This window comes from Streptomyces sp. NPDC001903 (genome assembly GCF_042891345.1).
GTDB lineage: Bacteria > Actinomycetota > Actinomycetes > Streptomycetales > Streptomycetaceae > Streptomyces.
In genome coordinates this window covers 1-57,345 of the sequence record NZ_JBIASZ010000031.1, presented here as the reverse complement: position 1 = coordinate 57,345, position 57,345 = coordinate 1, and the positions used below count along the sequence as shown (strand labels likewise).

The following is a 57,345-nucleotide window of genomic DNA, read 5'->3' as shown; positions in this document are numbered from 1 at the left end:
CGGCAGCGGTTCACCAGCGCGTCTCCGTCGCGAAATACCGGGCCGCCTTGCGAAGGATGTCGCGCTCTTCCTCCAGCTCACGGATCCTCTTGCGGGCAGCGGCCAGCTCCGCCTCGACGGCGTCACCACCGGCCGGGACGACGGCCGTCGGCGAGGAATGGGCGCCGGAACGACGTCCGTCGGCGGCCCGGATCCAGTTCCGCAGCGTCTCGGTGTTCACTCCGAGGTCGCCGGCGACGGACTTGATCGTCGCTCCTGGCCTCGACCTGTACAACGCGACCGCGTCCGCCTTGAACTCGGCGGGGTAGTGCTTCATCCCCACGGGGACTCCGTTCTCCTGGACCATCAAGATCCAAGTGTCTCCGGTGTCCAAAATCCGGGGTCAGGGCCCCGTGGAACGCGAAGTCCTGCTGGACATCTTCCACGTCGAACCGGGCCTGCTCGCCGGCCGACGGCCACCGACGCTGCTGGCGGACAAGAACTACTACGGCCGCGTCTTCGAGCAGCATCTCGCCGACCTGGGAGTCCGGCTATTGCGGCCGGCCCGCAAGGGCGAACCTGAGCGGACGGGAGCTGAGCTGTTCAAGCCGATGCGGCAACTGATCGAGTCGGTCAACCAGACCCTCAAGGGACAGCTCGACCTTGAACGGCACGGCGGCAGGACCCCGGCCGGGGTCACCGTTCGGGTGCTACAACGACTCCTCGCCCTGACCGCCGCGATCTGGCACAACCACAAGACCAGCGGACCGGTCATCCGCTCGCTAACCGCCTACGACCACTGACCTTGGAATCAATCATCTAGAGCAGATTGAACGCCTCCTCGAGGCGGCCGGCCGGGCGAACAGCCTCGTGTAGGGCTTTAGGGTCATCGCCTGCCCGGCTTGCGTGCGGGTCCGGGTGATGCCGTTCGCCTCGTCGATGCGAGCCCAACCCCCAGCAGCTCGACCGTGGCATCCACCGCCGTCCACCAGCCCGTCGCCGCGTATGAAACGAGCACCTCCAGCGCGTCGTCTGTATGTGGTCTGTGAGTTAACAGACGAAAAGAGCAGTTTCCCAACCGAGATCATCTAGAGCTCTTGTCTGCTGATACCCGGAACGTGTGAGGGGTCTCACTATTGACGCCTGTGAACGGATGTCTGATATTTGGCCGGTTGGTAAAGATCTTGTAAGGGTAGGGGTGGGGTTTGAGGGGCCTAAATAGGCGCGCCCGAAATCGGGTATGCGCCCTACTTGCGTTGTCCGTGGCGGTGGTTGGTTCGCCAGCGGTCGCGGCGTCGGGACCGCCTGGCGTCAGCACGTCGGTGGAAGGCAAGGCGACGCAGCAGGCTCTGCGGAGTGGTGACCGTGTTGAGGTTGCTTCGCGGCGCACGGAGACGTCTCAGACGTTTGCAAATCCTGATGGAACGTTCACCCTGGAGTCGAGTGCCGCACCGGTTCGGGCGCGTCAGGACGACGGGTCGTGGGCACCGATCGACACCACGCTGGTTCAGGCGGCCGACGGCCGGATCCGGGCCAAGTCGACAACCGCCCGCGTGGAGTTTTCGCAGGGTGGGTCGGAGGGCTCGGCAGTCGCTCTGGCGAAGGGAGACAAGTAGGTCGCCCTTACCTGGCCTGAGCCGTTGCCGAAGCCTGCGTTGGCAGGCGCTACCGCCACGTATACCGACGTCATGCCAGACGTCGACTTGAAGCTCACCGCGGTCGCTACCGGGTTTACGCAGGTCCTGGTCGTCAAGACCGCGGCCGCAGCGAAGAACCCGAAGCTTGAGAAGCTCACGATGGCGGTCACCGGCACGGGCGTCAGCACAGCTCCGGGCCGCGATGGAGGGGTGCGCTTCGTCGACACGAACGGCGCGACGGTTTTCGACAGCCCTGCGGGCCAGATGTGGGACTCGTCCGGTGATCAGCAGGCCAAGCCGATGGCGTTCAGCAAGATTGCGACACTTTCCGCTCCTGTTGAGGCTGTCCGGCCCGACGACGGTGGAGGCACCCAAGACCCTGCCGCCGCTCCCAGTGACGGAGACAAGACCGCCAAGGTGTCCGTCACTGTCTCGGCGGACAAGCTGGAACTGACTCCCGATCTTGCCCTGCTGCACAGCCCGAGCGCGGTCTTCCCTGTCTATGTCGACCCCCCGGTCACGGGCCTGACGGCCGCGGACTGGACGGCCCTGTCTTCCGACGGCGACCGCTTCTGGGAGTTCAGCGGGGACAAGGGCGTCGGCCGCTGCTCCAACTCCGGCGGCTACCTTTGCTCCTACACCCCCTACACGCAGCGCATGTACTTCGAGTACCCGATGTCGTCGCTGTACGGGAAGAAGATCCTGGACGCGACGTTCGAGGTGTACCAGACCTGGTCCTTCAACTGCTCACAGCACAACTACTGGCTGGTGCGTGTCGACCAGGACATATCCAGTTCCACATCATGGGGATCGAAGCCTAACTATGCAGACCTCATGGGTGACCGCTGGTCCGCGATGGGCCGAGGAACACTGTGCAATCCCGCGCAGCCGGCCGACTGGCTGCGGTTCAGCGACAACATCCCGGACGAGCCGGACGAGAACCTGACTCCCACCGTCCAGTGGTCCGCCGACACGCAGAGGCCGAACCTCACCCTGGAGCTGCGCGCGGAAGACGAATCCGACGCAGCCACCTGGGCGCGGTTCCGCAACGACGCGAAGCTGTCGGTCACCTATATCTCTACTCCCGAGGTGCCGGACCCTGTGGGAGTCCAGAGCGGGACCACCGGTCGGGCGTGTAACCCCTCGACTAACCCTTATGTGACCAGCACGACTACCCCGAAGTTCATTGCAGGGGTCCAGTCTCCTGACGGCTCGCAGGCTCAGCTGCAGGGTGCGGTGGAAGTGTGGAAGGCCGACGGCTCACAGGTGGTCTGGGGCGCCTCGTCGCCCGACAACGCCTGGGTCGCCGACGATGCCGTACGAGACTTCACCGCACCGGCCTTGGCCCCTGAGACCGACTACGCGGTCCGGGCCCTGACCAAGGCCTACTACGCGACTGACCGAGGCGAAACGGGAGTTCTCTATTCCGGCTGGACCCCGTGGTGCTACTTCCGAATCGACACCGACAGCCCCCCAGCCCCGGTGATCTCGAGCACAGACGGCCTCTACAAGCCCGCCAGCAGCTCGTCGGTGGCAGGCGGAGTGGGAGTGCCTGGCGCATTCGCCTTCACCCCCGCTGACACCAACCCCGCGGTGGCCGGGCTGCAGTCCGATGTCGTTTCGTACAAGTGGCGCCTGAACAGCGGATCTGTCTCAGACCCGGTCCCGGTCCCCACGGGTACGGCGGCAACGCTCAAAATCTCGCCGGACCAGGCAGGCGAGAACACCATTCAGGTGTGGGCCTACGACGCCGCCGGCCACAGCTCTCTGACCGGCTACTACAGCTTCCTGGTCAAGGGAGCAGAGGCACCATCTGGCATTTGGCCCCTCGACAACTCCGGGGCAGACACCAACCCAGGCCAGACCAAGCACCCGCTCACGCTGGGCGGCGCGGCAGCTTTCACGGCCAAGGCCCGGGGCGGGACCCACGCACTGAGCGGAGACGGCAGCACCGCGTTCGCGGCCTCGACTGCCCCGCCGATCGACACCACCAAGTCGTACACCGTGTCGGCCTGGGCGAAAATCGACAGCAGCGGCATGTCGGCGAACCGGGCGATCCTCAGCGTGGACGGACAGCTCGCCAGCGCCTTCCACCTGTCCTACCTGACATCGAAGAAGACGTGGGCGTTGCGGCTGCCCAAAGAGGACTCCTCGAGCACCACGCTTGAGTACGTCGTCGCCGCAGCCAAGCAGCCAGCCACGCCAGGCGTCTGGACCCATCTGACAGGTGTCTACGACGCAGCCGACCAGCAGATTCGCCTCTACGTAAACGGACGACTGCAGGAGTCGGCGGCAGTCCCGGCGGTCTGGAAGGCCAACGGCCCCCTCCAGGTCGGAAGAATCCGCTGGAGAGGCACCTACGTCGACTACTTCCCCGGCGCGATCGACGAAGCCAAATCGTGGTCCAGGGCCTTGACGCCCGCAGAGATCGCCCAGGACGCACGCCTGGAAGACACCGATGGCACCGTCGGAGCCCCGCTCACAGCCAAGGTCGCCGACTGGAACGCGACCACAGCCAGCGGAACCCCCATCGCGGACAACTCCGGATACGGCAGGCCGATGACGCTGAACAGCGTCACTCTAGGAATAGACCCAGACACAGCTGGCAATGCGGACATCGGCCTTCCCACCCGCCAGGTCATGGTGCTCAACGGCAGTACCTCATATGCCACGGCAACCGGCCCACTCGTCGACGAGACCGGCTCCTTCACCGCCACCACCTGGGCACGCCTGGACGGCGAAAAGCTCAAGGACACGTCCAAGAGCTACAAAGTCCGGGTGATGGGCCAGTCCGGCTCAACCAACTCATCCTGGGGCCTTTGGTACGAACAAGCCGCAGGCAGTACTGCCGGAAAGTGGAAGCTGGGCCGTCCCACCTCCGATGCCACCGGCGTCAACTGGACGACCGTGGCCCAGTCCGACGTCGCGGACAAGGACCGCTGGGTGCGCCTGACCGCGGTATACGACGCCCAGCAGACGACCAGCAGCGGTGATGGCGACGGTGTGAGCCGCGGAGCGATGTTCCTCTACGTCAATACCGCCCAGTCCGGAAGCTCGCACGGAATTCCGTACTCGGCGCCTTGGCAGGGAAACGGCAACTTCGAGGTAGGCCGCGGCCTGGTCGACGGCGTCGAGACTCGCTACTTCCCGGGACACATCGCCGACGTGCGTGTGTGGACCGGCGCCATGTCCGCCACTGACATCGGCAACCTTTACGCGGCCGAGCAGTAACAGCTCCCCGCCCCGTGAGGTGTGGCCCGGCGACAGCGCCGGGCCACACCGACCCGTATACCCATCCCGCCCGGACTACGGGCACGGATCCGCCTTGCCATCTCCTAGAAGGAACGAACCGTGAAACCTGACGCACGCGGTACCTGGGCGCGAGCCGCTCTGGGCCGCTGGTTGGGACGCGGCGCGGTGACCGTCTCACTCGCGCTGCTGCCCCCACTGCTCACCGCACCACCCGCAGCGAACGCTGCCGGGACTGCCCACTTCCCTGGCCTGACGAAGCCGAAGATCGACAAAGTGGAGCCCTTCAAGAAGCGGCCCTCAAAGGCCCCCGCCGACCAAGCAGCCCCCGCCGACAAGCGCACCCGCGAAACCGTCGCGGCCGCCCACTGGCCCTCTGAGGGCGACATCACCCTGAGCCCCGCCCCCGGCCAGAACGCCACCGGAAAAGCAGGCAGCCTCAGCGTCGCCCTGCACGACGGTCGGCCCGACCCCAAGAAGACATCGGGACTGCGCTCCGCAACGGCAGATGGCGCGTCCCAGCAGACCGCCGACGCCAACCGCCTTACGGTCAAGATCCACAACCAGAGGACAGCAGAGCGTGCTGGTGTCACCGGCGTACTGGTAGGCCTCACCCCTCAAGAAAAGACACCCATAGGCGCTCCTACGCGATTCTCTCTTGACTACTCGTCCTTCGGGGCGATGTACGGCGGCGACTACGGCTCGCGGCTGCACCTGGTGAAGCTCCCGTCCTGCGCGCTCACCACCCCGGACCGCCCCGAGTGCCGCAAGAAGGAGCCCATCGCAAGCGAAAACAACACCAGCACCAAGACCCTTACGACAGACCTGCACGCCGTGAGCCTGTCGACGGGTCCCATGCTGCTGGCAGCCGAGGCAGGTTCCTCCTCAGGCTCAGCAGGCGACTACGGAGCGACGCCCCTTGGTCCCTCGGCCAGCTGGGAGGCTGGAGGCAGCACGGGTGACTTCAACTGGAGCTACCCCATGCGGGTCCCACCGGCCACGGCTGGACCGGCTCCCGTGCTCTCCATCGGCTACAACTCCGGAGCCGTCGACGGCCGGACCTCGGCCGAGAACAACCAGACGTCCGTTGTGGGCGAGGGATTCTCGATCACCGAGTCCTACATCGAACGCAAATACGCCTCCTGTAAAGACGACGGGCAGGCAGGCAAGGGCGACCTCTGCTGGAAATACGCCAATGCCACTCTCGTCCTGAACGGCAAGGCTGTCGAGCTCGTCAACGACTGCCCCACGGACGCCGAGTGCACGGCAGCCGCGCAGTCTGAGGCGGCCGGCGGCACCTGGCGGCTGAAGAACGACGATGCCACCCGAGTTGAGCACCTCACTGGCGCACCGAACGGCGACAACAACGGCGAATACTGGCGTGTCACCTCAACTGACGGAGTCCAGTACTACTTCGGCCAGCACAAACTGCCCGGCTGGAGCGACCACGGCACAGCAGCAGACGATGAAGTCACCGACTCGACCTGGACCGTCCCCGTCTCCGGAGACGATACGAGCGAGCCCTGCCACGGCGCCACCTTCGACACCTCCTTCTGCAACCAGGCATGGAAGTGGAACCTCGACTACGTCGTCGACACCCACAACAACGCCATGACCTACTGGTACGGAAAGAACACCAACAACTACGCCAAGTCCGGCATCGCCTCACCCGGCACGTCCTACGTCCGCAGCGGATACCTCAAGCGCATCGACTACGGCCAGCGCAGCGACCAGCTGTTCACCAAGCCCGCCGCGCAGCAGGTGACCTTCAAGTACGACCAGCGGTGCGTGGTCGCCAACGGCTGCACCTCGCTGACCAAGGACACGGCGAAGAACTGGCCCGATGTCCCCTTCGACATGATCTGCGATGACGGAAAGGCCTGCACCGGACTGGTCGGCCCGTCCTTCTTCACCCGCTACCGCCTCACCGACGTCAACACCTATGTGTGGACGGGCACCGGCACCACAAACCGGCAGGTCGACAACTGGCACCTCGAGCACTCATTCCCAGCGTCGGGGGATGCCTCAGCCCCGAGCCTGTGGCTGAACTCAATCCAGTCGACCGGCAAAGCCGGCGGTACGGATGTCGCCATGCCCAAGGTCGTCTTCGGCGGCATCCAGATGCCCAACCACGTGGAAGGCGGCGACAACACCCTGCGCTACTACAAGTGGCGCGTGCGGACCATCAAGTCCGAGAGCGGCTCGGTCGTCACCGTCAACTACTCTGACCCCGAGTGCATCAGCGGCACCAAGATGCCCAGCGCACCGGACAAGAACACTCTCCGCTGCTTCCCGGTGTACTGGTCGCAGGCAGGAGGCACACCGGAACTCGACTGGTTTCACAAGTACGTCGTCACTTCAGTGTTTCAGGAAGACACCACGGGCGGTGGCGACACTCAAGAGACCTACTACACCTACGGTGGCGGCGCCGGCTGGGCCTACGCTGACGATGATGGCATGACCAAGGAGAAATACCGCACCTGGTCGCAGTGGCGAGGGTACGCAAACGTAACCACTACAGTCGGCGACGAGACAGGCCCCAAGGCCAAGACCTACACCCTCTACATGCGCGGCCTCAACGGCCAGAAGCAAATGGACGGCACGACGCGGGTGGAAAAGGTAACCGACTCCACCGGCAAGGCCATCGACGATGCCCGTCAGTACGCCGGCCTCGTACGCGAGTCCATCACCTATGACGGCGCCACTGAAGTGACTGCCAGCGTCATCGACCCGTGGTCGCATCGGACCGCGAGCCACAAGTACGCATGGGGAACGACCGAGGCCTGGTTCGCCAAGCCCGCCACGACCACAACGCGCACCACCACCACGGCAGGAACCCGAACCACTTCTGCCACCGTGACTTATGACGATGACTACGGCAGCGCCACCACGGTCGACGACCAAGGCGACCTGGCCAAGACGGGCGACGAATCCTGCACGGTCAAGTCATACGCCCGGAATTCCGCAGCCTGGGTCGTAGCCCTTACGTCCCGGATGGAGACCTACTCAGTCCCCTGTGCCGGCCGGGCGAAGATGACCTTGCCCGACGACGTACTCTCCGATGTCACGACTGGATACGACGGCCAGGCCGTGGGTGTCGCTCCTACGAAGGGTGACATCACCTCGACGTACCGGCTCAGCTCCTACGCAGCCGGCCAGCCCGTCTACCAGACCGTCTCGACCTCGACCTACGACCTCCTGGGCCGCCCTACGACTGCCACCAACGCCCTCGGCCGCAAGGTCAGCACCGCCTACACACCAGCCGACACCGGATACGGCCCGCTCACCAGAAAGGTGGTCACCGACCCCAAGAACTTCACTGCCACGACCGACATCGACCCCGCATGGGGCGCCGCGACCAAACTGACCGACGCGAACGGCAAAGTCACCGAGTGGAGCTTCGACGCGCTCGGCCGACTCGTCAGCGTCTGGCAGCCCAACCGGGTCCGCACCTTGGGCGACGCCGCAAGCATCGTCTACGCCTACGCCGTCCAGCAGGACAAGGCCTCCTGGGTACGGACAGACACCCTCAAGGCGGATGGCCAGAGCTACAACAGCTCCTACCAGATCTACGACTCGGCCTTCCGGCCCCGCCAGCAGCAGACGCTTTCACCTGCAGGCGGTCGGGTCATCTCGGAGACGCTCTACGACGACCGCGGCTTGGGCTACAAATCCAACACCCAAGTCCACGACGGTGCGGCACCGACTGGCGATCTCGCGTCCACCGTCGCCGGATCCGTACCGGCCTCCACCGAGACGCTCTATGACGGAGCCGGCAGGTCCATCGCCTCAGTGTTCTCCGTCTACGGCCAGGAGAAGTGGCGCACCAGCACCTCCCACGCGGGCGACGAGACCGCGGTCACCGCTGCTCCCGGCGGCAACGGCGTACGCACCGTGGCCGATGCCCGAGGCCAGGTCATGGAACGCCGCCAGTACAGCGGGCCCAATCCGACCGGGACCGATTTCAGCAGCATCAAGTACACCTACACCCGCGGTGGCCAGGTCGAATCCATGACTGGTCCCGACGGGGCCAAGTGGACCTACACCTACGACCTGCGAGGTCGCCAAACCACGAAGACCGACCCTGACACAGGGGCCGTCACCTCCACGTACGACGATGCCGACCAGGTCCTGACGTCGTCCACCGTCCGAGACGGCAGCACCAAGACCGTCGTGCAGGACTACGACGAGCTCGGCCGGCTTCTCGGCACTTGGGACGGCATCAAGGACAACGCCCACCAGCTGACCAAATACACCTACGACACCCTGGCCAAGGGCAAGCCCACCGCCTCCATCCGGTACGTCGGTGGCACCACCGGCAAGATCTACTCGAACTCCTTCACCGGATACGACTCCATGGGTCGGGCAACAGGAGTCAAGACAGTTCTGGCCGCCAGCGACCCTCTGGTCGTCGCGGGCGCTCCTCAGATCTACACCACGTCCAGCGCCTACAACGTTGACGGAACGCTCGGAAACACCGTCCTGCCCGCCGTCGGCGGCCTCCCAGTTGAAACCGTCGCCTACACCTACAACGGCCTTAGCCTGCCGACGGGCGTGGCAGGCATGGCAAACTACGTCCGCTCCGTTGGCTATACCCAGTACGGCGAAGTCGAACAGACCGTGCTCGGCGTCTCCAGCACAGCCAAGCAGATGCAGGTCGTCAACCGCTACGAGGACGGAACCCGCCGGCTCTCCAACAGCCACACCCTGGACGACACGAACCCCGGATACACCAGTGACGTCGACTACGCATATGACGCCACCGGAAACGTCCTGTCCGTAAAGAACAAGGTCGCGGGTGGTGACAACCAGTGCTTCACCTACGACGGCCAGCGCCGCTTGGCCGAAGCCTGGACCCCCTCCTCCGGAGACTGCGCCGCAGCCCGCTCCACCGCAGCACTGGGTGGCCCGGCACCGTACTGGAACAGCTGGACGTACACCGTCGGCGGCATGCGAAGCACCCAGACCACACGCACCTCCACCGCCACATCCAGCACCACCTACACCTACCCCCCGGTGAACGCCAATGGCAGCGGGCAGCCGCACACGCTCAAGTCGGCAACGACCGGAACCCAGACGGACGCCTTCACTTACGACGAAACCGGTAACACGGCAGCCCGCAAGGGCCCGGCCGGCGCTGCCCAGACCCTGAAGTGGGACGTCGAAGGAAAACTGACGAGCCTGACCGAAGGAAGCACGACCACCAGCTACCTCTACGACGCAGCAGGCCAACTGCTCATCCGCAGCGGCCCCAGCGAGAGCATCCTCTACCTTCCCGCAGGACAGGAACTCCACTACAACCCCGCCACCAAAGCCTTCACCGGACAGCGGTACTACGGCACCGGTGGCGGCAAGGCCATCCGGAACAACGCAGGCCTGAACTGGATCGTTGACGACCATCACGGCACCGAGTCGCTGGTGGTCGACGCCACAACCCAGGCTGCAACGCGTCGCTACACCAAGCCGTTCGGTGAATCCCGCGGATCGGCTACACCAGCCTGGCCCGACGATAAGGGCTTCCTCGGCAAGCCCAAGGACGACGCAACCGGCCTCACCCACATAGGTGCACGCGAGTACGATCCAGTATCCGGCCGCTTCCTTTCCGTGGACCCCGTACTGGCACCCGAGGACCATGAGTCCCTCAACGGCTACGCCTACGCCAACAACACCCCGGTCACTCTCTCAGACCCCACGGGACTACGCCCACTGGCCACGGAAGCGGGCGGCGCGACAGAAGCGGCCTACCTCCACGACCACAACCTTTCGTGGGGCGGTAACCCCTGGCAGGGCTGGTATCTGAACGTAACTCGCTACGCCGAGACCGGCAGCGGGGGCATCCTCTCGGTCACCACCACCATCGGCCGAAAGACCGAGAGGACAACCGTCACCCTTTATAAGAAGGGACCCGAACCAGCTCCCACCCTCAAGAACGGAAACGGTGAAAGGAGATCTGGAGATTCCGGGTACCCGGCATCCTATGAGGGTGTCGAGATTCAATCACACACCAAGCTAAACTTGGGTCAGAAGATTGCGCTGGGTGTCATAACTGTTGTTAGCTTGGCTGTCGTAGTTGCTCCAGTGGCAGCAGAGTTTGGGCCCGCATGTCTTGCGGCGGCACCGGTGTGCGCAGCCGAACTTTCCGAAATGGCAACAGGCGGCGCATCAGGAGGAAGTGCCGCTGTAGGGTCATGGGCAGTCGGTGGTAGTGGCCGATCGGGCGCACCCCGGGCAATCGCCGCTGGCTCAGATATTTCCGAAGCGGCCGTGCTTTACGGGCCGTTCCATAGGATCGGTGGTACCAGTAAATCCCAGACGAATGCCGTGACTGACATGGTCATTAATTCTGGTCAGCTTAGAGGAAGGGCGCCGCGGGGAATCGCCGGTGGTGGGGAACCTACGGTGCAGGCGTACCCTGGAGCACTGCCGAAGGATGCCCCTCCGGGAAGTTTTGAGTTCTACACGACAGTGCAGCCGAAGAAGAACCCAATGCCGAACCAGGCTGCCTGGGAGCAAGGTGTAGAGCCGGGTGTAGGTCTGCTTAGAGCAGACGGAGAAGACTGGGCATGGATCCCGGCGTTCGTTACAGAGGTAAGGCGTTGAAACGAATCAATGTCGTCGAGATGCGCGGTGGCCGTAGGGCTCTGTATGTAGCGCATATCAACGTATCGGATAGGGAGCTGATCGAGCGATGGGGGCCATGTGAAGAGTTCGATGAGCCATGGGATCTAGGCCATCGGTACACGTTCGCGTTCAGGCTTGATTCGGGCTTGGACGCATCCCTAACGCGAGTGGAAGGACAGCCAATGCCAGGTTGGAGTCTTTTCATGCGCGACGACGAAGAAGACTGCTATAAAATGAACCGACTCCTTGTCGATTTTCTGGAAGAGTCGGCCATGAGCGCAGAAGATGTAACTCACCTAGGATTCCTGCCACCACCGCCTGGGTAAACCATCCACGACGAAACAGCTCAAAATATCCATAACTGCCTGCGGGCGGGCGAGGTGCCTGCCGCGCCCGCAGGCCCCGCCGTACTGGTACGTCGACCTGTCCGACGATTTCATCGTGACCTTACGGACGCTGTTGCCGTGTTGCAGCCCTGACCTGCACGAACACGCGACCGCAGCCGTCAGGGACCTGTGTTGCACCATCATCCGGTGCGGGAGGGCGTGACGAGGGCCCCGGGGGTTACGACGTTCCGGGGCCTTCACTTCGCTGACTTCCCAGCTCAACGATGGCCGAGGTGGCGTGTCACGCCCAGTCCACGCCCAGCTCCCGCAGTGCGTCCAGCTGCTCCTGGCTGAACCTGTCGCGGCGGGTTTTGGTGTTGGAGACCCGCACACGCAGCTTCACGACAACCGGCTCCGCCTCGCCCTCGGCCGAAACTTCTGCGCCGTGGCTGCGCGGTGTCCGCGTACTCGCTTGAGTGCGCCGCCCCGTACGAAGTTGTGTGCGCCACTGGTCAGGCCACGTCGGTGTCCCGCTGGATCGCCTGGAGGCGGTTCTTGAGGCGGTAGCTGGGGCCGTTGATGGAGACGACGTCGCAGTGGTGCAGGAGGCGGTCGAGGATGGCGGTGGCGAGGACTTCGTCTCCGAAGACCTGGCCCCATTCGCCGAAGGTCTTGTTCGAGGTCAGGATGATCGAGCCCTTCTCGTAGCGCTTGGAGATGACCTGGAAGACCAGGTTCGCCTCCGCCCGCTCGAGCGGCTGGTAGCCGACTTCGTCGACCACGAGGACGGCGGGGCGGAGGTAGCTGGTGAGTTTGCTCATCAGCCGGCCCTGGTCTTCGGCGGCTTTGAGGTGACGGACCATGTCGTCGAGGCTGGTGAAGTAGATCGAGTAGCCCGCTCGGCAGGCCGCGACGGCGAGTGCGACGGCGAGGTGGGTCTTGCCGACTCCCGGCGGCCCCAGCAGGGCGACGTTTGCCTTGTCCTCGACGAAGGACAAGGTGGCCAGGTCCTTGACCTTGCGCGGGTCGAGTTCGGGCTGGAAGGTGAAGTCGTAGTCCTCGATCGTCTTGTGATGCGGCAGCTTCGAGAGCCTGAGGCCGTTGCGAAAACGCCGGTCGTCGCGGACGGCCAATTCTTCGGAGAGGACCAGGTCGAGCAGGTCGAGGTAGCCCATCTTCGCCTCGTCGGCCCGCTGGATGTAGTGGCTCAGGGCTTCGGCCAGGTGCGGCAGCCCGAGGCTGGCGGCGGTGGTGCGGATGCGGGTGCTGACCAGCTCACTCAACTGGGCTCCTCCGGTGCGGGGTGGGTGGTGAAGGGGCGTGTTCCGGTCAGTTCGTCATAGACCGACAGGGGTCGGCGGCCGACTTCGACTCGGACGGCCGCGGCCCGGGTCAAGAGAGCCATCAGCGAGCGGGCCTCCTCGCCGACGGCGCCCCGCTGACGGGGTTGAGGAGGGACATCACTGGTGGTGGTTCGACTGCTCTTGCCGTCTGGAAGTCCGTCCCAGTGCTTCTCGTCGACGACGCAGGCTCCGCGGCCGACGGCCCTGTGGTGCATCGCGAGCAGGGTGTCGCCGTTGGTGTCTGGGACGGTGGAATGCAGGATGATCTGAGACTTCGTGGCTCTGACTTCCACCAGCTGACGGGGGCGGACTTTGCGGGCCGGTACTGAGTAGAGGTTCGCGTCGAAGGCGACCAGGCAGTCCTTGCCGACGTGCCTCAGGTGCCGCTGGGCAACCACATACGGAGCTTTCGGCAGCGGCCGCAGGGCTGTGTGATCGCGAGCGGCCCGGTGTCCGATGACCTCTCTGTCAACGGTCATCGAGATGCCCAGGTGGGTGGCCGTTGGGTGTCCAGGCTGGTGGCCATCAGAAGTCCAGGCGTGTGGCCAGTGGTGTTCCTGGGGGTGGGGGTCAGTTCAGGGGGATCGCTCCCTTCCCGGCGAGGGCCTCGGCGAGGCGGTGTGAGTCGCCGGTGGTGGTCACGAGGTGAGCGTGGTGCATGAGGCGGTCGGTGCTCGCGCCGGCGAGAGTCTTCGGCATGATCGTGTCGAAGCCTGAGGGGTGAATGTTGCTGGTCACGGCGATGGAGCGTCGTTCGTAGGCGGCGTCGATGATGCGGTAGAACGCTTCGGCGGCGTCTTCCCCGACGGGCAGCAGGCCGATGTCGTCGATGACGATGAGGTCCGCGCGGCAGATCCGGGCGACGGTCCGTGCGGTGGACCCGTCGACCTTCGACTTGCCGATCGCGGCGCTCAGCGTCTCCAAGGTGAACCAGGACACCCGCAGGTCCTTCTCGATCGCGGCCTGGGCGAGTCCCTCGGTGAAGTGGCTCTTGCCCGTGCCCGAGGGGCCAGCGATCACCAGGTTCTCGGCGCGGCCGATCCATTCCAGGGTGATCAGGGAGTTCTGGGTGGGTTCGGGGATGGTGGAGTCCTCGGCCCGCCAGGATCCCAGGGTCTTGCCGGTGGGGAAGTTCGCCGAGTGGCGACGAAGACGCCGGGTGGCGGCGTCGCGGCCGGTAACCTCCTCGGAGATCAGCAGCCGCAGGACCTCTGCGGGATCCCAGCGTTGGGCGCGTGCGGTGGCCAGGACGTCGGGGGCCGCTTTGCGCATGTAGGGCAGGCGCATGCGACGCATGAGCTTGTCGAGTTCCTCGGGCAGAGCCGGGGCCTGGGGAAACGTCATGGCTTCTAAATTCCTTCGTCGGTCTGGATAGGCGCCGATACGCTCGGCGGATGATCGATATGCAGGTGCGTGGTGACAGCGGCGACGTCGTTGCTCGGGCAGGCGGGGTGGAGTGGACGTCTGCTTTCGGTGATTTGGATCCGGGGCTGTTCCCGATGCTCTGGGGCCTGATCCCGTATGGGGATGCGGTCTTCAACCATCGGCAGGTGTCGCTCCTGCTGACAGAACTCGACCGGCTCCCGGCCGCTTGCGGTGGCGACTGGGTCGAACGGGCCCGCGAGTTGTGCCAAGTCGTCGAGCAGGGGTCCCACCGGTATCTCTGGTTTGTCGGCGACTGACCGCGGAGTCGTGCGTGATCCTGAGGGCATCGCCTACTGGCCCAAGGCCTGCCAGGCGATAGTTCCGTTCTGGACGGAGTGAGCCTCGTCCGCGCGGACGACCTCGCCGGCGGGCTTGCTGTCCGCGATGTGTCCCAGGATCGAAAGCAGGTCCTCGTCGGCGAAGCGCCCGGCCGTGGCCGCCAGGCCCAGGGCCTGGTCGACCCGGTCGTTGCCCAGGACGGTGGCCAGCTCGACTGCGCGGGCCATCTTGGCGCGGATGCGGGTGGCGCCTGCGGGCCCGGCCTCCTTGAGCCAGCGCCCGGCGCCGGGACCGATGCCCACGAACGCGATCTCCGCTTCCGAGCGGGGCTGCAGCCTCGGCTGGTGGATGCCGCGGCCGTCAGGGTGGTCGGGATAGTGGGCGTCGATGATCTGCGGAACACCCGGGGTGGAGAGCTGGTGGCGCCAGATCTCCGAGAGATCACCGGAGTTGGTGCGGGCGGTGATGGACAGTTCCTCGCCGACGACCCGGCACCACACCCTGGCGCCGGTATGGCCTGGCGGGGTCGAGTAGCGAACCGAGTTGAAGCTGATGGTGCGGTCCGAGCCGACCACTCGTTCCTCGCCCAGCGCGAGCGCGAGCGGCTCGATGGGCAGGACATGCAGTGTGGTGCGTTCGATGTCCAGACGGCTCGCGGGTATCTGCCCGGTTGCCCGGTGGCGGCGGGAGTTCACCTGCTCGCACCAGGCGAGGCAGGCATCAGCGAGCTCGGCGAAGGAGTCGTAGGCGGCCAGCAGATTCGCGCTGGTGGGCACCAGGTCGGCCTTCGCGATACGGACCGTGGCCGCCGCTCCGCCCTTCGATTCGGGGTCGTAGGGCACGCAACTGACGACCTGGCAGCCGTAGTGCCGGCCCGCGGCGACCATCTGCGGGTGCCGCACCGGGATCCCGGCGATGTGCTCGACGGTGACCGTTTTCGCGTTGTCGGTCAGGACATAGGTCGGTGCCCCGCCGATCCGGCGCAATGCGGTGTCCAGGCAGGCGACCAGCGTGCCCAGCGTGCAGTCCCAGACCGGGATCACGACCCGGAACCGCGACCAGGACAGCCATGCGCAGAACAGCCAGGTCCGCCGGCCGCCGATCCGAGGGCCTTCGCCCCAGTCGAACTGCAGCCACCAGCCCGGCTCGGGAATCCACGGCCGGTAGGTCCGGCGCTTGCCCGCCTTCCACGCCGTCTTCGCCGCGTTCACCGCCCGTCTCGTCGAGCGCGCGCTGCCCCGGTAGCCCATCTTCACGAGCTTCTCGTGGACCACGTCGGCGCGGATCGTCGCCTTCGACTGCTCGACCCACTCCTCGACTTTCTCCAGGAACGCGTCGATCATCTTCGGCCGCGGCTCTCGCTCATAGGGATTGCGCCCGCCGTCACGGGCCTCGACGTACCGCTTGACCGTCTTCGGGTCGTGCCCCGCCAAGGCCGCCGCCGACCAGACCGTCCCGGTCAGGTCGTACGCCTCAAGGATTTCCATGATCTCTCTGTCAGACTTCGTCACAGGACCTCTCCGGCCGGTAGCTGATGCACGCAAACACCAGCAAACCGGACGGAGGGGTCTCCTTCAGATAAAGAAGCGATCAGGAACACCACAGGTCAGACGGCCATACGCCGGGAATTCCGGTGGCCATTAGCCTGGACTCAACTGGCCGCACACCTGGACTTTGCCACGGCCGCCGTCACTGTCAGTGGGTGCCGTGAACTTTCGCCCGCCGCAACGGCACCCAGGCCGTGAAGGCGGCATTCATCTCCCCGATCGACGAGAAGGCCCAGCCGGCCAGGACATGGTCGCGGACGATGTTCACCTGACGCTCGACCCTGCCCTTGCCTTGCGGCCGGTAGGCCGCCAGCACGTCGATGACGTAGTCATAGTGGCCTGCGAAGGCGACCGCCTCCGGGTGCAGCGGGACCGCCTCGCCCGGGGCGACGTGCCGGCGCACGACGGTCTTGGTGCGGTCGTAGACGATCGACATCGGCACCCCGGCGAAATGGGCGAAGGCCTGCCGGTGGCAGTCGAAGAAGGTGGCCAGGTCCTGGCTGGTGGTGAAGCAGCAGAACGGATCACGGGAGTAGGACAAGGTCATGTGGAAGGAGTAGACCTTCGGGATACCCACGTGGGCGAGGATCTGACCCTCGTCGCCCCAGTCGACCTGGGCCTGAGCACCGGGCACGACTTCGAACCTGCGGTGCAGGCTGGCCAGTTCGCCAGGGCTGATGCCCATTTCCTGAGCGATGCGGGGGCGGGCTTCCTGCATGTAGAGCTTCACCCGCTGGTAGGTGCCGGTGAAGCCATACTCAGCCACCAGTCGCTCGTGGACCACGGCACCTTTGATCAGGATCTCGGACCTCAGCATCGCATCGATCAGCGGCGCGACCTCATCCACCATCCACCGGCGGCCGCGGGCGGGCCCAGCCCGCCGGGGCGGTGCGGCCGCAGCTTCGGAGCACAGGTACTTGCGGACCGTGCGCCGGTTGAGCCCTGTCTCCCGCGCGATCTCCGACAAGCTCATTGCCCCGGACTCAAGCAGCCCACGAAACCGTCGAAGTTCCATCCACCGTTGCGGATCCAACACCACGGTCAGCCGCCCTCCACCACCCTGAACAGGCCAGCGGCAGACTGCCCACGAACGATCCCCGCTACGTCAGCAGCCGGGCACGTTCATCCGTACGTGACTGGGCACGATCACGTGTACGCCGACAACCACGTCCTTCACGGCCGACTCGTCCCCGACAGCAGGCTGGTGCCATACCCCCGCCTCCACCACTGGGCCACGCCCAAGGACATCCAGGCAGCCCGCGACCACCAATCCATCCGATCATGAAACTACGCACAGCGCAGACCGGTGATTCACCCGTATCCGCACGTCTGGGCGGCGGTACGTGCTGTGTTGGGGTTGCCAGTTGACGTCCGAACCGAGGGAGCTGACCCGCACCACTGCCAGCGCAGGACGCCCAGACTCGGCCCTGCAGGGGCCTTCCCCACAGCCTGAGGCATGTCCTAAATGCTGCGGAGTTCCTCGATCGCATCCATGACGACGCGGGCCGGGTCTCCCAGAGGGGTCAGGTCGAACCATTCCCCGCGTACCCGGTGCCCTGCGAACCTCTTGTGCAATGCCTTCTCGAAGTCGCCTTCCACTTCCAGGATGGGGAACAGCTCGGCGGGATGGGCGGTCTGGAGCTGTTTCATCCGCAGGGTTGCCGTGCTCGAGGTCTGGCCGATCTTGACGATCGGGGAGCCGGCCATCCCGATGACGTACGTCTTGATGGCCTTGCCCGCGCCCGCGCCCGCGCCCGCGCCCGCGCCCGCGCCCGCGCCCGCCCCCGCGCCGGTGACCGTGGCAGGGTTGCGGGGAAGGGGGATGCCCTGGCCATCGGGCGCCTGCGCTGCCTGTTCGGGCTCCCAGTCGTCCGCGTCAGCGGGGTCCAGGTAGCGCACGATGGGCGTGCTGGCGGCCTGCACGATCAAGGTCTTGTCGATCGGTGTCCCATCCGCGCGGAGTGTCGTGCGGACCGTTTGCATGACCAGGACCGGCCCGCCGTAGCCGAAGGCCTCCAGCTCGGCGGCGGTGGCGGAACGGCTGATGGTCTCAGTCAGCTCGGCCACGGCTTCCGCCGGTACGTGCAGGCACATGCCCCGGTGGTGGCGCAACGCGCCGATTCCCGGGCGCTGGCGCGAAGTCGTCATAAGAAGCAGGCTAAGGCCTGTGTGATGTCGTGATCAGTCGGCGGTTTTGAGGAGGTCGTCGATCCAGATCATGGCGGCGCGGAGGTGGAGGCCTGCGAGGTAGCTTTCTGGGGTTTTGTCGTAGCGGGTGGCGATGCCCCGCCAGGCTTTGAGCTTGTTGATGAGGCGCTCGACGGTGTTGCGTTCCTTGTAGAGGTCGGCGTCGTGTCTGATGGGCCGGCCGCCTCCCGCCCCCTTCTTCCTACGGTTGGCGGCCTGGTCCCTCTTCTCCGGGATGACGGCTTTGATCCCACGTTTGCGCAGGTAGGCGCGGTTGCCGCGGGAGGAGTACGCCTTGTCCCCGGCGACCGCGCCGGGTGTCGTGCGGGGACGGCCGACGGGCAGGCGAACTCGAACCTTCTTGAGCACGGGGATGAACTGCGGGCTGTCACCGGCCTGCCCGGCGGTCAGGACCAGGGCGAGCGGACGGCACTGGCGGTCCGCGGCGAGGTGAATCTTGCTGGTGAGGCCGCCCCGGGACCGGCCGAGCAGGGCTTCCTTCAGGCGGAGCCTGTGCCTGCGCCGGATGCGCCGACGTTCGTCCTGTCCGTTCTGTTCCTCCGCGCCTCCCCCTTTTGGCGGGCTGCCTCCTCTTCCTGCACGGCCTCTTCCAAGGTCTTCATGAGGTGCTTGCTGACCCGCATGCCCGCGGCGTCGTGGTGGGCGCGGACCGTGGTGGAGTCCACGCTGACCAGCGACAAGTCCGTCCTGCCGACGCCGGCCCCCTGGGCGATCATGCCTTCCAGCAGGGCGGTGAAGACACCGGCGTCCCGCCACACGCGAAAGCGCCCGTAGACAGTCGCCCAGGGGCCGAACTCGGCAGGCATCTCCCGCCACTGCCCACTGGAACCGCTCCGGATACGGCCCGTACCTGCCGATCGGCAGATACGGCTCGATGAACTTCCACTGGGCATGGGTGAGTTGCCTACGCGTCACGACACCAGTCCTACCGGATCCCACCCCGCGAACGGGGCAGAACCCAGCATCTGATCACGACACCACACAGGCCCTAGTTGAGCGCTCCCCTCGCTGGGCGCCTTCCGACAGCCCGCGGGGTCCGGCGGCCCCGGCTGAAAGAGCCCAGCTCCCTCTGCGCCCGACACCGTGAGCGTCGCGGCGAGAGTCCATCGTTCGGGTGAACCCCATCCTGCAGGCCCAGGGCGCAGGGGAGTATGGGATCCATGACGGATCTGCGCCAGGACGCTCCTGAGCCACCCGCCCTGATCGCCATCCGACACCGGGCCGGCCTGGCCGATGAGATGTGGCGTGAACTCGCGCCGCTTCTGGCCGAGGAAGGCATCACCGCCGACACCGACCCCACCGATCTGCCGACGCTCCAGGCCGCACTGGACCGTGCCGTCGCCCGCTACAACACCGCGCTGTTCACTCCGACCGGCCGGGCCCGCGCGGACGCCGCCGCGCTGCTGCGGCAGGTAGTGGCCTCCTTTGCCGCTGGTGAGACCGGGCATGCCGCCCGCCTGCTCGACTTCCTCGGACCGGAACCGAGCCAGACGCAGCCAGCTACGAGCACGGCCTGCATCGGCCTGGCCCTGAGCCTGCTGGACGCCTGGTCAGCACCTGCTGCGGGCGCTCCGGCTGGCCTGCTGGCCGGTACGGCTCTTCCCGCCGGGCACTGGCGCGGCGAGCGCGCCGCGTCCGACATCCTGGCCCTGGCCCGCAAAGGCCGTGCGCACCGCAGCCACCAGCGTCTGATTGCCCAGCACGGCGGTCACCATGTCATGGACGGGGCTGCTCTCGCCCTGGGCGCCACCGTCCAGGCGTGGGCCAAGCGCACGGACATCCCGGCTCCGGAGATCGCCGAAGCGGCCATCGGCTGACCGCTCGCTGCGCGCGTCACGGGCACCCTGCCTCGTGGACTGGTCAACCGCGGGCGGCCGCGGCCCGATTTCTGCAGCCGGCCCGTACGCCACCCACCCGGGCCCTGCGTGTCCTTAGCCGGGCAAGCCGGCCTCGGCGTACCGTGGCGCCCGCGAGGGCGACTTCGCCCGCCCAGCCGTCCGGGAGCACCATGTCCGCGATCTTGATCAGTGGCGCGTCAGCCGACCTCGAAACCGAACTGCGGGCCCTGCTCGCTCGGCATCCCATCTCGACGGCCGTGCACATCGAGCCGCACCAGCCGTGGAGCTGTGAGCAAGCCGGGTATCTCCTTGGCGATCTCCCGGACAAGACCCGCCGCTTCGTTGCCGACGTGGTCCGTGCAGACGGGGCCATCGGGAACTGCGGGTTCGCGGGACGTGAGATGAACTCGCTCAGCCGTGCCGTCAGCCGCGGCCAGCGGCAACACCGCCTGCCCAAGGACCTGGCCAGCCCTGTCCAGAGCCGCCCCAGGGCAGGAGACGGGCGCTCGTGGTCGACGTCCGGGTACGTCATGCTGGCTGCCGATCTTGCGGCCTTCCGCGAGGCCATGCTGCTTCACTGAGCACTGGCCTCCGAACGACGTCTTCGCCGCCCGCCTTCAACGTGCGCCGCCACGAGATCTTGGCGGCCGCGCACGCCTGGACAGCCGTCTGGCAGCCAGCCTGTGGAGGCAAAGCTCACCGCGCGCCGCGGATCAGGGCGTCGACGGCTGCGGCGGCCTAGCTGGAGGCGTCCGCCCGCAGCTGGGCCGATGCCAAGGCGGCACGCGCCGTCTCCACACGGCTCTTAGCCTCCGCTACGCGCGCGGCCGCTTCCGTCAGGCGTGTGGCTTCCACGATGTGTGAGTAGTTGAAGCACAGCAAGTAGGCGCAAACCCGGCGGCCACGCCGAAGGTTCTGCGGCTTCATGAGACAGCGCCATCAGCAGCTGCTGCTACAACATCCACGGAGCGGGCCCAGTGTGGGTCGCCCAGGCGCCGAGTGCTGTGTGATCGAACAGGCGGATTCCGTGCTGTGTGCCGTAGTTGATGGCCGGTTTGGTGAAGACGGACGTCGTAACGACTGCGGCAACCTGCGCGCCGTGGACGGTGAAGCAGGTGCCGCCGAATCGCTGGAGGTCCGGGCTGCCGACCTTCGTGGTGAGCCCGTAGCGCTTGCACTGGATCACAATGCGCCTGCCGTCGGGCGCGGTGGCGAGGACGTCAGCGCCGAGGTCCCCGGCCCCGCCGACGACCCAGGCGTTGGTACAGCCGTCGCGTTCGCAGAGGAAGGCAACCGCCTCCTCGAACTCGCGCGGCTTCATCTCGTGGTAGCGGGCGATTTCGGTGGACTGGATCGCCTGGAGCCGTCGGCGTTCGGCTGCCTGGCGGTTGTTGTACCTGGAGTGCAAAACGAGGCCGCCGACGAAGAGGAACAGGGGCAGTAGTGCTGCCACTCCCAGTCCGTCGGCCGCCATGACCAGGGCCATGCTCCCTGCTATGAGGGCGCCGATGGTGTAGGCGCAACCCCCGCAGCCCAACGGGTCGGACTGTTGCTCTCCTCGGCGTGCGGACGTGTTCAAGATCTCCCCTGGGTTTGCTGGTGCTGGGGGAATCATGCAGGGCTGTGAACGCTGCAGGTGGACTGTGTGTCCGTTCCGTGACGTAGCGAGGTCGAGCGTTCCCGACTGTGTCGGCAGATCGCATAGGTCGGCCCGGGCGCCCAACCATGGCGTGTGTCCGGTGACAATGATGAGACTCTTTGAAAATGGCTGTGGCGGATATTTCGTGACGGTCAGTTCTAAACATCCTGTGTAGCCCTCGATGTCCGTTCCCCAGCATGGTGCTTGTGGGGGACGAACAGCGGTTCTGGGGCTTGGTGTGGCCTGACGTCGACGGGGTTGTCGTGGACGGTGTGGAGGTGGTTGAGGACGCCGTCAGGATCGATGTGCATGCCGGCCAGCGGGCCGTGAACTGTCCAGCCTGCGGCATGGCCGCCTCCCGGGTGCACAGCATGTACAGACGGCGGTTGGCAGACCGCCCGATCGGGGGACGGCGGGTGTTTCTCATGCTGATGGTCCGCCGTTTCTTCTGTGACAACGTCGCCTGCAAGCGCCGGACCGTCGCGGAGCAGGTGGAACACCTGACGACGCCGTACCGGCGCCGCACCCAGGCGGTCGCCCGGATGGTGCAGGCGATCGGGCTGGCCGTTGGTGGCCGGGCCGGCGCCCGGCTCGCCGACTACCTGCCGGTGCGGGTCAGCCGGGACGTGATCGTGCGGGAGGTCCGGCGGGCTCCCGGACCCGCCGTCGGGCCAGGTGACGGTGCTCGGGATCGACGAGTTCGCCTTCCGCAAGGGCGCCACCTACGGCACCGTGCTCATCGACGTTGAGACACGGCGACCGATCGACTTGCTGCCCGACCGCACCGCGGACACGGTGGCCGCCTGGCTCGCGGACCACCCCGAGATCAAGGTGATCTGCCGGGACCGGTGCAACACGTTCAGCCAGGCCGCCGCCCGCGCGGCACCCGACGCGATCGAGGTAGCAGATCGCTGGCATTTGCTGCACTCGCTCGCCCGCGCGGTCGAACGCACCGCCCACCAGCACCGCGCCTGCCTGCGAAAAGACGCCGAGACCGGCGATCTAGACGAGCCCGCAGAGCCGTCGGATCCCGCGGCCCTGGCCGCGCTGATCGAACCGCCGGAGCCCGCCGACCCACCGGACGGCCAACTCCTGGCCCGCGTCCGCCAATGGCACACCGACATCCACCAGCTGCGCGAACGCGGCTGGACCATCAGCGCGATCGCCCGCCGCCTGGGCCGGGACCGCAAGACCGTGCGCCACTACCTGACCACCGACCTCGACCATCCTCGCCTCTGCCCGCGAGCGACGCCCCGACGGCCACATCAACCGCTTCAAGCCCTACCTGCAACAACGCTTCCTCGGTGGAGTCACCAACGCTGCCGCCCTCTTCCGCGAGATCCGCGAACGCGGCTACCGCGGCAGCCGCGTCGTCGTCACCAAATACATCGCGACCCTCCGCGCCGGCACCGCCGCCCCCGAACCACCGCGGCCGATCCCCAGCCCCCGCCGAATCACCACCTGGATCATGCGCCACCCCGACACCCTGACCGACAGCCAGCGCGAACAACTCGACCGCATCCTGGAAGCCTGCCCCGACCTCGCCACTGCCCGCGACCTCGCCCACGAGTTCAGCACCATCGCCCGCGAACGCCGAGGCCACGACCTCACCCACTGGATGACCCGCGCCCTCGACCACGGACCGCAGCCGGTCCAGGGCTTCGCCGCATTCCTCCAGAACGACTGGGACGCCGTCGTCAACGGCCTCACCCTGCCCTGGAGCTCCGGCGCCGTCGAAGGCCAGGTCACACGGATCAAGTTGATCAAGCGCCGGTCGTACGGGCGGGCGTCCTTCGCTCTCCTGCGGACGCTGGTTCTCGCTCAGCCGCCGTGAGCTTCAGAACGGCAGAACCCACTCGCGACCGTCTACCGCCTCGGTTACCGCCGGCACGGCGGGCGGCCAGGCGCCGGGAATGGCCTCAACGGCACGTTGAACATCAGCCGTCGTCCTGCCGGTCACGACCAGATCCATCCCCGCCAAGCCGGGCTCCAGGCAGAGGAGCAGGCCAGCGGCAGAGAACCAACGAACGGGCTGCCCCATCGGCTCGAACCACGCCGGATACGGCGGCAAGGCAACCGGAGCGAAGTGCTCCTCCAGACAGGCAACCGCCTCGGGCGTTGCCTGGCAGGTGCGGCCCTCGGTCCAACTGGCCATGGCGGCTTCGCTCAGGACGGTTTCCACACAGGCCAGCGACAGGCGGTCGAGGAAGTGGAGTCGGCTGGAACCGGTGAGGCGATCAGCGAACAGGGCGACCGGCGGGTCCTCACGGGAAAGGTCGGCCAAGGCCACACCCCACCCGGCGCAGCCCTGGTTCTCGCTGCGGAACACAAGCAGTTCGCCAGAAGGGTCAAACAGCAACTCGTCCGGCTCCAACAACGGATTCTGCTGGGCCACCAGGTCACGCCGTCGACCGAATAACGCATACGCCTCCCTGAGAGCGACCGGGAGGCGTATGCCGAGTCGGTCCTCAGCTCGCTGCACCTCAGCCGATGTGAACCCGTCAGCCGGCGACACCGGGGTGGACCAGGCAGCAGCGAAGCCCCGGACGAAGGCCCATGCATCCGCCCGCGCCGGGAATCCACCAGCCAACGCCTCAGCTACGTCGAACCTGTCAGCCATGCCGCTGACACTACGCGGCCGCCACCCCTGTGTCGGACGGCACCGTGACCATCACGAAATATCCGCCACAGCCTTGAAAATGGTCAGAACTGTCCGTTTTCTCCACATGTTTCGGTTTTGAGCCGTGTGAGGAGGGTGGGGAGTATGAGCATGCTGCTGTACTCGTGAAGAGTGGTCAGAGCGTGTCCTCAAGGAGTCCGAAGTGCTCCGGGAACGCTTCCAGGAACTCGCGTCGCGCCGGGTCTGCCTCTGCTTCAGCCATCGTCCCGAGCAGGTTGAGCAACTCGCCCCGTTGGTCGGTCGACAGCTTGCCGACCAGGTGTGCGACGCCCTCAAGGACCTTGACGGCGTCGTCCTGATCCATCTGCTCGTCTTCGCTGCCGTCGATGAACTGGAGGACGTCGACCAGGGCCTCGGCCAGGGCTCGGGTCAGAGACGAGTACTCGGGCATCACGGCAGTCTCCCAACAGATCACGAGGATGGAGTCCGGCCATCCCACCACACGCCGCTGACATCGCCAGCCGGTCTGCTGGCTTCGTTCATCGGTCAGCGAAAAGGGACCCTGCTGTCTGCGGCAGAGGTGACACCATGCGGTGTCATGGCAGATGACAGCAGCAATGCGTTTCAGGCGGGCATGACGGGGCTCATCGTCCGGATCCCGGAGGCGGAGCCGTCCGTCCGCGGGTGGCGTGAACGGCTTGACCCCTCAGCTCAGGCCGGGGTTCCAGCCCACGTCACCGTGCTCTTCCCGTTTCTCGATGAGGGCCGAATAGATGCGCTCGTCTACTCCGCTCTCGCGGACGTGCTGGGCAGCCACCAGTCCTTTGACCTGCGGTTCGAGAGGTGTGGACGGCTCCCGGAAGTGCTGTATCTCGTCCCCGAGCCTGACACGCAGTTGCGGCAGCTCACGGAGGCGATCGCTGATCGTTGGCCTGAGGCTCCGCCGTATGGCGGCCGGTTTGTCGAGATCGTGCCGCACCTGACCATCGCTCAAGGCCAGGAAGACGCGGTCCTGGAGGAGATCGAGGCCGACCTCGCTGGCAGGCTCCCGTTCACGTCTCACGTCGCGTCGGTTGAACTGATGGTGCACGACGGCGTGAAGTGGCAAGAGCGGGCGTCGTTCGCACTCGATGAATGAAGCAGGTCATGAGGCCTGGCTGGTCCGGCGCGGGTCCGAACCCGCAGTCGGGACAAGGTCAGGCCGCCGACCGTCAGGTCGGCGGCCTTGGGATCGGTGACGGTCAGGTGTTGTCGGCGTAGTAGACGCGGAGGATGCCGTCGATGTCGTTACTGACTTCGGCGTTTCAAGGTGAGGCTGGGGTGTCGAGGGTGAGGCCGGTGCCGGCTATGAAGCCGTCGAGGGTGTGGGGTCGGTATTGAAGGCGTTTGAGCCGGTTGCGGACGAGAGCCTCGAGTCGGTCGAGGGCCCTGACGGCGAGGTTGGCGAGGCTGCGTTTGACGTGGGCCCAGACGCCTTCGACGGGGTTCAGGTCGGGTGAGTAGGCGGGCAGCAGGAAGACCGTCAGCCACTCGCGCTCGGCCACGAGGTCCCGCATCCTGCGGGAGACGTGTGTGTTCAGGCGGTCCCAGACCAGGACGATTGGCGCTCTGACCAGGTGATGGGTTGCGTCGACGAGTGCGATGAAGTCCCGCTCGCTCATGCTGCGACGTGTTCCCTTGCCTGCAGGGTGGGTCCGAAGGCGGTGACACAGCCGGGTTCTGGAACCCGGCCGCATCGCGATCAGCCCGGCCACCGACAGCCGTCCCGAACGTCGGCCGCTGACCGTCACGACCGGAGTGCGGCCCCGTCGGCCCCAGGTCCGTCCCCGGGGCGGCCGTCGGGTGAAGCCGGCTTCGTCCTCGAAGCAGACGTAGCCCCCCGCAGGCCGCCCGGACCCTTTTACCTCCGCCCAGGTCGCCTCCCGCCACACGCTCACGGCCTGCTCGTCACGTTCGGCGACCCGCCGGGCGGGCACCTGCGGGGAGAACCCGATCCGGTGCATCAACCGGGTGGCACCTGAGACGCTGTAAGAGACGTGGAACCTCCTGCCGATCAGCGTGGCCACCCTTGATGCGGTCCACACCTGGTCCTCGACCCAGCCGTGAGCGGCTGGTCCCTCCTCCAGATACACGGCCAGCTTCTCCAGACACCGCGGGGACAGACGGCACCGTGACCCGCTCGGACCGCGCGAAGCCGGAGCCTGGACACCGCCGTCCCGCCACAACTGGTGCCACTGATAGGCCGACTTCACGCTCACCCGCAGCTGCCGTGCGACTTCCGATACCGCGATCTGCAGCTCGAACAGTTCAGCCGCCTGCATCCGTACTGTCTCGCGCCGCTGACGTCCTGTCGGGGTCAGCCCGCCCCCATCCGCATATCTCACACACCACGGCTACAGCCACTCGCCCACACCCATCAGGGACTTCGCAACGATTCACCCCAACGAGCAAAAGTCAGTTACGGCGTTCGAGATGCTGATGCGGCGCCGGCGATGGTGCCGCCGGGGCGGCGGGCGATAAACCAGGCAAGGGTGCGGCGGAACTGCCGTGTGGTCAGGTGCGGCAGACGGCCCTGCGTGGTGGGGATGCCGTCCGGGCGTGCATGTCGGGCGCAGTAGGCGTTGATCCAGCCGATGAGGGCGGTGATGCCGGTGTTGGTGGTGTTGCTGTCGAAGACGGCGCCGGGCGTCGGCGACTGGCGGTGGTGGGAGCTGGGCAGGAACGTAAACAGGTAGGGCTGATTGTCGGGTTGAAGGCGCTCTAGGACGGAGATGGCGCGGGCGACCGGGGCGGTGACGATCCAAGCGGCGGGCACACCGTGGGCGTTTTCACCCTTGAAGGCGAGGCTGTGCAGGGGGACTGGCACATGCAGGCCCTGCGACACCTGTTCAACCGGATGCTCGGCCAGCTCCACCACTGCCTCCTGGCGCGCACTCCGTTCGATGAATCGATCGCCTTCCCCACAGAGCCGCTACCAGCAGATATAGCCGCCACGTGAACCAGACAATCGCTGCCCGGCCCATCGCCCCGGCCTGGTGAGCGCGGCCCAGCCCACACGATGAGCCGATGCCGGAGGGTGCGACCATCGTCGGATGCGAGGCATCGATGAACTGGTCAAAATGGACGATCCGGCGTGGCCGGAGCTGCAGGAGGTTCTCAGGACGAGCTCCGTGCCGGTTCAAGTGTTGCCTGGCGACATCAACGAGGGCCGCCGATGCCTTCTGCAGATGCAGGTCACCGGGCGATCGGTGCTCGGTGCACTGGCGCTGCACACCGGCGGACTCCTCGTGGACAACGGGTGGCTGCGAGTGCTCGGCGGGAGCTCTGGTTCGGTCGAGGATGGGGGACTCCTGAGTCTGGCGCAGGTCAACCGCTTCCCCACGGCCTTCGACCCTCACTGGCTGCCCGCGACAGGTCTTGTCGTCGGCCACGACATTGTCGGAGGGGTCTTCGCGTTGAACGGTGGCGATCCCGCGGCCGCGGGCCGCCCTGGAGCACCCGGCCAGATGACCTATTTCGCTCCCGACACTTTGGAGTGGGAGGCGATGGAGATGGGCCACTCCGGATGGGTCTCCTGGCTGCTCTCGGGCAGGCTGGAGACGTTCTATGACGGAATGCGCTGGCCCGGCTGGCGTGAGGAGGCCGCAGCTCTGGCTTTCGAGCAGGGTCTCTCTGTGTATCCGTTCCTGTGGTCGAAGGAAGCTCAGGCCGATCTCGCGGCCACGAGTCGGCGACCTGTGCCGATGCGCGAGGTGCTGGGAGTCGCAGCAGACTTCGCCCGGCAGATGGGGCCATCCGATCCTGGTTTCCTGGGCGACGTGTGAATGGCTTCGCTGTGGGTTCTGGTGTGTCAGCGAGGTCCGGAGCCGGGGGACAGGGGCGAAGTGCAACGGAGGCGATGGGTCGGCGAACACCCCACGACTTGACGGCTTAGCTGCATGAGGTGTCTTTGTCCGCGATAGCCGGACGAAGAGGTCTGTCCCGTATCCCGGGGGCCGGCGGCCGCGCGCAGGGGTACATGTACCGGTATGGCTCGTGAACGGACCCGGCGGCCCCTCGTCGTGGAACGAGCAAGGGAGATCGTGGACGGGTACGCGCCGCTGAAAGTCACGCTCAGGCAGGGGTGATGTACCGGCTCGCAGCTGAGGGCGTGCTGCCGCACACGCCGCCGATGTACCGCCGGCTGTCCGCGCAGCTGGCCCAGGCCCGCCGCGAGGGCCGCTTCCCCGGCCTGATCGACACCGTCCGCGAAGTCCACGTTCCGCCGGCCTGGCCCGACGCGGACGCTTTCGTGTGCGAGATGCCCGACTGGTTCCGCCTGGACCGCACGACGGCCCAGAAGCGGACCTTGTACGTCGCGGCTGGTCACTGGAACGCGCGGACGATCGAGTCGATGATCGCGCTGATGCCGCTCCAGTCCTCGGTGCCTGCTGGCTGGCCGGAGCGGGCTGCCTTGAGCTTCGCCTCGAACCTCTTCTGCGCAACCCTCTTGTCCGGCTCGCCCAGCGCCCCTTGGCGCAGGCCGGTCTTCGGCTCGACCGCCTTCCAGTGAACGGGCATCAGGTCGCCGTTCGGGTCGGTGAGGGTGTCCTGCCCCAGGTACATCTCCAGACTGCCGGCCTGGCCGTTGACGTCCGCGGGTGTGGAAGTGCCGGTGGCGGGGTCGTAGGTGGGGTACGCCTGGAGCAAGGGGAGGGCGGGGTAGTGCAGGATCCGGCACGTTGGCGGCCAGCGATTCGTCTTGAGGGCGAGGAGCTTCTCGTGGGCGGCGTCGTTGTCCGCGATGGCGACGAATCGGTTCCCGATCCCAGCGGCAACGAACGCTTTGAACACGTCAGCAAGGGCGTCAACGCCGCCGCGCGGCCGGGAGCCTGCACCGTAGTCGAAGAACCGGATGAAGCCCACCAGGTGAGGGTGGGTCACCTTCATACCCTCTGAGAGGAGCCGTGCGTCGGTGGAGCCTTCTGTGAGCACGACCAGCGGAAGGTTGGTTGTTGCGACCGCCAACTGCTCTGCTCGCGCCTGGTCGGCATAGGGCTTCGTGGGGTCGAGTTCGACACAGCATCCGGTCAGCTCGCTCAGGTCGAGAGCGACCCTTTCGTTTTGGTCCGGCGCCCAGTGCAGCAGTAGACGTACCAGACTCCGGGTGTCCATGTGCCAGTGCAGGTAGTCGATGACCACACCGCTGTCGCTCACTCGCCCGAACTCGGAGTAAGGGAGAGTCTCGAGGTCGGAGCTGAGATAGAAGCGGACATCCCGCTCGACCTGCTCGATGTCCGGCGGCGCCAGCTCTGGATTCTGCGGACCCTCTCCGCCGACGGGTCGCTCGGCCCACTTGCTCAGACCCTCGGCCAGATCGGCCAGCGCAACCGATGGCGTGATGCCCTGCATGTCCAGCCGCTGGGACATCTCGCGGATCGAGGATTCGTAGCCATACTCCCCCTCAGCACCCCAGCCTTCTCCCGTCTCCTTCCGGCGGTAGCAGTCACTCTCAACGAACAGAGCCGCCACGTCCGGGTAGTAGCTCTCGCGGCAGAGGAGCGCCTTGGCGGTGCCGATCTCTAGGTAGGAGTAGTGACCCATTCCGGCATGATGCTCCGTTGATCCCACGGCTCGCACCTGTGATTCTGCTGCGGACGTCGTTCGGCCCGTCCGGATGAACCTTGAGGCCGTCCTCGTGCGCCACAGGTGTTGCACCGGCTGTCGTCGTCTCGACCGCTTCTGAGCTGCGTGGATTCGAGCAGCACGTTCCCGGCGCCCCGGAGAATGGTCGGCGAGTTCGACTGCTCTGGCGAGGACATCGAGCGGGATTGGGTGGAGCGGACGGGCTGCTGGAACTCGGTGACCCAGGTGCTCCTCACCTACGAACAGATGCGCGCGTACGGGCTCCCGGCGACCGAGGGCAAGCGCGGCGACCCAAGGGGGCCGGCCTTCGCCCGCCGCTACGGCTTCGACATCGAGCGCCCGGCCCAGTGGGAAGTGGAGGCGCTGGAGCCGGACGAACTCCAGCGCCTGGTCTTCGATGCCGTCGCCCCGTACATCGACCGCGACGTCCTCGCGCAGCAGATCGCCCGCGAGAAACAGCAGCGCCGCGCTTTGGAGGAGCTGATCGGTCGGTGGGGCACGGAGTGAGCCTTGTCGGCCCCTACGACCAGGCGGCGACTTCCTCGATGGTGTCCGCGATCAGGACGGGTAGGTGTTCCATGGCTCGTTCCAGAATCTTCTCGATGGGCACCGCGTGTCGGCTGCCGTCCACGTTGATGTGGTTTGCCCACTGGGCGGGCTGGTAGCGGGCGAGCATCGACAGCGCGTACAGCACCGCCCACCACGCCATCAGCGGGTGGAGTTCACGTGGCAGGCCCGCGACGGTGGGGAAGAAGTAGCGATGCCCGGCGTACTTCCGGGTCATCGCGGCCAGGCGTTCGAGGCGCTCCTCTTTGCTGCCTGTCTCTGCAGGCATCTTCCAGTGCATGTAGAGCCAGCCAGCGTCCGGGTGGTGACGCACGTAGTCCGGCTCGGCATCGGCTCCCGTCCGGCGACGGGCGAACTCCTCGTACCCGGCGGTGCCGGGGTAGCTCTGCAGGAACTGATCCAGCGCCGTGCGACTGCCGTCGTCCACGACGCGGTCCAAGATGTCGCCGACGTGAAGGGTGAGCAACGGGTGAAAGTCAGTGCCGTCGATCGAGTCCGCGCTGGCGTACAGAGGCGTGAACCGCTCCCGGCCGGTCAGCGGGTACTGCAAGTTGGCAGGCAAGGTGTCCCAGACTTCTTCCAGCCGCACGACCGTGTCGCTGCCCCAGACCGGTGACCCCAGCAGCTGGCTGAGCCGTACGAAGCTGCCGGCAGTGCCAGCAGGATCCGTGCGGATCTCGATGTCGGCGAAGTCCAGGTGGTAGCCCGAGGCATGTATGCCGTGCGAGATCAGGTTCCAGTCCTCGCCCTTGAGGTCGACGGCCGCGGCCGCAATCGCCCTGCCGGCCTGACTCAGGCCGTAGAACACCAGCAAGGGACGGGTCTGCGGGCCCACACCCTCAGCCGCCCTGAACATCTGCTGCGCCTGCTCCAGCGCCGTGGCGTAGGTCTTGGCCCGCGCCCCACCGCTCGCCCTACCCGGCCGGCTGGAACGACTGGCCCGCAGCCTCTCCCACGCCTCAAGAGGATCGATCCGCATGTACATGGTGGGACGCTATCCAACAGCTGGTGGCGTCGGAGGGCGTTCCCGCAGCAGCCGAATTGACCAGCGACTGCAACGCTGCAACGCGCCCGCTCGGCCGTGCAACGCTGGCGCTGCAGCATGTCTGCGCGTTGCACCTCTGACCTGCGGAAACCGCTGGACTGAGGTTCATCTGGCTGGGGGCGGGGAGCAGAGCTAGATCGCGAAGCGGAGGAGCTGGAGGTCGGCTGAGCAGTAGGCCGTGTAGGCCAAGCCCAGGAGGTTGCCTTTACTTAGCAGATCGTGGCGCATATGGCGGAGTGCTTCGCCCATGCGCTTGCCCTGGTGAAAGTGGTGCAGGAGCAGCTCGGTGCTCTCTCCGGCCAGATTCTGTACGAGGCTGATTTCGGTGCCGACCACTCCGGCGGCGTGGACGGCGGTGAAGACGTCAACGAAGCTGACGGGTGTCTGCGGCGTTATTGCGGTGGTGTGGCAGCCATTGAGGAGGATCAGCGGCGTAGTTTGCGCCCAGTGCCCGAAGGGTACCGCCGGCGGCGACCAGGCGGTCAGGTGCCAGGTCGCGATCTGGCCTGGGAAGATCTTCTGGCCCTCCCCGATCTCCAGCCACGCGTTGTTCGGGTCGCCTTTGCCGTGGCAGTAGAACTCCACCAGTTGGAGGTCGCTTACGGCCAGGGCGCTGGCCGTCTGCTGGAAGTTGTCTGCGGTGGCCACGGTGAACTCGTGGAGGGTGTCGCCCACGACCTTGCAGTGCTCGATGGTCATCGGTCTGCTCAGCTGCGAGCTGCGGACGATGACGATCTGCGGGTTAGCCGTGATTGTCACCTGACGTGAGGGTGCCGCCGAGGACGGGGGATGCTCGATGACGTGGCGGATTCCCCAGAATCCGAAGGGGCACAGGGTGTTGAGCCCATGGCTGTCGGCACGGGGACACTGGTCGGGGTAGTCCGGGAACATCCGCCCCACGCTGTCCCACTCTGCAACCATCGGGCAGGGGCTGAGACGCTCGTCGGTGTCCATGTCGAGTGGGATGTCGTAGACAACGGACCACGGGTAGATGAAGGTGGTGCGCGGGACCCGCGCGACCTGGATTACCGTGCTCGGACCCGAGGTGGTCTCATGCAGCTTTTCCGGCAGCTCGGAGAACAGGCCAGCCCACATCGTCCACCCCTTGCGGGCCAGCACCGTCAGGTCCTGGATGAACTGCTCCTTGTCCTTGCCGTTGCGGGCGTTGAGCAGGCATTCTGGGCCGCTGCCCTCCTCGCGCTTGGCGTGCACATCGAACAGCAGCTCGCGCACGTCGCCCATCTCGCTGACCAGAACGTGCTCGGCGAGGGTGAATCCGAGTTCTTGCCCGCTCTTGAAGGTCAGGGTGTGGGTGCCGTCCGGCCGTTGGTTGGTCACGACACTCAGGCCACGTGGCCGCAGATCGTCGAGGTCTATCAGGTCGGCCGTGAGGGTGTAGTCGACCGTGGCGACCACGCCGCCGGCCTGACCGGCAGGAGCGATGTCGGCGGTGATCAGGAGCGACTGGACGACGTGGTCGCGCGCCCAGATCGTCAGCCTGGCGTGCGCACTGCCGGTCGTTCGCGGGGCTTGCAACGCCAGGAACAGGTAGTGGTGACGTTCATCGTGATAGCAGGAGTGCGCCTGGTAAGGAGGGCAGGGGCAGGACCAGCTCGAGCCATGGCGGGGAAGGAAGAAGGAGCCCTTGGACAGGCTGGAGAGTTCGAAGTCGGCGCTCGTCACCGCAGCGTCCAGCCAGTGGCCTTCAATGGTCTCCGGGAGGTGCTCCTCCGGAAAGGCAGGAAGCCTGTTCCTGGCGACGATGCTGTCCTTGGACAGACGGCCGATGTCCACCCTGAGGAAATAGTCGCGCTCCGGCTCCAAGGGCGCGTCCCGTGGAACAGGACCGAACGGTCCGCGCGGTTCGATAGCGACGTTGACGTACCGCGGTGTAGGCATGATCAACGGAACGCCTGCGTGGTCCCACAGCAGGGTGTCCGGCTCCGTCGGCACCGCCGTGACGCCGAAGGCATCGCCGACCAACTCCAGCACCGCCGGGTACGGCCGCACCAGCGCCAGAAGTCGGAAGCTGGCCAGCTCGGCAGGAAGACTTCCCGATCGGACCTTCTCCAGCAGCATGTCTAGATCAGCGCTCAACTTCGGCCAGCCGTTACCTGCAGCGATCGCTAGCTCAGGCCGCACCGTTGCCAGAGCATCGACCATTCGATCGAAATCGCTCATCCCATCCACGCTGGCGGCTCCTGTTCCACTGGGACCTTCTCCCCCTTCTTCTTCGCGCGGGCGGTAACCGCATACGCGACGGTCAGATACAGGAAGAAGCCCACCGCAAGACCAATGGCGTAGGCGCCGAACATGTCTGGATCTTCGAAGGGCAGAGAGGCGATAGCCGCGCCCCCCACGGCACCAAGCACGCTCGCGATGTCGGAAAGCAGGGCGGGTCCTTCACGCCTTCGCAGGGTGCGGTAGGTGACCCACCCGATGACAATCCCGAACAGGCCCGCTCCGATCTTCGCAACCAATGTCACCGTCAACACGGCAGCCTCCTTAGACCCGGCTCGATGCAGAGCCAGAGTGCGCGGAACATAAGCCGCGTACCGGCGACGCGCCGTCCCTGGATCAAGCATCCCCCGATCAGCCGCCGCCAGCCGGGCGCCGATGCGCTACCGCGTGCTGCCGGTACGGCCAAGGGGGCAAGCTGGCCAGCGAACCGAGCGCGTTCGACTGACCGCTTCCCGACCGCAGCGCGTTGCACGACCCTCGAGGAAGTAGCCAGGATGAGCTCTACAACCGAACCACCATCGACCTATGCCCAATCCATGCCCAGCTTCGCGAGGGCGGCGAGCTGGTCGGCGGTGAGCTTGTCCCGCCGACTCTTGATGTTGGAGACCCACACGCCCAGCTTCACTACGATCGGCTCCGCCTCACCGTCGACCGCGATCTCTTCTCCGTGGGCGCGGGGGACGGGCCGGTGGGCGCCTTCCCGCTCCACCCACTGTGTGAGGGCTGCCAGGCCCCCGCTGGAACGCCTGCTGCGCCTTGCTCGGCCCCTTCGCACGGCTGGTCGCTGGGGCCGGAGGCGGCACCTGGGCGGGTTCCACGCCCAGTGCGGTCAGCCGTGCCTGCTGCTCGGGCAGGAGCCGGGCTCAGGTGGCGGCTGCTTCTGCTGCTGGAGTCACCGCCCGATGTCGTCGCCGTCCCACAGCACGCCGGGCGCGATGTCGGGCAGCTGCCCGTCGGCGTCGACCAGGTCCGCGAGCACGCGGTACTGCCGCTGCCAGTCCAGGGGCCAGGGGCAGTACCAGTCCTTGTCGATTGCGGCGAGCTGCGCGGCCCGGGTCGTGGCGGTGTCCTCGTTCTTCCCGAGCCCGTTCTTCGCGCCCTTCCGGCGGAGGTTGGCCATGTGCTGCCCGACAGGCACCATCTGGTCGTCTTCGCCCCACATGGCGTCCTGCCGGGGTGCGAGGTGTCCGGTGGCCCGCCGGTACGAGCGCAGGGCGGCGAGCTTGGCCTCCCACGCCTCCTCGCCCGGCTCCCACACCATCCCGGCCTGGAAAGAGGAACACAACAAGTCCCACAAGCAGGTCCGAGCCCGCGTCGAGCACGTCTTCGCCCGTATGAAGACGTGGAAGATCCTCCGCGACTGCCGTCTGAAAGGTGACGGCGTCCACCACGCCATGCTCGGCATCGCAAGGATGCACAACCTCACCCTCGCCGGATAGATCAGACCGGGCACACTGCGGCCAACCATGCCCGAGACGACTCGTAGATCATTTACGGGACAGCCCTTAGCTCTGCATACCGAGACAGAAGCCGCGCTGGCGGCAGGGCCAGCCTCCAACGGCCGTCGGTGCCGCTGTGCCGGCGGAGGTGGAGCGCACGGCTGGATCTGCGAGGAGGGGAAGGGAGCAGAGGGGGACCGCGGGCAGAGCGCGCTCCTCAGGACCTTGACCACAAACGCCGGTGTAGCTGGTCCGCCCTGAGCTCCGACAGGCCGGTAGCGGCCAACTCACATGTCTGGATGGCGGGATTCACCGAAGAAGCGCGCGCGCCTGCTCCCTCAGCCTCGCCGGGGTCAAGGTAGCCGCCCTGGCCCGGTTCCCTTCTGACGTCCGCGTACACGAGAATCTGCACCTCGTCCTCGCTGAGGGTCCGCCGCAGTCGGCAGGGGCCGCTCGACAAGAACAGGTTCGAGACCAGGTGTGCGGCTTCGAGTGCTGCCTTCTCCTGGCCTCGGATCTCGATCGTGATCATGCTCTCGTCGCTCATGACCGAGGAACCCGGGTGCTGGTCGAGTGGTTTCGCACTCGGGACGGGTCCACCCCATCGAGTGCCGATACCCCTGCTTCAGGGGTCCGAGCGGTTCGACGCCCTCAGAACGGGCATTCCTCGACCTCCCAGGGATCGAGCGCCTGGACAGCCGTGGGGGCCGACTGCGCGCATGCCGCAGTGCAGTACTCCGGTGGCACCTGGAAGTCGAAGAGGCGCCATTGCAGATCTTGCCCGCATGTGCGACAGGCGCCCGCAAAGTTGCGGATGCTTTGGTACTCGGATCGAGCGACCGCCAGGAGGCGCAGTTGCTCCCGCTCGATGGCATGGCGCATGTCCATCGCGGCGGACTCCTCCATGAACATGTCGTCGATGTCTGACGGGTCCATGTAGGCCGCGTGTACGAACGCGTCGCGCACCAGGCTGAAGGCCCCCCGGGTGATCGCTGCGCGGATCAGGATGTCTGCTTCCGGGCTGCCGCCACGGCGCTCCAGGAGGTCGTCCGCGTCCATGCGGACGACGTGGCCGAGGTTCCCGGCCATGGCGGCCAGGAGTTGTGCACTGCTTTGGGCGAGGTGGTACTCGCAGTATTCGATGATGCGGTCCAAGACCGGCCGTTCGTGGCAGCTCGGCTTGCGGCAGAGCTCGTCGACCTGGCCGGTCAGCATCGTGATGAGGAAGCGCCTGGGACGGCTCGCAACGACTGCCTCATCGAGCGGATCCAGGAATTCGACCCGCAGCTCGTCGTTGGGCCCGTACGTGGAAAGGGCTCCAGCCAGAGAGAGCACGGAGGTGTAGGGAATGGCGCCACCGATGATCTCTGACTCGAAGACCTCGGGCAAGACTTCGGGGAAGATGACCTCACCCCAGTCGACGCTCGCCGCCGGCTTGGTCGCGCACTCCGCCAGCAGCGCACCCAAGGGGAAAGGCGGACGACTCACCGGCCTGGAAGCGGCCTCCAGCCGCCAAGCGGCGGTGTACCGCAGCCCGGTCGCTTCCTGAACCGCGCGCTGCCGCCTTGCGCTTCTTGTCCTGCGTCACGATTTTCCTCACCCGGCACGCCCACGCCCATGCCGCAGCAAGGTCACAACCTCGTATGTCTGACTGCACGCGAGTCCGTGACCCTTGTCCGCAGCCGGTGCGTGGGGCGGTCCGGCCGGGGTACTGGCAGGCGTGGGCTGCCGATCCCAGAGCGTAGCGGATCAGGAGCCTCCAGATCGTGAAACGTACGGCCCGGCAGCTCAGTGGCCTGTGCGCTCAGGCGGCCGACGATCGGCACTACCCCTTACAGTACCGATCGTCGGCCGCGAGAGCCGCGTAGGTGACGCCGGTGACGCTGTTGGGGTCGGCGGCGAAGCGTGACTCGGCCTCTTCTCCGAGGTAGCGCTGAACGACGGCGGCGCCCCCGCGAGCGCGGAGAAGGGTGAGTCGATACGTCATATCGGTGATCGTACGGTTCGCTTCAGAGGCGTAGAGCGTGCCCAGGTCGAAGAAGTCGAAGTGGTTGCGGACCCGGGAGGCGAGGGTCGTGTCCCAGGACGCCGGCGGGGTGACGAAGAACTCCAGCCTCACCATCCCGTGGTCGTGTACGGCCCGGGCGCCGAGCCATCGATCGTGGGATATCCGGTCGAGGTAGGGGTGCAGGAGCGTCTTCTCGACGGTCCTCGGCTGCGTGTTGCCCTTGAGAAGGTTGCAGCGCTCGCATACCGGTACGAGGTTGAGCGGGTCGACACATAGGGCGGGGAAGAGGCTTTTGGGCACGACGTGGTCCAGCTGCCGGACTATGCCTGTGCTGCACATCGGGCACCTTTCGTCGCGGGGTGCGGCCATGAGGGCGTCGCGGATTTTGCGGCCCGTGACCGTCTTCATCCCGTTGCCGTAGGCCCACTCGACGAACTCCCCAGCAGACATGCCTTCGACGGTCCAGTCCTTCTTCTGGAGCGCGTGCACGGTTCGACTGGACGCGGCACGCCGCAGTTCCTGGCCGGCCTCGCGCACGGCCTCCTTTGCGCCCAGCAGCTTCTTGCGTCGCCCGTTCGCTTGCGTGCTCGTTGCGACGCAGGCGAGGAAGCTGTCGACCGGCTTCAGCAGGGGTACCTTGAGCGGCCACATCACGATCTCCCGCGGACTTTGTCGGCCAGCAGGACGTGCACCAGGCCCTTGGCCTCGCTGCCGAGCTGCCCCGAGAAGTGCGCGAGGATGTCCTCGTACGAGTCGAACCGTTCCACCGCGTCGGTGATGTCTTTGTAGAAGCCGGACTGCATCACCTCCAGCCCGAACACCTCGTGGGTCAGCACGCCGACGTTCTCGCCGTATGTCTCGATTCGCGGCCGCTCGGCCCGGCTGGACTCGCCGTGGCGGATCAGCTTGTAGACGCAGGACCGGGGCACGGTCTGGAGCACCACCGGCGAGTGTGTCGCGACGACGGCAACGCCGTTGCGTTCGGTCAAAAGCTCGCTCAGGGCCTGGATAAAGGACGCCAGCAGAGGTGGATGCAGGTGAGTCTCGGGCTCGTCCAGGATGACCAGTGACTGCTCCACCACAAGGCCTACGAGCTCCGTCAACGTGAGGACGACGATCGCGTGCCCTGAGCTCAACTTCTCGAAGGCTTGACGCAGCGAGTTCCAATGGGACGTCGTGACCCTGCTGCCGGCCCTGAGGTCCCCGGCGTAAGAGGCGATGGCGGTGTCCGCAAACCGAGGGTCCCGGCTGAGTGTCTTCATCGCGTCGCACCATGCCCAGATTCGCTGCGAATCCATGACACGCACCAGGGCATCATGGAAGCCCGAGCACAGTCGCTCGTGCTGCGTTGTTTCCAGCCCTCCAGTGCGCTCCGTTGAAGCCTTCAGCCCCACGTACTCGTAGGCCACGCCGTTGGGTGGCAGGGGAACCCCTGGGCGGCCCGGCGCCTGCATGGTGGCGAACGGGTCGAACGCGCTGAAGGTCACCGAGACCACGTTGATGAAGCGCTCGCCTGCCGCTGACGTGGACGTAGGAGCCATCGTCACGCGCCCGTACATCTCGTGGAGGTCGGGATGGACGACGGCGCCCGCGAGCCGTCTCAGCAGGGTGGTCTTGCCCACTCCGTTGCGGCCGACAAGGACGTGGATATTGCTGGACGGACGCGTCTCGGGGCGGACGTGGAAAGAGATTTCGCTGTCGGGATCCTGGCCAGGTCCGAGGTAATTGAACCGGTACTCGCTTAGCCGCACACCGCCGTGAGCGATCCGGTGGTACTGCACCCTGACTGTCTGCTCTTCCACCATCCGCAACAAGGACTCGCGCGTCACCTCGTGAGCCCGCGCCCCGTCGAACCGGCCGAGATCGTAGGCGAGGTCACCGAGTCCTCCAAGGATGGCGATGCGGCCCTCGATCCCGAGTTTCCTGATGTTGTCGTAGTAGATGTCGCTCTGGCCGAGAGAGAAGAGTTCGAATGGCGGTGGACCGTTGTAGACGCCAGGCTGCAGCGGACTCGGGCCGCGTTTCTGTCCGGCGACGCCGACCTTCACGTAGCCCAGATTCCGGAGATCAGTCGGGCTGCGGTACCAGAGCTGGAATGTGGTCCGGTAGCCCATGTCGTCCCAGCCGTCGGCTTCCAGGACAACGGCCCTAGTGCCCACGTGTACGGGCTGGCCATGAGGCTGGATGATGAACTGCACGCCGCTCCCGTCGTCGTGGGAGAGCAGACACGTGTGCGCTTAGGGCCGCTTCCCGCCGACGATCCTATGCGCCCAATGCCGGCCTGGCTCCGGACAGGACTGGCTGCGTAGGTGAGAGCGGAGAGCGAATGTCGGTGAGTCCTGGCATCGGTTCGCCCTAAGGAGGCCTCGGAATGTCGGTGAGAAGTAGCAGCACACGGCAGCGGTGGAGCCGTCGGCCGCGTGGGTCAGAGCTCGATTCGGCGCTTCCACCATGGAAGGTCGGGGGACTCGAAGGGGTTGTTGACCGTGCGCCGGAGAATCTGGTCGTCCACGGGTGCGATGACTGCACGCAGTTCGCGTCGTGCCTTCGTGCGGAGGAGCCTGAGTGTGAGATCCAGCAGGGTGCGGACGTGGTAGTAGCCGCTCCGCAGGTCGGTGTTGTCGCATCCGTAGAAGGGAGTGACGTTCCTTCGTGGCCTCCGCGCAATGGAACTCCATCGGCGAAACGCGTGTGCAACCTCGCCGGCCGGGAGCCCATGGATGCGCTCGAAGTGTGCGATCTGCCTGTTCGCAGATGCGGACAGCCCTCGGATCACGGGGGCCCGGCGATGCTTGACTCGATTGGCCCGGCGTGGGAGCTGAGCCCTGATCTCGCCCGGTGACCGGCGAGGCATGAACACTTCCAGATAGGAAGACGGTAGGTCCGCCGACGGTAGACCGTTTCAGTGCCCAAGATCAAGGCTGAGGGAAGCTCCGGCGCTCAGACGCTCAGCTACTGAGCTTGAATGCGTGATGTCGGCCAGTCGTCCATGATCAAACCGGTTGGTCATCCCGCCTGAGATCGAGCCGGTGCGGTCCGTAGACGGGTGACCTGGGCGCGGTTGCGGGCCCGGACGGCCCGACGCTCCCCGGCCTCGACGAGCACCGCGGCTCTGGCTTCCTCTCCGGCATCGAACGCCGCCGGAGTGAAGTGGTCGCTGGCTCTGACGTGCCGTTCCCAGTCGTCCTGCCAGAACTCCACCGTCCAGCCCGGCCACAACTCTGGTGCTTGGTAAGCCTGTGGCGAGGAGTAGAGGGACCACCAGCCCAGATGACGGCGTTCCCGGTCGAGGTGGATGCCGGCGTTGACGTGCAGGCGGCAGACTCCGTGCCCGGGGGCGTCTGCCAGGCGGCCGAGCAGGGCGGCGCCCTCGCGGACAGGGTGGTCGAAGGCGTCTGAGGCGACGTGGCAGCGGCCGGTGCTGACGGTGATCACCACACCGCCTGGGTCGGGCCCGACCAAGTCCGCGTCGTCGGGGGCGAGGAGCGGGGCCAAGGAGGGTTCCGAATCGCGGCAGCGGACGTATTCCGGGTCCAGCCCGACGTACTCACGCAGTTCGGCCGAGCCGTCGTATAGCCAGCGGACCTCCCAGCCGGGCCACGCTGCTCGGATCAGCTCGAGTATGGCCGCGCGGTGGCGGAGCTCAGTACTGGGCCCTTCCCAGGCGAAGAACAGGAGCACCTTCCGACCGAGGTCGAGCAGTATCCCGCCCTGGGCCATGGTGTCATCCAACCACCAGCCGTCTTGGCGGAGTCCGGGAAGCATGGCGAGAACCGGCGTCGGCCCTTCCAGCAGGTCGAGGTCGATTCCGACCGCCCAGCCGGTCCGGTACAGCTCATGGGTCCCGTTCTCGCGGACCACGATGATGTTGGCTCTGTCTCCCATTGGGCCAGGATGACGGGGCGGGAGGCTATCGGCCATCCGGTTTCGGCGGCTTCGGGGCTCCGGTGTCCAGAAAGTGAAGGCGTGCCGACAGGGTGGGGGTATGGTCATGCCCCCCAGGAGCGGTGTAGTGATCATGTTCCGACGGCCATGCGGTGGGCAGTGCTGACTCCGAATGCGTGATGTTGGTCAGTCGTCCATTCTCAGGCCGGTGCTGGTCAAGCAGCCGTCGACCAGGTCCGGACGGTACTGGATCTGCTTGAGCCTGCGCTTGACGGCGCGAGTGATCTGGCCGAGGTCGGCTGCGGCGAGGTTGCCGATGTCGCGCTTGACCAGCGACCAGATGCCCTCTTGCGGGTTCAGGTGCGGTGAGTAACTCGGAAGTTGGAAGACGGTGAGCCAGTCCGCGTGGTCGGCGATGAATCGACGCATCGCCTCGACCACGTGCATGCGCAGGTTGTCCCAAACCAGCACGATCGGGCCGCCGAGCTGGATGTGCGCTCTGACCAGCAGATCGCGCAGGTCGCGCCAACCGATACCCTTCGGTTCGCCTTTGCGGCCCCGGTACTCGCGGACCGAGTAGAACATCCTGGACCGCTTCGAATGCTGCAGTGTTGGGATTTACCCCGTATTCTTTGACTGCCTCCTTCGTTACCCCGTCTCCGGCGCATTCGACCTCACCGAAGACTTTAAATCCTTGACAGGCAAAGGTGAGGCCGTCGGCGAGGCCTGCGAGGGCTCCTGTGGCCAAGTCGCGGTCATTGCCGAGCGACTGCTGAACTTGAACTCGTGATGTCGGACGGCTCGTGGTGGCGGCGCCAGGGTCTGAGAGCGCCGGCTGTTGCCGGTTACGGTTCAGGACGGTGGCTGCAGCCAGCGCCGGGCCACGGCGAGATTCACCTTGACGTCATCGCTCCAAGAGCAGACCTCCAGCCATGAGAGGTAGCCGCCTTGGGTGAAGACCAGGACCTCGCCGGGACACTCGCCGGTTTCGGTGATCAGCTGTACGTCGGCAGCCACGACGGTTCCAGGGCCCGTTGGCGCGGGCTCCACTTCGTCGGCGTCGAGTTCGAAGTAGGCAGTGCCGCACCCGCACTTACAGCGGGATTGCACCCTGAGTTGGGGCACCTGCCGCCGGAGAGCGACGTGAACGGGCTCGTCCGGGTTCAGGACGAGGTCAAGCACGTCGGCTATGTCCTCGGGCAGGCTGGCAGTCATACCGTCACCGTAGCTGACCAGCAGCTTTGGGCTTCGAACATTCTCGGGTCCGTCGACCCGACGCTCACAGGTCCAGGGCCAGGTCGGTGCCTGCGAGGCAGCCGTTGATGATCTCCGGTCGGTACTGCAGCATCTTCAGTCTGCGCTTCACGGCGCTGGTGATCTGGCCGAGGTCTGCCGCGGCGAGGTTGCCGATGTCACGCTTGACCAGCGACCAAACGCCCTCGGTCGGGTTGAGGTCCGGGGCATAAGTGGGCAGCTGGAACACGGTGAGCCACTCAGCGTTCGCGTCGATGAACTCGCGCATGCCGACCGTCAGGTGCAGGCGGACGTTGTCCCAGACCAGCACGATCGGTCCGCCGAGCTGGATGCGGGCGCGGACGATCAGGTCGCGGAAGTCGCGCCAGCCGAAGCCCTTCGGCTCGTCCTTGCGGCCTCGGTATTCGCGGGTCGCGTAGATCAGCCGGGACCGCTGGCCCGGCTTGTAGCAGGCCATACCCGCCATCGACACGCGCCCCGAGCCCCGACCCCTCACCCTCACGACCGGGGTCTGGCCGATCCGGCCCCAGGTCTTGGCGTGCGGCGGAGCCATCGACTGCCCGGCCTCGTCCTCGAAGACGATCCAGGCGTTGCGCTCCGCCGCGGTGCTCTTACCCGCGGCCAGGTCTCCTTCTTCCAGACCTGGACTGCGTCGTCATCGCGCTCGATCGCACGTCTGGTGGGCTGCTGCCAGCTCCAGCCGTGGCGCCTCAGCAGCCGCCAGGTACCCTCGAGCGTGTAGGAGACGTGGAACAGTCGGCCGATCAGCGTCTTGATCCGTGCCAGGGTCCACCGCTGGTCCGCCCAGCCATGAGCCAGTGGACCACGCTCCAACTCCCGCTCCAGCCTGGCGATCTGGGCTACACTGAGTCGAGGTCTTCCCGGCGACCCCTTCGACAGGACTCCCGCCTCTCCGCTCTCGCGCCAGGCCCGGCGCCACCGCTCGACGGACCGCACGCTGATCCGCAGGGCAGCGGCAATCTCCGCGTTCTTCTGCCCGCCCTCGAAACGCCCCACGGCCTGGAGCCGCAACCGCTCCCGCGTCGTCCTCTCGGCGTTGGTCAGCCCGCCGCCCTGCGCGTACCTCACACCCCACGGCTACCGGTGCCGACGGCCAACTGTCAGGCGAACGGCTCCGACATCACCCAATCAAGTTCAGTAGTCAAGGCGAGCCGATCTGAACGGCGTCGTAGCCAGTCGGCGCCAGCAGATGGGCGGCGGTTACCGTACGCGAGAGCCACGGCAGCCGGACATGAACGACCGCTCGGCCGCGTCACCCCGGCCCGTGTCCCGGGCGTGTCAGAGGTGGCGGTGGGGCGGAAGACTGCCGAGTGAGTCGCTGCGCCGTGTCCGCGAGAGCAATGTCTTGGGGCTGCTCGACTTCGACAGTGACCTGGTCCACGACCTCGGCGCCGCGGATCCCGACGTCCAGCGTGCCGTGGCGGTGCTCGCCGCTCAGCGGGCCTGCGAGGTGGCGGGCCTTGGGAGAGGGAATATGGGTTTGAATGGAAAGGTGGCACTCGTCACGGCTTCCTCGCGGGGGATCGGCCGCGCCGTCGCGTTGCGTTTGAGTCGGCACGGCGCGAATGTGGTGGTCAACTACCACTCGAATGAGGCTGCCGCGCGAGATGTCGTCAGCGAGATCGAGCAGCTTGGCAGCAAGGCCTTGGCCGTTCAGGCTGACCTCGCCGCGCCGCACGATGTCACCCGTCTTTTCGAAGAAGCGGTGGCCACGTTCGGCGGTCTTGACATCGTCGTGAATAACGCCGGTATGCGGGCCTTCGGGTCTATCGCCGCCTTTCCGGTCGAGGACCTCGACCGGCTGCTGGCCATCAACGTCAAGGGGACCTTCCTCGCCCTGCAACAGGCGGCGAACCTTGTTCGCGACGGGGGCCGTATCGTCAACATCTCCACCGGGCACACCAAGCGGCCGGGGCCCCACGTCGCCGCATATGTCGGCACCAAGGCGGCAGTTGAGTATTTCGGACACGTGCTGGCCAAGGAATTGGGCAGCCGGCAGATCACGGTCAACGCGGTTCTTCCGGGCCTGACCGACACCGACGGCTTATCGCCGGAGTTTCGGGCAAACGCCGACACATTCATCGCTCAGACACCTCTGGGTCGGCTCGGGCGCTCCGAGGACATCGCCGACGTCGTCTCCTTTCTCGTGGGTGACGACGCGCGCTGGGTCACCGGTCAGACGATCGCGGCCGCTGGCGGCCTCGTCTGATGGATCTCTTCGGCGTAATCGCATGACGTCTGCTTCCTGATCAGGAACGCCGCCAGGTCCCGGGCGTAGCCGAACTGGGTGTTCACCGCGTGCATCCGCATCCCCGGCGATTGCAAGAAGCGGTTCAGGACGACGTCGTCTTCGAACACCGGCGAGACGAGGAACGGCGTGCCTGCCTCCAGGCCCGCCTCGCGCGGCCACTCCGCCCGGTTCGCCGTCAGCAGCCGTACATCGAAGGGAAGTCCGTCTGGAGGGAGGCCGAAGTCCTCCGCCGTGGCCCGTACTCGCCACGCGTTTACGATCATGACTTTAAGTATATGGTCAGTGACCGACTGTGCACAAGGGATTGTCATTAAGCCCATGACCAGCAAATACCTCCCAGATACCCGGGGCTGGACCAAGGTCCGAAGGCGGGATACCACGGAGACGATCGTCGGCGCGATCACCGGCGCCCGCAGCTCTGCGTCCTGGGCCGCCACGACCAGAACGGCCGGTTGCGCGCGGTCGGGCGGACCTACCGCTGCGCCCGGACGCCGCCCAGCAGGTCGCCGAGCACCTCACCGCGCCACGCCCGGGCATTGTGGGAGGGTGGGCGCTTCTCGTCCACGTGGGGGAGCCGCGACGTCCTCGACATCACCCTCCTCCACCCCCGTCTGGTCGCCGAGGTCAGCGCTGACCGGGCCATCGACCGCGGCGTCTACCGCCACACCTCCGGTTCCAGCGGCTGCGCCTGGACGTGACCACAGAGGATGTCCCTCCGATTGGAAGTGGTCCGGTTCCCGCGGATCTCCAGATCTACCTGATCCTCGACAACTACGCGACCTACAAGACGCCGGGCATCAAGAAGTGGCTGCTGATGCACCCGCGGTTCCACCTGCACTTCACACCCACGAGTGCGTCCTGGCTGAACCTGGTGGAGCGGTGGTTCGCCGAGCTGACCCAGAAGAAGCTCAAGCGGGGAGTCCTCCGCTCCGTCCAGGCCCTCGAACGCGACATCCGGACCTGGATGGGCGACTGGAACGACCAACCCAGGCCCTTCGTCTGGACGAAGACCGCCGACGAGATCCTCGACAAAGTCGCCGCCTACTGCCACCGAATCTCTGACGCAGGTCACCAGGTCAGACTCGCGCCCTGGCACGGCTGGTACGTGCTTCAGGGGGTGTTCAGCCCAAACACCTCGTTGCTGGCGTTGTGGGCGCCGGGGCTTTGGATGTTGTTGTTCGTGGTGATGTTGTTGAACATCGGGATCACTCCGTTGAGGTTGACGGGGAGGATGGATCCGCCACCACCAGCGCCGGCGTCGCTGCAGCCGCCGCCCGGGATGTTGGTGGTGACGGACGACGTGTCAGAAGCAATGCCATCGACGTCGATCACGCTGGCCGTGTTGGTTACGCTGCAAGGAGCGTCGGCGGCGACGTTGACGGTTACGTCGATGGAATAGTCATCATTTGCAGCCAACGGGTTGGTGGTACCGCAGGTGATCTCTCGACGATCCACGGGGATCAAACAGCCCACGTCGCCGTTGACGCTCACGTGTTCAACAGTGATTCCTGTGGGGAAGTGGTCATCCACGCGGGTTCCCCCAGTAGTCGGATCCCCGCCCGTATTGTCGACATGGATGCGGTACACCCCCTGCCCGCCTCGAACAAACGCCCCCACCGTGGTCTTTGTGATCTCGAGCTGTGCTTGCGCGTACGCGGGGGTGACCCAGACAGCGAACGGCAGTGCGACGCCCAGGCCCAGGGTGGTGCCGAGGGCAGCGATGTTCCGCCTCAACGTGCGATTCGTCACGGTGTTTTCTCCCTGTCGAATAGAGGATGCCTGCTTGCGTAGGAACGCCACAGGAACGCCACGATCACGGCTGCGATCCCGAAGTCACCCGATCGCCGCCACCACAGCGGCGACGTTCACCCGCCAGGCCCCAGTTGGCCATGGCGAAGGACGTTCGGTGACGCCGGGCCGCCGGACAGCCGGCCCGAACCGACGCCTCGGACGAGAGAACGCCACGATGCCCCCGACGCTCTGCCACTGACCCGCCACCTCGTCGCAGGACTGCCCTGGCTGCAGGACACCTCGCCGGTGGCTGGAGAAGTCCACGGCCCAGGCGTAGTCGATCTTCGGCAGTGGCACAAAGCCTCACCTGACCAACTGAGTTACAACTTCTCTACTGGTTCAAGGGCCCGCGCAAGCGCGGGCTGGCCCCTTGGGCCCGACCCCTCCGCCTACGGCGCCGGGGCCGTGCCCCTGGGGCCGCAAGCAAGTCACGGTCCTGAGTAGACACCCGATCATGCAGGGCCCGGTCAGAACGATGCCTCCGGCGGGGGATCGGCCAGCACCGGGATGGAGGGGGCGCCGTTCGCGACTGCGTGTCGGCGTACTTCTTAAAGTGCACCGTAGAGTACGGAGATAAGTGCACCAGTCATGGCGAGTTGGCAGTGATCGCGAACAGGTGGGATGGGGCCGGGCTGTCAGGCTGCACTCGTGGCCCTCGACGATGCCTGGATGCCGGTTGGGCCGAAACCACCCCCGTGCAGACCAGGGAGGCTGCCGTTCTCCAGTGCTGGCGGCCTCGGAACCGGCCCCATCCCGCCGCACTCCAAAGGCAGGGTCTGAGAGGGCGGTTCGTGAGTCTTTGAGCGGCTCTGCCATCGCCTGATGGTGTGGGTGCGCGGCGGACCCGCCGGTCCGCAGGCGCTCGCCTGCTGGTGTGATGATGTTCCCAAGACCTACGGGCCTTCGACACGCCAGCGGCATGACCTCGGACGAGTCGCCGAAGGTGGAGAACCGGTTCCCAAGCGAGGCCACGACTGGCTGGACTACGAAAGATGAGAGAAACCATGGCCGCCCTTGAGCGACTTCGGCACCTCATGCAGCCGTCGAGTATGGGGACCTTCATCGACTGGGACGACATCGCGGTGGCGTACGGCACTCGATTCCCGTCCGATTACAGGAACTTCCTGTCCGTCTACGGCAGCGGTGAAATCGACGGAATGCTGGCCGTCTTCGCTCCGAGCATGGATCCTCATGCTCCTTCCCGTCACACCTCAAGGCTTCCGGCGGATGTTCTCGACCTGCCGGAGGTCAACGAGTGGAACGACCCGCTGCACGCCGAGCTCTACGGCCCGGCGGACATCATGGTCTGGGGGGAGACAGCCGAAGCGGACGTACTGCTCTGGATCACGAGCAGCCACGAACCCGGCACCTGGCCTGTGGCTGTCTATACGCACGGAGGTGAGTGGACGGTCTACGACTGCACCATGACGGAATTCCTGCTGCAGCTCCTCACTGGAGAATTCGACGGGAACCCGACAGGGCTGACGCGTCTGTACGGAAAGGGTAGCGCGGAGTTCACCACCGGCTGACAGGTCAGGGCACCGGAGTAGGACACTGTCTCCAGAGCTTCTCAGCGGGCGGTTCGTGACTTTTGAGCGACTCTGACGTCGCCTGATGGTGTGGGTGCAGGGCGGAACCCGCCGGTCCGCAGGCGCTCGTCTGCTGGTGTGATGATGTGAGTGAACGCATGCCCTACCCCAGCGACTTATCCCAGGCGCAGTGGGCTCTGATCGAGCCGGTGATCACGGCGTGGAAGGACCGGCACCGCTCGGTCAGCGGTCATCAGGGGGCCTACGCGATGCGGGAGATCGTAAACGCGATCCTCTATCAGGGCCGGACCGGCTGCCAGTGGGCCTACCTCCCGCACGACCTGCCGCCGAAGAGCGCGACGTACTACTACTTTGCGGCCTGGCGGGACGACGGAACGGACCAGGTCGTCCACGAGCTCCTGCGCTGCCAGGTACGTGAGAAGGCCCGTCGATTAGAGGACCCGACCCTGGTGGTCCTGGACACCCAGAGTATCCACACTGCCGCCGGGGTCCCTGCCTCCACGACCGGCCGGGATCCGGCGAAGAGGGTCCCGGGCCGCAAGCGGGGGCTGGCCGTGGACGTGCTAGGCCTGGTCATCGCGGTGGTCGTTCTCGCCGCGAGCGCGCACGACAACGCCGCGGGCGTCGCTTTGCTGGACCAGGTAGCCGAGCACACCGGCGGAACCGTCGAGAAGGCGCTGGTCGATCAGGGCTTCAAGAACCAGGTCGTCGTTCATGGGGCCGGCCTGGGCATCGACGTCGAGATCGTCGTGCGCAATCCGCAGGAGACGGGGTTCGTTCCGCAGCCGAAGCGGTGGAGGGTCGAGCAGACCTACGGGATCCTGATACTGCACCGGCGTCTGGTCCGCGACTACGAGCACCGCCCGGCCTCCTCCGCCTCCCGCCTCTACTGGGCGATGACCCACGTCATGGCCCGCCGCCTCACCGGCGCGAACACCCCCACCTGGCGTGAACCACAGGCGGTGGCCGTGTGAACATCCAGCCCCTGCTGGATGCGCTCGGCATCCAGGAGGAAGCCGCCCGGGCCCTGACCAACGACCTCCGCACCCGGATCGGCGAACTGCAAGACCACCTGCGGGAGGCCGAGACCCACCTCGAACACCTCGCGATCACGCGGAAGACCGTCACCACACTCGCGGACCGGCTCCCGGCCGCCTCGCCGGACCTGCCCGAGCACCCGGACTACCCCCGCATCCTCGCCGTCTTCAACGAGACCACCGGCCCCCTCCGGGCCCGCGACATCTGCGAAGCCCTCGACCACGAACTGCTGCCGAAGAACATCGAAGGCATCCGCGCCAAGCTGAAACGCCTGGTCAAGCTCGACATCCTCACCGAGGCCGACACCGGCAACTTCACCAAGAAGCAGTAGCCGGCCGAGTTTCGCGACGAGCAGCTCCGCCCAGCCTCACCCGGAAGCAGACATCAGCTCACGAACCACCCTCTGAGACATCCGGTCCTGTCAGTGTGGGGAACCGACATCATCTGCTACGGCCACGATCTGGCCGACTACGTCGACCGCGAGTTCGGCGAGGTCGACGAGGATGCGCCTTGGGCTCCGCAGGCATCCGTGCCGTTCTGGAAGGACTTCCTCGGCTGAGATTGCCCACGGCTGCTGCCGGGCACAGATGATCTCTGTCGTGTCTGGCGTGATCACGGCCTCAGAGCCGTCCTGGATAGCCCCGTTCTCCGGGCTGAGCCCGCATGCCTTCGGGAAGCTGGTGACGGTACTGCGACGCGAGGGTGCGGACGTGGTCCGCAGGGGCCGACCCTGGAGCCTTTCACTGGAGGACAGGACCCTGCTGGTCACGGCCTACTGGCGCACGAACCTGACCCTGCGCCAGCTCGCCCCGCTGTTCGGGGTGTCGAAGTCGGCGGCGGACCGGATCATCGACCACCTCGGGCCGATGCTTGCCCTCCAGCCCCGCAAAGGGTTCGCGAAGGACACCGTGCTCATCGTGGACGGCACCCTGGTCCCCACCCGCGACCACACCATCGCCGAGCGGTCGAAGAACTACCGGTACTCCACCAACCACCAGGTCGTCATCGACGCCGACACCTGCCTGGTCGTCGTGGTCGGCCGGCCGCTCGCCGGGAACCGCAACAACTGCAAGGCGTGGGAAGAGTCCGGCGCCAAGGCCGCCGTCGGCAGAACACTCACGATCGCCGACGGCGGCTATCCGGGCACCGGGCTGGTGATCCCACATCGCCGCGAGCGGGGCCAGGCCGAACTCCCTGCCTGGAAAGAGGACCACAACAGGTCCCACAAGCAGGTCCGTGCCCGCGTCGAGCACGTCTTCGCCCGTATGAAGACCTGGAAGATCCTCCGCGACTGCCGCCTCAGAGGCGACGGCGTCCACCACGCCATGCTCGGCATCGCACGGATGCACAACCTCGCCCTCGCCGGATAGGTCAGCGGGCCGCACGGCGGCCAGACACGCCCGAGGCATCCGAAGATCATTTACGGGACAGCGCTTAGGCCAGGGTCTGAAACGGTTCCGGTAGGTCTGTTCTGTAGAAGGGGGCCCCTGGAGGAGCCGGCGTGGACTGGTTCTGCGCGTGGAACGAGCACACCAGGGCGCGACCCCCGCTACCTCTCAGAGAGCTCCGCGACGCTTATGCCGACCGCCTCGCCGAGCGACCACACCGGGTCAGAGGGCAGTGGACCGAACGGCCGCAGGCGGCGCCGAAGGGCGCCGGCTGCGGCCGTGTTCCTTTAGATCACTCCGAGTTCCGTGAGTACGTCTGTCCAGGGGCGGCTTTTCTGATCAGTGGGTGGTGGGTTGGCCTTGGCTGATCAGTTTGGTGTGGGGGGTGATAGGGCTCTGGGCCGAGCTATCACGGCTTGGTGATGGGGGGCCGGGGTTCCAGGTCTCTGCGTTGAGCTGCTGTTTTGTCAGGTGGAGCGGGTGTTGGTCAGGTGTGGTCATGCTCCGGGTGTGTTGATCAGATTCGTTGAGTGCTGCTATGCGGTCATCCAGTACAGGGCGGTGTCCACGTCGCGTGGAGCCCAGGTGTGGATCGGGGCTGGGGCGGTGGCGAGGAGTTGGTCGATCGCTTCTATGTAGCGGCTGTAGCGGCCGGGTGCGTGGCTGAGGGCGATGCCGAGAGTGTGTAGTCCGCTGTGTGCCCGCCGGTCGTAGATGGCCATGCGGTCTGGTGCGGCTGCCGTGAGGACGGCGGAGGCGAGGGCGTCACCGGTGCGGAAGCCCGGTAGGTGGGCGAGAGCGGCGCGGCCAGCTTGTGCTCCTGCGCAGAGGCTGAGAGTGGTGTCCCGGGCGGCGGTCGTGGCTGCGGCGGTTGCGCGGCGTACGTCGGTGTCTGCGAGCGCCATGAGTTCGGCCGCCCAGGGTGTGTCGGCTCTGAGCTGTTTCCACATCAGCAGTGCTCCGATGTCGGCTTTGCCGATGCTTCCGCTGGTGCATGCACGTCGTGTCACTTCTTGCAGGGTCTCGTCGTAGTACGGGCCGACGGTGTCGGTGTAGGCCTGGCGGGCGGCGGCGAGGCGCTGCCATTGTTCGGGTGCGGGGGTGAGCGGTTGGTCTGTCACGGCTTGTTGCTCCGTCTTGTCCGGAGGGATGAGGCAGGGGGTGGTCAGCCGCTGACTGGGGGGGTGCCGCGGTGTTCCCGGAGTGCTTGGAGGATGCGAGCCGGGTGTTCGTCCTGGGAGTTGTCGGGGTCTGCTGCGGGGGCGTCGAGGAGTGAGCCGAGGCGGCTGTACAGCGCGTCGAGGCCGATGAGCGCGTCGAGGCTCTGCAGGGTGTCGTCGTCGATGAGAGGGAAGGGCGCCCGGTCGGGCGGGAGGAGCACGGCAAGGAGGTCAAGCAGGGTCCATGTCTCCTCGAGCTGCTGGTTGATCCAGGCCCGGGTGGCTTCGGATGCGGTGTGGCGCCATGCCCAGAGGAGGGTGATCTCCGGCTCGGTGAGTTCGTTGACGGCCCGGCTCGCGGAGGGGGCGAGGTGCCGTGCGATCTCGTGGCTGATCAGTGAGCGGGCCTGGCTGATCCAGTCGGGGGTGACTGCCGCTTGTGTGCTTTCCGGGTTCTCGGAGCCGTTGCGGGCAGTGACGCGTTGGAGAGTGCGAGCAGCCAAGACGGCTCCGTTTGGGGTCTCAGCCATGGTTTTGAGGACTGCCGGCCGGTCGGGCTCGGCTAGGTCGGTCAGGAGGTCTTTCGCGAGGAAGTCCATGGCGCGGTCCGCAGTGAAGAGGCCGAGGGCCCCTTGAGGAGAGGCAGTGAGGTGGCCGCAATGCGAGGCTGCGGCTTTGAGGAGCGCGGCTGCCGGTAGGGGTGTGCCGGCGGCGCGTTTGTACTGGATGCGCCGGGTAATGCGCTGGGTGTCGTCGCGCAGGCGCAGGAGGAGTTCGTCTGCTTCGGTGCCCGGGGTGTCGTCGGCCAGTTGCTGCAGGGCGGTGTCGAAGGTGTCCTCGGGAAGGTCGTCGTCGGGGATGCCGAAGACCATGTACCGGTCGAAGTAGTCGATGCTGCCGATGCCGCGCCGCCGCGCGATGGCCTGAAAGTTGATGCCATGGCCGAGAGCCTGCCGGACTGGTGCGAACAGCATGCCCATCAGGCCGACCACGCCGTCCAGGTGCTGTTCGGCGACGCCGGCACCCTGCAGCCTGGTGTGCCAGCGGTCGATGTCCTGTTCGGGCCGCTCGACGCGGCGCGAGGGCAGGTCCATGCTGGTGCCGGTGAGTTCGGCCCGGTGGTGCCACAGCAATTGGTAGGCGCGGGGCTCACTGGTGCGCAGGAAGGTGACGATGAGGAAGTCGACGATGTCGACGTTGCCGGTGAGCTGGCCGAGAGTGGCGTCCACCTGGCCGAAGAACCGCTTGATGGCCCGCGGGGTACGCAGCCGGTCCTGCAGGTAGCGGTAGTAGGCCTCGGAGAGCCTTTCCTGCTCGCTGGCTGTCAGGGTCAGGTTGTGCGAGGCGAGGACTGCGGCGAGGGAGCGGTTGACCAGAATGTCGGCGTCGCGCTCGCGGAAAGCGGGAAGGTCCAGCCGGACCTGGATGATCTTTTCCAGGAAGTCGCGTGCGCGGGGCTCGCTGTTGCCGACGAGCTCACTGCGTTGCAGGACGTCCAGCAGAGTCCGTTCGTCGAAGCTGATCAGGTAGTACACATTGGGAAGATGGCCTACGAGGCGTACCAGCTTGAAGACGACGAGGAGCTCTTCGGGGGTGAGGCGGTCGAGGTCGTCCATGACGACGAGGACCGGGTGATCTGCTTCGCGCAGGGCTTCCTCGGCTTTGTGTTTGGCGGCGGATGCGCTCGTGTCGCCGCTGATGCGGTTGCTGACCTCCTGGATCAGCCCCTCGGAGTCCAGGCCGAAGAGAGCGGTGACCTTCCCCAGAGGACTGATGGCCTTGCCGAATCCGCCGATCTTCTCCCGCGCCTCGGACCATCGCTCGTTCTTCGGGAGGGCTTCGCGGATCTCGCTGAACAGTGCCAGCGTGAGCGACTCCAGATCGGAGTACAGCCACGGGTTGAGTTCCGCGACCAGCCACCCGTCATCGTTGGCCGCGGCGTCCCGTAGGCGACGTGTCACCTTGCCCAGGACGCTGGACTTCCCTGACCCCCAGGGGCCGATCAGCGCGAGGACTCCGGTTTCGGTCTGGGCTCGTACCCGGTCCAGCAGGCTGATGACATGGTGAGCGTATTGCCCGTGTCCGAGCAGGTCAGGTCCTCCCTCGTGGTCGAGGAAGGGTTCGTCGTTGAAGAAGTGCGAGTCGGCCATCTGCCCATTGTCGGGACAGGCCGGAATCCAGGTAAGGGAGTTCGCGCTGTTCAGATCGCAACGAGGCTGGCTGTGGTGAAGAGGTGTTGTTGGTGGGGGTGGAGGAGTAGCCAGCCGCGTTGCTGTTTCTGGGCCCAGCGGCGGGCTGCCGGGTGGCGGGGGTGAGTCTGGGCATGGTGGTAGGCGCGTTGCCAGGCCATGCCCCAGGGCGAGTTCCACCAGGGGTCGATGGCGGTCAGGGCGCGGGCTGCAGGGAAGGAGTGGCCGGTCTTGTTGGCGCGGTAGCGCTGTTTGATCAGCCATCGGCCCAGACAGAAGCCCTCGTGGAGGGTGTCGTGGGTCTCGGCCAGGTGGCCGTGGGTCTCGGCGAAGGCCTTGGCGTGTTCGATGGCGGTGCGCCAGGGGTACGCGCGCCGGGTGCGTGCGTGCGTGGGCGACCTCAGGCGTGATGCCGATCAGCGTCAGGAGGTGCTGTTGGTCTGGGTGGAGCTGGTGGTACTGCGGGCAGGCCCGGCTGACCCAGCTTCCCAGGATGGTGCTGGGGGAGGGGGTCAGCGCGGCGGGGTCGAAGGGGCGGCCCGCTTGGACGTGGTCGGGGGCGCGGTAGTAGTTGCGCTGCCAGTGCAGGTCCCAGGGCGGGTTCCACCACGGGTCGATCGCGGCGAGTTCGGCCAGGTGGGGCGAGGGCGGCATACCGGCTCGGGCGCGTTGTTCGGCGCGGTTGCGTTGGCTGAACAGCCACATGCCCAGGGGGTAGCCGACGTGCCGGGTATCGCGGGGGACTGCGAGGTGGCCGTGTTCGGCGTGCCACGCTCGGGCGTGTGCCGGGGCTGTTTCGCCTGGCCCCAGATCGGGGCGGTGCCCGAGGCGGCTGCGGGGCTCACGGGGACGCTTCGGCTCAGTGGCACGCCGTGCGCGACGCGGGCCGGTGGTAGTTGCAGGATCCGCAGCCCTTCCGGCTCTGCTGGTCTTGTCTTCCGTTCCCGGAGCCGGGACGGCAGCCGGTGCTTTGAGAACCGTACGTGCGTGTTTCCGGGCCGTGCGAACCATTTCGGCGGTGATGCCGATGTCGGCGTCGGTTTGCAGCAGGCCGGTCGCAGCCGTGTGGACGAGGAGTTGTTGCGCTGGGCCTACAGCAAGCTCAGCTCCCGGCAGGCGGCCTGATCGTGCTGACCTGCCCCGATCCGCCCCCGGTGATCGTGATCGGCGCCCCGGGCGATGACCTGGTGCACACCCGCGCTGCTCTGGCCGCACACGACCTGCTGGCGGGGAGGATCACCGTCCACCCCACGCCGGGTACCGATTCCACGCTGGCACTCGCCCACGACGTCCTGGCAGCTCTGGGCAAGCCCGTCCCGGTGGCCGGGTACCGCGGGCACGACACCGGCCCGGTCTGGGCCCTCGCCGCGGCCTGGATCCTCGCGACGGGCACGACGCACCTGCTGCTCCTGCGGGCACACTTCCTCACCCAGCCCCGCCTGGACGCTCTGCTGCTCCTGCGCCGCCGCACCGGCCTGCGGCTGACCCTTGTCGTCCACACCTCGCGCCTGCCCGCCGGCGTGGACCGGATCCTGTCCGGCGTCCGCCACCACTTCGCCGATGCCACGGCCCTCCTGCCCGCCGCCGACGACGGCCCTTCCGCCGCCGACTGCCCGCTGCCGCGCCCTCTGGCCAACCGCTGGATCGCCCTGCCGGCCCTGACCACCCTGCTGGCCTTCGACGAACCGACCCGCCCCTGCCGCTGCAGCGCACCGCTGGCGCCCGACCGCGACTTCTTCCCGCCAGTGATCCCGCAGACCACCGAGGCCGAGGTCGCCTGGCGCCTGCACCGGGCCACGGCCCATCCTCATCTGGCCGCCCAACTGGCTACCGCAGTGTTCACCGCTGCGTCCACCACTCAGCTGCGCACCGCCCATGTCCACGACCTGGGCCCGGCTGCCGCCACCATTACCCTCCACGACGACGGGCTCCGCCGAGGCTGCTTGACCCACGAGGTCCCGCTGTGGGCACGTCCGTTGCTGATGGCGGCCCGCCGCGTCTGGGACATCGTCACTGGTACCAGCGGACCCCTTCTCACCGATCCACTGGGCAGTACCGGCCTGCCGTCCCTGACCGCCTTCGCCGAGAGCTGCAAGCTCCGGCCTCCCCAGCCGCCCAGGCCCGCACCATGCAAGAGAAAAACCGCGACAGCGCCGCGGCCGAAGCCGCAGGAGAAGACCGTCTGGCCGGTGTGCACCGTCCACTACGGACTGGCCTGGGCCGAGCGTGAACCTGACCTGATGCGCGGCTGTCCGTACCTGCCCCCTCACACCCGGAAGACCATCGCCAGGAAGAAGAACGGGTGGCTGCCACCGGACTACGGCCTGCCCGAACTCCAGCCCCCACGCTGAGATTTGGAGCCGCTCGGGCACCGCGACCAGGAACCCACTCGGCGAGCCCACTCTGCGAGCTGGGCCTCAGCGCGGCATACCCCCTAGCCCAGTTTCAATCTGGAGAACAGAATGAATCATCTCGGCGGGGGTGAGCTGGCATGATCGGGTCATGCCTATCACTATCGAGTTCTTCGTGGCACCGGATGATGAGGTGGCTGCTCAGGTCGGGCCGCGGCAGCGCCGACATGGGTTTCCCGCGTTCACGTGCGCGGATTTCTACCCCGACGATGCGGTGGAGGACTGGGAGGTCCTGCTGGCAGGGGGTGTAGCTACAGGCTCGCGTGATGTGGTGCCGATGAAGAATGACGGCTTCACGGTGTTCGAGCTTCCTTCCCGGCTGTGCTCCGCTCTGGTCCAGGCGAGCAGTGGCCGGCTCGTTGAGGTTGCGGGTGCATGGGCTGAACTAGCCGCAGTCAAGGACGAGGGCGTGCGAGCCGAGACAGCGGCCGAGATCCTGATGGAGCTGGCAGATCTAGCCCGCAGGGCTGAGGGCTCTCGTCAGCCTCTGTACTGCTGGTACTTCGCACCCTGACCGGGAGCCGCGATACAGCAGATGCCCACACCCCACCTTGCTGCCAGCCAGGCCCGCGAAGCGGGCTTCAGCCCTGGAGGCGGAGCCGGAAGGACCAGGGCGGGGGAGCGCAGCGGACCCGCCCAACGGGCCGGAGGCCCGGACCCCGTGAAACGGGGTCACCCTGGCCTGCGGAGCAGGCCGTTCGGGGTGGAGCGAAGCGAAACCCCGAACAGTCCGGAGCGAAGCGCAGGACACCGGCCCGAAGGGCCGGCCTT

The 57,345-nt window shown here is 66.5% G+C and carries 48 protein-coding genes and 9 pseudogenes (1 of these 57 only partly in view); 22 read left to right on the top strand and 35 right to left on the bottom strand.

Going from position 1 to position 57,345, the window contains the following annotated elements:
- A pseudogene (locus ACFYZS_RS38970) lies at positions 1–322 on the bottom strand (IS3 family transposase); it reaches 887 nt to the left of the window's first position.
- Positions 323–392: 70 nt separating this feature from the next.
- Between ACFYZS_RS38970 and ACFYZS_RS38965 the strand changes: the two are divergent.
- From ACFYZS_RS38965 to ACFYZS_RS38955, 3 genes are all read left to right on the top strand, one after another.
- The gene (locus tag ACFYZS_RS38965; protein WP_389023880.1) at positions 393–782 is read left to right on the top strand and encodes a hypothetical protein; all 390 of its coding nucleotides are present in this window, start codon (positions 393–395) and stop codon (positions 780–782) included.
- Positions 783–1,667: 885 nt separating this feature from the next.
- A complete protein-coding gene (locus ACFYZS_RS38960) occupies positions 1,668–4,847 on the top strand; it encodes a LamG-like jellyroll fold domain-containing protein (RefSeq protein WP_389023877.1) in 3,180 nt (1,059 codons plus the stop codon).
- Positions 4,848–4,967: 120 nt separating this feature from the next.
- The gene (locus ACFYZS_RS38955) at positions 4,968–11,465 is read left to right on the top strand and encodes an RHS repeat-associated core domain-containing protein (protein ID WP_389023873.1); all 6,498 of its coding nucleotides are present in this window, start codon (positions 4,968–4,970) and stop codon (positions 11,463–11,465) included.
- 648 nt (positions 11,466–12,113) lie between these two features.
- Here ACFYZS_RS38955 and ACFYZS_RS38950 read toward each other — a convergent pair.
- From ACFYZS_RS38950 to istB (ACFYZS_RS38935), 4 genes are all read right to left on the bottom strand, one after another.
- Positions 12,114–12,215: a helicase gene (locus ACFYZS_RS38950; protein ID WP_389023870.1), complete on the bottom strand. Its 102-nt coding sequence runs from the start codon at positions 12,213–12,215 to the stop codon at positions 12,114–12,116.
- Between the two features lie 109 nt (positions 12,216–12,324).
- On the bottom strand, positions 12,325–13,095 hold the full coding sequence (gene istB / locus ACFYZS_RS38945; protein ID WP_389023867.1) for an IS21-like element helper ATPase IstB: 771 nt from the start codon (positions 13,093–13,095) through the stop codon (positions 12,325–12,327).
- Positions 13,092–13,634, bottom strand: coding sequence for a hypothetical protein (locus tag ACFYZS_RS38940; RefSeq protein ID WP_389023864.1), 543 nt, complete (start codon positions 13,632–13,634; stop codon positions 13,092–13,094). The genes istB (ACFYZS_RS38945) and ACFYZS_RS38940 overlap by 4 nt, the downstream gene beginning before the upstream one ends.
- Before the next feature lie 91 nt (positions 13,635–13,725).
- Positions 13,726–14,499, bottom strand: a complete 774-nt coding sequence (gene istB, locus ACFYZS_RS38935; protein ID WP_389023861.1) for an IS21-like element helper ATPase IstB — start codon at positions 14,497–14,499, stop codon at positions 13,726–13,728.
- Positions 14,500–14,549: 50 nt separating this feature from the next.
- Here istB (ACFYZS_RS38935) and ACFYZS_RS38930 point away from each other — a divergent pair, with 50 nt between their 5' ends.
- A complete protein-coding gene (locus tag ACFYZS_RS38930; protein WP_389023858.1) occupies positions 14,550–14,837 on the top strand; it encodes a hypothetical protein in 288 nt (95 codons plus the stop codon).
- 33 nt (positions 14,838–14,870) lie between these two features.
- Here ACFYZS_RS38930 and istA (ACFYZS_RS38925) read toward each other — a convergent pair whose 3' ends face one another.
- The 4 genes and pseudogenes from istA (ACFYZS_RS38925) to ACFYZS_RS38910 form a co-directional block, all read right to left on the bottom strand.
- Complete coding sequence (gene istA / locus ACFYZS_RS38925; protein WP_389023855.1) at positions 14,871–16,346, bottom strand: IS21 family transposase; 1,476 nt, start codon at positions 16,344–16,346, stop codon at positions 14,871–14,873.
- Between the two features lie 211 nt (positions 16,347–16,557).
- Positions 16,558–17,421 (bottom strand): annotated as a pseudogene (gene istA, locus ACFYZS_RS38920) (IS21 family transposase); the annotation flags it as partial.
- Positions 17,422–17,867: 446 nt separating this feature from the next.
- Positions 17,868–18,554 carry a GIY-YIG nuclease family protein gene (locus ACFYZS_RS38915; protein ID WP_389023852.1) on the bottom strand — a complete coding sequence of 229 codons (687 nt, stop codon included), beginning with the start codon at positions 18,552–18,554 and terminating at the stop codon, positions 17,868–17,870.
- 33 nt (positions 18,555–18,587) lie between these two features.
- Positions 18,588–19,529, bottom strand: a pseudogene (locus ACFYZS_RS38910) (IS5 family transposase).
- 245 nt (positions 19,530–19,774) lie between these two features.
- Between ACFYZS_RS38910 and ACFYZS_RS38905 the strand changes: the two are divergent.
- Both ACFYZS_RS38905 and ACFYZS_RS38900 read left to right on the top strand, forming a co-directional pair.
- The gene (locus ACFYZS_RS38905; RefSeq protein ID WP_389023849.1) at positions 19,775–20,431 is read left to right on the top strand and encodes a hypothetical protein; all 657 of its coding nucleotides are present in this window, start codon (positions 19,775–19,777) and stop codon (positions 20,429–20,431) included.
- 191 nt (positions 20,432–20,622) lie between these two features.
- Positions 20,623–21,033, top strand: a complete 411-nt coding sequence (locus ACFYZS_RS38900) for a hypothetical protein (RefSeq protein WP_389023846.1) — start codon at positions 20,623–20,625, stop codon at positions 21,031–21,033.
- Between the two features lie 371 nt (positions 21,034–21,404).
- On the opposite strand, the gene ACFYZS_RS38895 is transcribed toward ACFYZS_RS38900, so the two are convergent.
- A complete protein-coding gene (locus tag ACFYZS_RS38895; protein WP_389023843.1) occupies positions 21,405–21,938 on the bottom strand; it encodes a restriction endonuclease in 534 nt (177 codons plus the stop codon).
- Between the two features lie 350 nt (positions 21,939–22,288).
- Here ACFYZS_RS38895 and ACFYZS_RS38890 point away from each other — a divergent pair, with 350 nt between their 5' ends.
- The 3 genes and pseudogenes from ACFYZS_RS38890 to ACFYZS_RS38880 all read left to right on the top strand — a co-directional run bounded on the left by ACFYZS_RS38890 (position 22,289) and on the right by ACFYZS_RS38880 (position 23,925).
- Positions 22,289–22,840, top strand: a complete 552-nt coding sequence (locus ACFYZS_RS38890; protein WP_389023840.1) for a transposase family protein — start codon at positions 22,289–22,291, stop codon at positions 22,838–22,840.
- Positions 22,767–23,015: pseudogene (locus tag ACFYZS_RS38885) on the top strand (transposase); the annotation flags it as partial. The gene ACFYZS_RS38890 and the pseudogene ACFYZS_RS38885, both read left to right, overlap by 74 nt.
- A 544-nt stretch (positions 23,016–23,559) precedes the next feature.
- Complete coding sequence (locus ACFYZS_RS38880) at positions 23,560–23,925, top strand: transposase (RefSeq protein WP_389023837.1); 366 nt, start codon at positions 23,560–23,562, stop codon at positions 23,923–23,925.
- Between the two features lie 3 nt (positions 23,926–23,928).
- Here the strand turns inward: ACFYZS_RS38880 and ACFYZS_RS38875 are convergent, their stop codons facing one another.
- Complete coding sequence (locus tag ACFYZS_RS38875) at positions 23,929–24,711, bottom strand: SMI1/KNR4 family protein (protein ID WP_389023834.1); 783 nt, start codon at positions 24,709–24,711, stop codon at positions 23,929–23,931.
- A gap of 175 nt (positions 24,712–24,886) precedes the next feature.
- Entirely contained in the window at positions 24,887–25,162 is a 276-nt protein-coding gene (locus ACFYZS_RS38870; RefSeq protein WP_389023831.1) for a hypothetical protein, read from the bottom strand.
- Positions 25,163–25,309: 147 nt separating this feature from the next.
- Here ACFYZS_RS38870 and ACFYZS_RS38865 point away from each other — a divergent pair, with 147 nt between their 5' ends.
- Positions 25,310–25,849, top strand: coding sequence for a 2'-5' RNA ligase family protein (locus ACFYZS_RS38865; protein WP_389023828.1), 540 nt, complete (start codon positions 25,310–25,312; stop codon positions 25,847–25,849).
- A gap of 166 nt (positions 25,850–26,015) precedes the next feature.
- On the opposite strand, the gene ACFYZS_RS38860 is transcribed toward ACFYZS_RS38865, so the two are convergent.
- From ACFYZS_RS38860 to ACFYZS_RS38850, 3 genes and pseudogenes are all read right to left on the bottom strand, one after another.
- The gene (locus ACFYZS_RS38860) at positions 26,016–26,963 is read right to left on the bottom strand and encodes an IS630 family transposase (RefSeq protein WP_389023936.1); all 948 of its coding nucleotides are present in this window, start codon (positions 26,961–26,963) and stop codon (positions 26,016–26,018) included.
- A gap of 6 nt (positions 26,964–26,969) precedes the next feature.
- A pseudogene (locus ACFYZS_RS38855) lies at positions 26,970–27,032 on the bottom strand (hypothetical protein); the annotation flags it as partial.
- Between the two features lie 137 nt (positions 27,033–27,169).
- Positions 27,170–27,625, bottom strand: coding sequence for a hypothetical protein (locus ACFYZS_RS38850; protein ID WP_389023825.1), 456 nt, complete (start codon positions 27,623–27,625; stop codon positions 27,170–27,172).
- A gap of 178 nt (positions 27,626–27,803) precedes the next feature.
- On the opposite strand from ACFYZS_RS38850, the gene ACFYZS_RS38845 reads away from it, so the two are divergent.
- The gene (locus ACFYZS_RS38845; protein WP_389023822.1) at positions 27,804–28,535 is read left to right on the top strand and encodes a DUF2625 domain-containing protein; all 732 of its coding nucleotides are present in this window, start codon (positions 27,804–27,806) and stop codon (positions 28,533–28,535) included.
- A gap of 541 nt (positions 28,536–29,076) precedes the next feature.
- Here ACFYZS_RS38845 and ACFYZS_RS38840 read toward each other — a convergent pair.
- A complete protein-coding gene (locus tag ACFYZS_RS38840; protein ID WP_389023819.1) occupies positions 29,077–30,294 on the bottom strand; it encodes a HEPN/Toprim-associated domain-containing protein in 1,218 nt (405 codons plus the stop codon).
- Positions 30,295–30,441: 147 nt separating this feature from the next.
- On the opposite strand from ACFYZS_RS38840, the gene ACFYZS_RS38835 reads away from it, so the two are divergent.
- Positions 30,442–30,843, top strand: a complete 402-nt coding sequence (locus ACFYZS_RS38835) for a hypothetical protein (RefSeq protein ID WP_389023816.1) — start codon at positions 30,442–30,444, stop codon at positions 30,841–30,843.
- Positions 30,844–30,856: 13 nt separating this feature from the next.
- Here ACFYZS_RS38835 and ACFYZS_RS38830 read toward each other — a convergent pair whose 3' ends face one another.
- The 4 genes and pseudogenes from ACFYZS_RS38830 to ACFYZS_RS38815 form a co-directional block, all read right to left on the bottom strand.
- A complete protein-coding gene (locus ACFYZS_RS38830) occupies positions 30,857–31,888 on the bottom strand; it encodes a YaaC family protein (RefSeq protein WP_389023814.1) in 1,032 nt (343 codons plus the stop codon).
- A 192-nt stretch (positions 31,889–32,080) separates the two neighbouring features.
- Positions 32,081–34,129 (bottom strand): hypothetical protein, encoded by a 2,049-nt coding sequence (locus tag ACFYZS_RS38825; RefSeq protein ID WP_389023811.1) that lies wholly within the window; start codon positions 34,127–34,129, stop codon positions 32,081–32,083.
- On the bottom strand, positions 34,126–34,443 hold the full coding sequence (locus ACFYZS_RS38820; RefSeq protein ID WP_389023808.1) for a hypothetical protein: 318 nt from the start codon (positions 34,441–34,443) through the stop codon (positions 34,126–34,128). Before ACFYZS_RS38820 ends, ACFYZS_RS38825 begins: the two co-directional genes overlap by 4 nt.
- Positions 34,444–34,712: 269 nt before the next feature.
- Positions 34,713–35,459: pseudogene (locus ACFYZS_RS38815) on the bottom strand (helicase associated domain-containing protein); the annotation flags it as partial.
- Between ACFYZS_RS38815 and ACFYZS_RS38810 the strand changes: the two are divergent.
- Positions 35,452–35,628: pseudogene (locus tag ACFYZS_RS38810) on the top strand (transposase); the annotation flags it as partial. The pseudogenes ACFYZS_RS38815 and ACFYZS_RS38810 overlap by 8 nt on opposite strands.
- 217 nt (positions 35,629–35,845) lie before the next feature.
- Here ACFYZS_RS38810 and ACFYZS_RS38805 read toward each other — a convergent pair.
- From ACFYZS_RS38805 to ACFYZS_RS38765, 9 genes are all read right to left on the bottom strand, one after another.
- The gene (locus ACFYZS_RS38805; protein ID WP_389023805.1) at positions 35,846–36,175 is read right to left on the bottom strand and encodes a hypothetical protein; all 330 of its coding nucleotides are present in this window, start codon (positions 36,173–36,175) and stop codon (positions 35,846–35,848) included.
- Between the two features lie 104 nt (positions 36,176–36,279).
- Positions 36,280–37,095 (bottom strand): hypothetical protein, encoded by an 816-nt coding sequence (locus ACFYZS_RS38800; RefSeq protein WP_389023802.1) that lies wholly within the window; start codon positions 37,093–37,095, stop codon positions 36,280–36,282.
- Positions 37,096–37,453: 358 nt separating this feature from the next.
- Positions 37,454–38,287 carry an HNH endonuclease signature motif containing protein gene (locus ACFYZS_RS38795; RefSeq protein WP_389023799.1) on the bottom strand — a complete coding sequence of 278 codons (834 nt, stop codon included), beginning with the start codon at positions 38,285–38,287 and terminating at the stop codon, positions 37,454–37,456.
- Complete coding sequence (locus ACFYZS_RS38790) at positions 38,287–39,834, bottom strand: AAA family ATPase (protein WP_389023796.1); 1,548 nt, start codon at positions 39,832–39,834, stop codon at positions 38,287–38,289. The genes ACFYZS_RS38795 and ACFYZS_RS38790 overlap by 1 nt, the downstream gene beginning before the upstream one ends.
- 808 nt (positions 39,835–40,642) lie before the next feature.
- Complete coding sequence (locus ACFYZS_RS38785; RefSeq protein ID WP_389023793.1) at positions 40,643–41,521, bottom strand: hypothetical protein; 879 nt, start codon at positions 41,519–41,521, stop codon at positions 40,643–40,645.
- Between the two features lie 186 nt (positions 41,522–41,707).
- Positions 41,708–42,106 (bottom strand): transposase, encoded by a 399-nt coding sequence (locus tag ACFYZS_RS38780; RefSeq protein WP_389023790.1) that lies wholly within the window; start codon positions 42,104–42,106, stop codon positions 41,708–41,710.
- A 267-nt stretch (positions 42,107–42,373) separates the two neighbouring features.
- Positions 42,374–42,736, bottom strand: a complete 363-nt coding sequence (locus tag ACFYZS_RS38775; protein WP_389023788.1) for a hypothetical protein — start codon at positions 42,734–42,736, stop codon at positions 42,374–42,376.
- A gap of 64 nt (positions 42,737–42,800) precedes the next feature.
- Positions 42,801–43,328: a transposase gene (locus ACFYZS_RS38770; RefSeq protein ID WP_389023785.1), complete on the bottom strand. Its 528-nt coding sequence runs from the start codon at positions 43,326–43,328 to the stop codon at positions 42,801–42,803.
- Entirely contained in the window at positions 43,274–43,864 is a 591-nt protein-coding gene (locus ACFYZS_RS38765; RefSeq protein WP_389023782.1) for a winged helix-turn-helix domain-containing protein, read from the bottom strand. Before ACFYZS_RS38765 ends, ACFYZS_RS38770 begins: the two co-directional genes overlap by 55 nt.
- A gap of 277 nt (positions 43,865–44,141) precedes the next feature.
- Here ACFYZS_RS38765 and ACFYZS_RS38760 point away from each other — a divergent pair, with 277 nt between their 5' ends.
- A complete protein-coding gene (locus ACFYZS_RS38760) occupies positions 44,142–45,005 on the top strand; it encodes an SDR family oxidoreductase (protein ID WP_389023779.1) in 864 nt (287 codons plus the stop codon).
- On the opposite strand, the gene ACFYZS_RS38755 is transcribed toward ACFYZS_RS38760, so the two are convergent.
- On the bottom strand, positions 44,972–45,310 hold the full coding sequence (locus ACFYZS_RS38755; RefSeq protein WP_389023776.1) for a hypothetical protein: 339 nt from the start codon (positions 45,308–45,310) through the stop codon (positions 44,972–44,974). The two genes, ACFYZS_RS38760 and ACFYZS_RS38755, sit on opposite strands and share 34 nt — an antisense overlap.
- A gap of 470 nt (positions 45,311–45,780) precedes the next feature.
- Between ACFYZS_RS38755 and ACFYZS_RS38750 the strand changes: the two are divergent.
- A pseudogene (locus ACFYZS_RS38750) lies at positions 45,781–46,119 on the top strand (transposase); the annotation flags it as partial.
- A gap of 38 nt (positions 46,120–46,157) precedes the next feature.
- Here the strand turns inward: ACFYZS_RS38750 and ACFYZS_RS38745 are convergent.
- Entirely contained in the window at positions 46,158–46,796 is a 639-nt protein-coding gene (locus ACFYZS_RS38745; protein WP_389023938.1) for a hypothetical protein, read from the bottom strand.
- A 1,034-nt stretch (positions 46,797–47,830) separates the two neighbouring features.
- Here ACFYZS_RS38745 and ACFYZS_RS38740 point away from each other — a divergent pair.
- The 5 genes from ACFYZS_RS38740 to ACFYZS_RS38720 all read left to right on the top strand — a co-directional run bounded on the left by ACFYZS_RS38740 (position 47,831) and on the right by ACFYZS_RS38720 (position 50,796).
- Positions 47,831–48,367 (top strand): SMI1/KNR4 family protein, encoded by a 537-nt coding sequence (locus ACFYZS_RS38740; protein ID WP_389023773.1) that lies wholly within the window; start codon positions 47,831–47,833, stop codon positions 48,365–48,367.
- A 146-nt stretch (positions 48,368–48,513) separates the two neighbouring features.
- A complete protein-coding gene (locus tag ACFYZS_RS38735; RefSeq protein WP_389023770.1) occupies positions 48,514–49,362 on the top strand; it encodes an IS5 family transposase in 849 nt (282 codons plus the stop codon).
- Positions 49,359–49,757 (top strand): hypothetical protein, encoded by a 399-nt coding sequence (locus ACFYZS_RS38730; protein WP_389023767.1) that lies wholly within the window; start codon positions 49,359–49,361, stop codon positions 49,755–49,757. Before ACFYZS_RS38735 ends, ACFYZS_RS38730 begins: the two co-directional genes overlap by 4 nt.
- Before the next feature lie 93 nt (positions 49,758–49,850).
- A complete protein-coding gene (locus ACFYZS_RS38725) occupies positions 49,851–49,985 on the top strand; it encodes a hypothetical protein (protein ID WP_389023764.1) in 135 nt (44 codons plus the stop codon).
- 40 nt (positions 49,986–50,025) lie between these two features.
- Positions 50,026–50,796, top strand: a complete 771-nt coding sequence (locus ACFYZS_RS38720; RefSeq protein ID WP_389023761.1) for a transposase — start codon at positions 50,026–50,028, stop codon at positions 50,794–50,796.
- Positions 50,797–51,350: 554 nt separating this feature from the next.
- Here the strand turns inward: ACFYZS_RS38720 and ACFYZS_RS38715 are convergent.
- The 4 genes and pseudogenes from ACFYZS_RS38715 to ACFYZS_RS38700 all read right to left on the bottom strand — a co-directional run.
- The gene (locus ACFYZS_RS38715; protein WP_389023758.1) at positions 51,351–51,935 is read right to left on the bottom strand and encodes a hypothetical protein; all 585 of its coding nucleotides are present in this window, start codon (positions 51,933–51,935) and stop codon (positions 51,351–51,353) included.
- Positions 51,936–51,979: 44 nt separating this feature from the next.
- Positions 51,980–54,124, bottom strand: a complete 2,145-nt coding sequence (locus ACFYZS_RS38710; RefSeq protein ID WP_389023933.1) for a P-loop NTPase fold protein — start codon at positions 54,122–54,124, stop codon at positions 51,980–51,982.
- 50 nt (positions 54,125–54,174) lie between these two features.
- Positions 54,175–54,474 carry a hypothetical protein gene (locus ACFYZS_RS38705; protein WP_389023931.1) on the bottom strand — a complete coding sequence of 100 codons (300 nt, stop codon included), beginning with the start codon at positions 54,472–54,474 and terminating at the stop codon, positions 54,175–54,177.
- Between the two features lie 364 nt (positions 54,475–54,838).
- A pseudogene (locus tag ACFYZS_RS38700) lies at positions 54,839–55,174 on the bottom strand (helicase associated domain-containing protein); the annotation flags it as partial.
- 116 nt (positions 55,175–55,290) lie between these two features.
- Here ACFYZS_RS38700 and ACFYZS_RS38695 point away from each other — a divergent pair.
- Both ACFYZS_RS38695 and ACFYZS_RS38690 read left to right on the top strand, forming a co-directional pair.
- The gene (locus ACFYZS_RS38695) at positions 55,291–56,514 is read left to right on the top strand and encodes a hypothetical protein (RefSeq protein ID WP_389023755.1); all 1,224 of its coding nucleotides are present in this window, start codon (positions 55,291–55,293) and stop codon (positions 56,512–56,514) included.
- A 151-nt stretch (positions 56,515–56,665) separates the two neighbouring features.
- Positions 56,666–57,088, top strand: a complete 423-nt coding sequence (locus ACFYZS_RS38690; protein ID WP_389023752.1) for a hypothetical protein — start codon at positions 56,666–56,668, stop codon at positions 57,086–57,088.
- The last annotated feature ends 257 nt before the right edge of the window (positions 57,089–57,345 follow it).

Coding starts and splice junctions, on each gene's coding strand:
- ACFYZS_RS38960 (WP_389023877.1), top strand. CDS start 1,668: ATGCCAGACGTCGACTTGAAGCTCACCGCGGTCGCTACCGGGTTTACG.
- ACFYZS_RS38940 (WP_389023864.1), bottom strand. CDS start 13,634: ATGACCGTTGACAGAGAGGTCATCGGACACCGGGCCGCTCGCGATCAC.
- istB (WP_389023861.1), bottom strand. CDS start 14,499: ATGACGTTTCCCCAGGCCCCGGCTCTGCCCGAGGAACTCGACAAGCTC.
- ACFYZS_RS38930 (WP_389023858.1), top strand. CDS start 14,550: ATGATCGATATGCAGGTGCGTGGTGACAGCGGCGACGTCGTTGCTCGG.
- istA (WP_389023855.1), bottom strand. CDS start 16,346: ATGGAAATCCTTGAGGCGTACGACCTGACCGGGACGGTCTGGTCGGCG.
- ACFYZS_RS38915 (WP_389023852.1), bottom strand. CDS start 18,554: ATGACGACTTCGCGCCAGCGCCCGGGAATCGGCGCGTTGCGCCACCAC.
- ACFYZS_RS38905 (WP_389023849.1), top strand. CDS start 19,775: ATGACGGATCTGCGCCAGGACGCTCCTGAGCCACCCGCCCTGATCGCC.
- ACFYZS_RS38900 (WP_389023846.1), top strand. CDS start 20,623: ATGTCCGCGATCTTGATCAGTGGCGCGTCAGCCGACCTCGAAACCGAA.
- ACFYZS_RS38895 (WP_389023843.1), bottom strand. CDS start 21,938: ATGGCCCTGGTCATGGCGGCCGACGGACTGGGAGTGGCAGCACTACTG.
- ACFYZS_RS38890 (WP_389023840.1), top strand. CDS start 22,289: ATGGTGCTTGTGGGGGACGAACAGCGGTTCTGGGGCTTGGTGTGGCCT.
- ACFYZS_RS38880 (WP_389023837.1), top strand. CDS start 23,560: ATGCGCCACCCCGACACCCTGACCGACAGCCAGCGCGAACAACTCGAC.
- ACFYZS_RS38875 (WP_389023834.1), bottom strand. CDS start 24,711: ATGGCTGACAGGTTCGACGTAGCTGAGGCGTTGGCTGGTGGATTCCCG.
- ACFYZS_RS38870 (WP_389023831.1), bottom strand. CDS start 25,162: ATGCCCGAGTACTCGTCTCTGACCCGAGCCCTGGCCGAGGCCCTGGTC.
- ACFYZS_RS38865 (WP_389023828.1), top strand. CDS start 25,310: ATGGCAGATGACAGCAGCAATGCGTTTCAGGCGGGCATGACGGGGCTC.
- ACFYZS_RS38845 (WP_389023822.1), top strand. CDS start 27,804: ATGCGAGGCATCGATGAACTGGTCAAAATGGACGATCCGGCGTGGCCG.
- ACFYZS_RS38840 (WP_389023819.1), bottom strand. CDS start 30,294: ATGGGTCACTACTCCTACCTAGAGATCGGCACCGCCAAGGCGCTCCTC.
- ACFYZS_RS38830 (WP_389023814.1), bottom strand. CDS start 31,888: ATGTACATGCGGATCGATCCTCTTGAGGCGTGGGAGAGGCTGCGGGCC.
- ACFYZS_RS38825 (WP_389023811.1), bottom strand. CDS start 34,129: ATGAGCGATTTCGATCGAATGGTCGATGCTCTGGCAACGGTGCGGCCT.
- ACFYZS_RS38805 (WP_389023805.1), bottom strand. CDS start 36,175: ATGAGCGACGAGAGCATGATCACGATCGAGATCCGAGGCCAGGAGAAG.
- ACFYZS_RS38795 (WP_389023799.1), bottom strand. CDS start 38,287: ATGTGGCCGCTCAAGGTACCCCTGCTGAAGCCGGTCGACAGCTTCCTC.
- ACFYZS_RS38785 (WP_389023793.1), bottom strand. CDS start 41,521: ATGGGAGACAGAGCCAACATCATCGTGGTCCGCGAGAACGGGACCCAT.
- ACFYZS_RS38780 (WP_389023790.1), bottom strand. CDS start 42,106: ATGTTCTACTCGGTCCGCGAGTACCGGGGCCGCAAAGGCGAACCGAAG.
- ACFYZS_RS38775 (WP_389023788.1), bottom strand. CDS start 42,736: ATGACTGCCAGCCTGCCCGAGGACATAGCCGACGTGCTTGACCTCGTC.
- ACFYZS_RS38770 (WP_389023785.1), bottom strand. CDS start 43,328: ATGGCTCCGCCGCACGCCAAGACCTGGGGCCGGATCGGCCAGACCCCG.
- ACFYZS_RS38755 (WP_389023776.1), bottom strand. CDS start 45,310: ATGATCGTAAACGCGTGGCGAGTACGGGCCACGGCGGAGGACTTCGGC.
- ACFYZS_RS38740 (WP_389023773.1), top strand. CDS start 47,831: ATGAGAGAAACCATGGCCGCCCTTGAGCGACTTCGGCACCTCATGCAG.
- ACFYZS_RS38710 (WP_389023933.1), bottom strand. CDS start 54,124: ATGGCCGACTCGCACTTCTTCAACGACGAACCCTTCCTCGACCACGAG.
- ACFYZS_RS38690 (WP_389023752.1), top strand. CDS start 56,666: ATGCCTATCACTATCGAGTTCTTCGTGGCACCGGATGATGAGGTGGCT.